Genomic DNA, 55027 nt, shown 5'->3' on the forward strand with positions numbered 1-55027 from the left:
GCGTCGCGGAAGGTGGAGGACTGGGCCGACGATCTGAGCGATTTTGTGGCAGGCGGAGGGCCCACCACACAGGCGGTCGCCGGGGGGCTGGGTGCCATGCTCGGGGGAAAGAATCCTGTCTGGGCTGCGATCAAGGGTGCTTGGTCGGGGGCAAGCTCCGGGCTGAAACTGGCTGTGGTGTTGGTCTTGATTCTGACGCTATTGCTGGGTCCTGTTGTGCTGCTTGTGCTCGTGCTCGGCCTACTGGTCGCCGCGCTCGTCGCAGGCATTCGAGCCGCCACACGGTGATCAGACCCGGATCGAGCGCGACCAGCCTCAGCCACAATTGACGGTTTACGTACACGGGTTGCGCCAGCCGGAGATTGGGTCGCGGCGTGGTCGGGAACGGGTGGTGCTCAATCTGGTGGTTGAGACCGCCCAGCACGAAGTCGAAGAGCCGACACCGCGGCCGGACACACAGTCGTTCAGACCGCCGGCGTGCGCATCTCCACCCGACGGGTAGTCTCCGAGCGGGGCCAACTCGTCGCCGAACTGCACCTCACGATCGAACCGACTGCCGGTCTGGGCGCGGTCCAAGTCGCAGTCGAACAGGCCAGCCACGATCTGCACCCCATCATCGGAGGCGACGACTTGCACCACCGCGTCCATCTCCACGTCCCAGGTTCGAATCCTGCCGGGGGCACCTACCAGCCCGCAGGTCCGGGGCTTCGGCCGCTTTCTCAAGCGAGGGCGGGGTGGTGGGAGATGAAGGTGGCGATGGGGGTGGCCACGGCTGTTGGGTGGGTGGTTACTGAGAAGTGGTCTCCGTTGGCGAGGGTGGTCTGCTCGTGGTGGGGGAAGAGGGCGTGGAGGAAGGCTTGGGTTGCGGGGTTGATCGGGTTTTCTGAGGCGGTGGACCACGAGAGGACTGGGGTGTTGATGGTTGCCGCCTGGTCGGGGCCGAAGGTCCAGTCGATCAGTGCGGGGGCTTCGGACTCGATGAAGGTTGCCGCGTCTCGGATGCCCTGGTCGAGGACGCCCGGGCCGGCGGCCTTGGATGCTGCGCGCCAGTCCAGGCCGGTTGGCTCGAAGAGTGCGTCGAAGGCGCCTGCGACGTCTCCCGCTTGGTAGTGCCCCGCCATTGCCTCGAACGCCGGTCCCAGGACTCCCAACAGGTCCGCGAAGTCGCTCGCGGCCAGCCAGCTGCTCGACGGTAGCGGCTCGAGTAGGGCCAGGGATCGCACGCGATCGGGGTGGGTTGCTGCGAGTACGAGGGCGATCATCGCGCCCTCGGAGTGGCCGACGAGGTGTGCCCGGTCCACCTCGAGGTGGTTCAGCAGGGCAACGATGTCGGCCGCCTGCAGGTCGAAGCCACCGGCCGGTCCGCCGCTCTCGCCGTACCCGCGCCGGTGGTAGCGGATCCGCTGGAAACCGCCGAACGCCGGCTGTTCGGCCAACGGGCGAAGGAAGTCGGCCCAGATGGCGCCGTGGATGAACAGCACCGGTTCCCCCTCACCCTGGACTTCGTAGGCCAACTCGATGCCGTTCACGGTTGTCGTCTTCATCAGAACCCCCTGGTTTCGTAGGACGGCTGGTGATTCGAGACTGGCCGACCGTGCCGCCGGGGGAATCGGCATTGGCTGCCACCCTGAGTCGGAGGGCGTGGGTACAACTACCCAACTCCGGTCCGCCGGGTCATGCTGATGCCATGGAAGCCGTCACCACGGCACACCTGGCCCGCGCACGGGAGCTTCACCGGGCCTCCCGGTGGGAGGCGGCGTGCGTCGAGTACGCCGCGGCCGACGCCGAAGAACCGCTCCCGGTCGAGGATCTGGAAGCGTTCGCCGAGGCGGCCCAGGTCTCTGCCCGGGGTGACGAGGCGGTCGCCCTCCTGCGCCGTGTCTTCGATCTCCGCGTCACTGCCGGCGAACTCGCTGCCGCAGCGCAGGTCGCGTTCTGGTTGTGGTGGGTGCTGCTGAACACCAGCGAGGTGGTCCAGGCCAACGGTTGGCTCAAGCAGACGAGCCGCACCCTCGGCCCCGAGATGGCCACCAGCCTGTGGCTCCGGATCCCCGAGGCGATGTTCCACGCGACGACGGGCCGACGCGCTCGCGCCGAAGAGCTGCTGGGCGCGATCGTCGACGAAGGTCAGGGCGAGGTGGTCCCCTGGGCCTTGAGCATGTGGGGTCAGACGTTGATCGACGAGGGGCGGCTCCAGGACGGGCTCGATCGCCTGGAGGAGGCGATGGCCATCCTCCTCGGCAAGGGCCTGTCGCCACGCGTCACCCCGTGGGTCTACTGCGCCGCCGTCCGCGGGTGCTGCCTGGCACGCGACTTCGCTCGCGCCCGAGCCTGGAACCGGTCGATGGCCAGGTGGCTCGATTCGCTGAGCAGTCTGGGCGGCGCATACCTCGGGAACTGCCGCATCTACCGCTCACGGTTGATGTGTCTCAACGGCGCCTGGCCGGAGGCCCTCGACGAGATCGCCGCGGTCTGTGACGACCTCGACGGCTACACCGGTTGGGTGTGCGGCCACGCGTTCTACCAGCTCGGTGAGGTACGGCGGCTACGCGGCGACTGGGATGCCGCCGAAGACGCCTACCGCCGCGCGGCGGAACACGGCTGCCCGACGCAGCCGGGGCTCGCCCTCCTCAGACTCGCCGAGGGTGACGTCGACGCCGCGTCGGCCGGCGTACGTCGAGCGCTGACCGAGGTGACCGCGACGCCCGACCGCCTGGACCTGTTGAAGGCAGCGGTCACCATCCACCTCGAGCAAGACCAGATCGAGGCGGCCCGGGATGCCGTGACCGAGTTCGAGGAGATCACGCGGGGGCTGACGACGCCCGTCATCGAGGCCGAGACGTCTGCCGTCAGAGGCGCGCTGGCGCTCTCCGAAGGTGATCCCGGGGGCGCGCTGCCACTCCTCCGGCGGGCTGCCGGCACCTGGGAGCAGCAGGATGCCCCACACGAGAGAGCCAAGCTGAACGTCCTGATCGGACAGGCCTGCCGCGCGCTCGCTGACCACGATGGTGCGCGACTCGAATTCGCAGCGGCCCGGGAGACCTTCGAACGGCTCGGCGCGCGTCCGGATCTGGCTCAGCTGGACCGGATGGTCGCGGCCGCCGGCTCCGACGTCCACGGGCTCACTCGCCGCGAGGTCGAGGTCCTCTGCCTCATCGCCCGAGGCAAGGCGAACCGTGGGATCGCCAGCGAACTGCACCTCAGTGAACGCACGGTCCATCGCCATGTGTCGAACATCTTCACCAAGCTCGACGTCGACTCGCGCACTGCCGCCGTCGCGTACGGAATCAGCCACCACATCGTCGAGCCGGGCACCCTCTAGGCGAAGGCTCCACAGGGCGAGCGGTTGGCGCGGGATTTCCGGCATGAGACCGTGGGGTGGTGGGCAGCGCTCTGCTGATTGTCGGCGGTCTGGTGGCGTTGCTGGGTGGGGCTGAGTTGCTGGTTCGAGGTGGGACCGGGCTGGCTGTGCGGTTGGGGATCGCGCCGATCGTTGTCGGGGTGACTGTGGTGTCGCTGGGCACCAGCATGCCGGAGTTGGCGATCGGGGTTGATGCTGCGCGGCAAGGCAGTGCTGGGCTGGCGGTCGGGAACATCGTGGGGACGAACCTGGTCAACCTGCTGTTGATCCTCGGTTTGAGTGCCTTGATTGCGCCGATCGTGCTGGACAGCCGGACAGTGCGATTTGATTTGCCGTGTATGACCGCGGCGTCGGTGGTGCTGCTGGTGGTGGCGCTCGACGGCACGCTCGGCACGGTGGACGGTGTCGTGCTTCTGGTTCTCGGAGTGGGTTACACACTGGGGGTACTGCGCACCAGTCGGCAGGAGTCGCCGGCCGTGCAAGCGGAGTACGAGGCCGACTACGAAACGAAGAGGACGCGGGTGTGGCTGCACGTCGTCAGCCTCTTGGTGGGGATCGCCGTCATCGTGGTCGGAGCGACGCTGCTCGTCGACGGGGCGGTCGACGCCGCCAGGGCGCTGGGAGTGAGCGATGCGGTCATCGGCCTGACGATCATCGCGATCGGTACGTCGGCTCCCGAACTGGTCACCACGATCGTGTCGACGATCCGCGGGAACCGGGACATCGCCCTGGGCAACCTGCTGGGGTCGAGCGTTTACAACATCGCGATCATCCTCGGCGTCACGATCCTCGCCGCGCCGGGCGCCGTACCGGTCCCCGACGAGATCCTCGGCGGCGACCTCCTGCTGATGGTCGCCGCGGCGGTCGCGTGTGTGCCGGTGTTCCTGTCAGGCCGCCGCATCACCCGTGCCGAAGGTGGTGTGTTCGTCGTGGCGTACGTCGCCTACCTCGCCTGGCTACTCGTCTCCCAATAGCGGCGACGGCCGTGATCCCGATGGAGTCGGGGGATGGACTTCGGTGCCCTGAGCACCGACAGTGGAGCCATCGCGCGCTGCGCGAGTGGGGGGAAGGCACAATTTCATGGTTGATCTTCGTGGGGTGGGATCAGCAGCGCCCGACCAGGCGGCAACTCAACGGCGAGAGCCGGCGATCGCGCGTTTCCTGAAGGACTGGGAGCGCACCGTCGCCATCGCCGTCGGCATCGTGACGCTGAGCGCGGCGCTGCTGACGTACGTCGCTGTCCGTCAGGACGACGCGGCTGCGGAAGCGCGCGGTCAAGCCACGCTGGAAACGCTGCAGGTACAGCGGCAACGGTCCGTGGCCAGCATTCGGGTGGAGGCCGAGGCCAGCGCGGCCAGCCGCTACCGCCGGTCGCTCGCCGAGGCCGAGGCAATGGAGGCGCAAGCAACAGCAGCAGCGGCCGCGGGGCAACAGGCGCGAGCCGCGCAACTGCGGGCGGAGGCGCTGGTACTGCGGAGTGTGGCCGACGCGTACCGTGAGACGACGTTCGACGTCACGCGGTTGAGCGGTACGACGGCGTCCGCAAGCTACGACACCGAGCGCCGGCTCGAGACGATCAAGGGCTACGAGGCCTTCGAAGCGCTGCAGCCCGACCAGCCGGCCGCCACTGCCGAGGTCGCTGATGCACGGCACGCGCAGAGCATCCGCACGATGCTGTCGGTGGTCCTGCTGCTCCTGCTCGTTCTGCTGCTCACCGTCGGCCGAGTACTGCGTCCCCGGTGGCGGACCGCGGTGCTGGCAACGACCGCGATCGTCTTCGTGATCGCGACTGCCGGCGCCGGCCTCAACGCCGTGGTCGGCGGCTGAACGGAACGGAGACTGCCATGCCAGTTCCCGAAGCCCAGATCGAGCTCCCGGACATCGACGTACTCGACACTCCGTTCAAGAAGGCGATCGCTTGTTCTGCAGCGCTTCTGGTGCTGCTCGGCAGTCTGCTTGCCCTGGCCGCGAGCCGGGCCGGCGAGCACGAGCGGAACCTGTCGGCGCACGCGCAGGAGACCTCGATCACCTCACTCGCCCAGTACGGCGCTGCCTACGTGGAGATCTCCAAGCTCGCGGCCGGTGATGGCGAGGTCCGCTCGCTGCGCCAGCGGGCCGAGCTGGCGCGGTTCGCATCCTCGCTCACCGGGACGGACACCTACACGACTGCGGCCCAGCTGTGGGACAAGTCTTCGCTGGCGCTTGCCGACCTCGCGGTGCAGGAGACGGGCTCGACCCACTTCGAGGACGTGAACCGGCAGGCCTCCGACCGGCTCCTGGAGCCGCGGGTCACCGCGCTCCGAGCCGACGCCGAACGGGAGACCGCCACGGCTTGGGGCACCAAGTCGGACCGGTATGTCCTCGGCATCACCTTGCTCGCGGTTGCCCTTTCCCTGCTGGGCCTTTCGCTCACGCTGGCCCCGGGAACCCGGAACCTGGTGGTCGTCCCCGCGCTGGTGATCGCAGGCTTCGCGGTCCTGGTCAGTGTCATCGCCGCGAGCCAGCGCCCGCTCGTCACGCCCGACGCGGCGGTGGTCGCGCTGGCCGAAGGCGACAAGCGGATGTGGTTGCGTCAGTACGACGGCGCCGTCGAGTCGTACACGGAGGCCATCCGGCTGCGCAGCGACTACACGCAGGCCTACCGGGCCCGTGCGACCGCGACCGTGCTCGCCGGCAGCCCCGAGAACGCCGCGTACGTCTTCACCACGGTCGACGAGAAGTCACGGCTGCGCTCCATCGCCGACCTGGACCGCGCGCTGGAGCTCAGCCCGGTCCCGGACTACCTCTCGCTCGTCAACCAGGGCGCGAATCTCTTCCACGTACGGCGATACGCCGCGTCCGAGGTGCTGACGCGCCGAGCACTGGAGTCGAACGATCGCCTGCCGCTGCCGTGGGCCAATCTCGGGCTCGTCCAAGCGGCGCAAGGCGAGGAGGCCGAAGCGCGAGCGTCGTACGGCGAGATGGTCCGCCGGACCGCCGAGCGGCCGGACCCGCTCGAGCAGGCCGAGCTGTATGCCAGCTCGCGCACCACGCTGGAGATCCTGGCCGTCAAGGAACCGGACCGGAAGGACCTGGTGCAGAAGCTGCAAGGGATGCTCGTCGCCGCACAGGCCGAGCTGTCATCTCCCGGCCCGAACCCGGCCGGAGCGGACGCGACGATCTCGGCGCTGAAGCTGACCGCGACCGGGTGGTACGTCGGAGCGACGTACCAGCGCGCGAAGCTGCCGGAGAAGGCACGGATCTCCTGGATCGGCTACTTCCGCCCGAGTCCCGGCGAACCGTGGCAGCAGCGGTCCACTCTGGCCGGGTTCGATCGCATCGCTGCCGGGCAGCCGGCCCAGCGATACTTCGTGGACAGCGGCTGCCCGGGGCGTGGTGAGTACCGTCTCGATGCCTGGCTCGACGACCGGTTGCTGGCATCTGCCACCGTCGCCAGCACTCCCAACGGAACAACGTCTTTCGTCGGGTCCTACGACTCGTCGGGCCGCATCTCGGCATGCCGTCCACCTGGTTGGGATCTCGACGACAGCGTGCCGGGACGGATTCGGCTGTCCGCCCCGGGCACCGCCCTCGAGAGGTTGACCGTCCGCGCGGCGCCGCTCCCGGCCGAGCTGATCGGTCAAGCTGTGCCACAGGTGATCAGCACGGCACTGGACACCGAGCCCCGGTGTACGAGCGTTGGCAAGCCGACCGCCCAGGCACCCTTCGCGCTCGGTGGCGTCAACGGCGTGTTCCGCCAGTACAAGCAGCAGAACGGCGACCGTGCCGTCTGGTGCTGGGCAGGAGTCGGCGCAGACAACTCGGTGCGGACAGTGGTCGCGCAGTACGAAGACAAGGCAACGTCCAGAGGCCTCATCGGCGACCTGCTCACCCGCCTCTACTTCGACGTCCGCCGCCCCTGAGTCAGGCAGGTACGGCGATGGTCGCCAGCGCAGCTGTCAGTCGTTGCAGGTGGGACTCGGGCGCCTCGAGGAGCGGACGACGTACTGTCGCGGAAGGGATGATGCCCAATTCGGCGAGTGCGGCCTTGGCCATGACGGCGCCTCCGGACGTGCGCATGATGGCGTCGGCCAACGGCAGCAGGTCACGCTGGATCGCCTGCGCCTCGTCGAGGTGACCGGCGCGGATCGCCCGGATGAGATCGGCGTTGCGGTTGGCAACGATGTTGCCGACGACACTGACCACGCCGGTCGCTCCGGAGGCCAGGTAGGGCAGGTTGAGCTCGTCGATACCGCAGTAGTAGGCCAGCGACGTACGGGCCATCACGTTCATCGCTTCGAACAGGTCGCCCTTGGCGTCCTTGACCGCCCGGATCTGCGGGTGGCCGGCGAGCTCGATCAGCGTCGGGGCCTCCATCGCCATACCTGCCCGCGCGGGTACGTCGTACAGCATGACGGGCAGCGCGGTCGCGTCGGCCACGGCCACGCAGTGGGCGACCACACCGGCCTGGCTGGGCCGGGAGTAGTAGGGGCAGACGAGCAGGAGCGCGTCCGCGCCGGCGGCTTCGGCTGCGCGGGCGCGCTCGATGCTGACGGCGGTGTCGTAGGTGCCGACGCCGGCGATCACCTTCGCCCGCTGGTCGGCCTGGGTCGCTACGGCGCGGACGAGGTCGGCTGCTTCGGAGTCGGTCAGGGTCGGGGCTTCGCCGGTGGTGCCGCCGACGACGAGGCCGTCGCAGCCGGTGGCGAGGAGGTGGTCGACCAGGCTGGTCAGGCCGGGTTCGCTGATCGTGCCGTCGGGGTCCATCGGGGTCGCCAGGGCGACGAGGTTCGCGCCGAAGAGTTGGTCCGTCATGGTTCGATCCTCGCGGCGGCGATTGATGCGGTCCAGCGATGCTTTTTTGGCGATATTGCTTAGCCTGTCTTCATGATTGATGTCGGAGCCTTGCAGGCGCTGCGGTCGGTGGCAGCGCTCGGGACGCTGGCGCGTGCGGCCGATGAGCTCGGGTTCACGGCGTCGGCGGTGTCGCAGCAGATCAAGCGCCTGGAGCGTCAGGTGGGCGTGCCGGTGCTCGCGCCGGCCGGTCGCGGGGTCGTCCTGACTCCCGCCGGGCAGGCGATCGTCGACTCCGCGCCGGAGGTGTTCCAGGCATTGGAGCGGTGCGCCGAGGCGGCCCAGTCGGTCGCGGAGGGCTCGCCGCGCGGGGTTCTCCGGGTGGTCGCCTTCTCGACGGCCATCCGCGGTCTGCTCGCGCCCACGCTCCGGCGACTGTCCGAGCGCTGCCCCGACCTGCTGGTTCACATCACCGAGCAGGACCCGGATGAAGCGCTGCGCAGTGTCGATGCGGGGACAGCCGACTTGGCGCTCATCCATGACGCCGACGGGATTCCGGCCGTCGTGCCACCGGCGCTCACCCACCGCCAGTTGCACACCGACATCGGCGACGTGGTCATGCACCGGACACATCCGCTCGCGCGTCTCGACGCGCCTCTCACCGGTGCCGACCTTGCCGGCCAGGCGTGGGTGACCAGCCCACCGGGGACGGTATGCCACCAGTGGTTCCGGCGCCTGTTCGCCGACGTCGCGGAGGATCCCGACGTACGCCACCTGGTCGACGACTTCGCCACCCAGCTGGCGCTCATTGCCTCCGGCAACGTCATCGCCCTGATCCCCCGCCTGGCCCGCCCACCCCTCGGCTCGGACCTCGTGGCCACCCCTCTCCGCCGCCCGCCGAAGCGCGAAGTCCACGCCGCCTGGCGCCGCAGCGCCAACACCAGCCCCGCGATCCAGGCGGTGCTCGCCGAGCTGTCCGCTTAGGAGCGGTTCGCCGCGATGGCGGAGTCGATCGAGGTGCGGGCGCGATCGAGGACCTTGGGATCGCCGAAGAGGACGTGGTAGTAGTTCGCCAGCTCGACGGCGGCGGTCAGGTCGAAGACGAGTTGGGGTACGTCGGTGGTGCGCTTGAGCTGACCGCGATCCCGGGCCACGGCGGCGAAGGACTCGAGCAGCTCCGTCCAGCCCTGCTGGTCCGAGGCGACTGCGTCGTGGGCCGCCGTACCGGAGCGGGCGTCGAACTCCGCGAGCATTCCGGCGAAGAAGCAGCCGCCGGGGAAGACGCGCCGCTCGATGTAGGACAGGTAGGACGCGCAGATCCGCTCCAGCTGCGGCAGGCCCTCGTCGGCGGCCAGCGCCGGCTGGATCACCTCGCGCTCGAAGATGTCCCGGGCCGCCTGGATGATGTCCAGCTCGAGCTGCTGCCTCGACCCGAAGTGCGCGTACACGCCGCTCTTGCTGACCCCGGCCTCCTCGGCGAGCCGGCCGATGGTGATCGCGCTCAGGCCTTCGACCGAGGCGAGGCGGACAGCGGTCTCGAGGATGGCGGCGTACGTCTGCTCGCCGTCGGAGCGCCGGAGGCGGTTCACCCTTGACAAGATAGCACGACCGTGCCATCTATGGAGACAGACAGCACGGTCGTGCTATCTATGGGGAGGGATTCGGATGTACGACGTGATCGTGGTCGGGGCGAGTCTCGCGGGATCGACGGCGGCGACCCTGCTCGGACGGGCGGGCCTGCGGGTCGCACTCGTCGAGAAGCACCACCGCATCGACACCTTCAAGGTGCTGTGCACTCATCACGTGATGGCCTGCGCGACGCCGACGATCCGGCGGCTCGGCCTCGACCGGAGGATCGAGGCGGCCGGCGGGATCCGGAACGGGCTCGACTGCTACACACCGTGGGGATGGATGGCGACTCCACCCGGCAGCCCGCACGGGTACAGCATTCGCCGCGCGAAGCTCGACCCGATGGTCCGGGAGCTGGCCGCCGGGACGAGCGGCGTCGACCTGATGCTGGGGCGGCGGGCGGTCGGACTGCTCGACGACGGCGGCGTCCGGCTTCGGGGCGACGACGGGAGCGAGCGGTCGGTGCGCGGGCGGCTCGTGGTCGGCGCGGACGGCGTGAACTCTGTCGTCGCGCAGTTCGCCGGCGCCGAGCAGCGGGTGGCGCCGAACGAGCGGTTCATCTACTTCGCCGAGTTCACCGACGTCCGGTTGACGTCGGGCTCGAAGACCCAGATCTGGCTGCACGAGCCCGGGATCGCGTACGCCATGCCCAACGAGGACGGCATCACCGTGCTGGCGTCCATGCCGGTCAAGGCCGCACTGCCGGCGTACCGATCCGATCGGGAGTCCGCGCTCCTGGAGGCCCTGCGACGGCTGCCGGACGGTCCGGCCTTCGACGCCGCCGATCGCATCTCCCCGATCGTCGGCGCCACCGACTGCCCACTCGTCACCCGATCCGCGGTGCCGCGTCCCGATGTCGCACTCATCGGTGACGCGGCGATGACCTCGGACCCGTCCCAAGGCGTCGGGTGCGGGTGGGCGTTCCAGACCGCCGAGTGGCTTGCCGATGCGGTTGCGCCGGCGCTGCTCGCAGGCGACCGGCTCGAGCCCGCGCTGCGCCGGTACGCACGTCGTCGCAAGGTGCTGAGTGGACACCAGTCGACCATCGAGGACCAGGCGAAGGCCGGGCCGCCGACGCCCGTCGACCGTCTGCTGCTCGGCGCCGCCGTACGCGACGAACGAACCGCGGCACACATGCTTGCCTTCGTCAACCGAACCATCGGTCTCCGTCAACTGCTGGCGCCGGCAGCCATCGCCCGAGCCGCGTGGGTGACGCTCCACCGGCACCCCACTCTCGCAACGGGCTAGCGGCACGTGAGGTTGGTGATGAGGGCGCGCCGTCGCTGATCACTCGGGCAGTCCGGCGAGGTCGGCCATCAGGCTCATGTGGTGGTCGAAGTACTCGGCGCGAGCCTCGATCATGTCGTCGAGGCGGCCGAAGACCTCGAAGTTGAGCACGCCGAACACGTGCGTCCAGGCGACCAGCACGCGGTCGAGCCGCTCCTCGAGCAGGTCGCCCTGGCGCTCGTCGATGAGGCGGCGGAGGTCGGCGCGGAGCGGCATGGTCAGCGGTGCTGCCTGGATCGACTCGAGCCGGCCGAGGCCGTCGGTGACGATGCCGACCAGCAGCAGGATGACCTTCGAGGCCGGCTCGACGGTGTCCTGCGGGGCCGCGTAGTCCGGGACCGGGGCGCCGTAGATCAGGCCGTACTCGGCGGGGTGGGCGAGGGCCCAGCTGCGTACGGCGCGGCCGACGGCCAGCCAGCGGCCGCGGAGATCGTCGCGGGGTACGGCGGCCTCCGCCTCGGTCGCGGCTGCGGCGAGGTCCTCGTAGGCGTCGATGATCAAGGCGGTGAGCAGGGCGTCACGGCTCGGGAAGTAGCGGTAGAGGGCAGAGGCGACGATGTCCAGGTCGCGGGCGACCGCGCGCAGGGAGAGGTTCGCGCCGTCGGTCGCCAGGTGCCGGCGGGCGACGGCCTTGATCTCCTGGCTCATCTCCGAGCGGACTCGGGCGCGGACCGATGGTGCGGACATGGCATCAGTCTGACACAGAGCTGAGAACACTGGAACGTTTCGAGAACAGTGTTCTTGACCAAGGTTCCGCGATCTGCGTACAGTGAACCTATTCGAGAACACTGTTCTCTACCGAGTTCCAGGAGGGGTCGCCCACCATGTCCCTGCACGTCGTTATCGGAGCCGGCCCGGTCGGATCGGCCACCGCCCGCCTCCTCGCCGGCCAAGGCGAACAGGTCCGCCTGGTCACTCGCACCGGCCGCGGCCCTCAACCACTCCCGCAGTCACCTGAAGCGGATGGGATCGAGTGTGTGGCGGCTGATGCTTCGGATGGGGACAAGCTGGCGGAAGTGGCCAAGGGGGCGGTGGGGTTGTACTGCTGTGCGGGGCCGGCGTATCACCGGTGGGCTACGGACTGGCCGCCGATCGGGGCGGCGTTGATCCGGGCGGCCGAGGAGACGGGCGCCGTACTGGTGACGACGGGGAACTTGTACGGGTACGGCGAGGTGGACGGGCCGATGACCGAAGCGACGCCGGTGCGGCCGAACTCGGTGAAGGGTGAGGTGCGCGCCAAGCTGTGGACCGACGCGCTGGCCGCGCACGAGGCCGGGCGGATTCGGACAGCTGAGGTGCGGGGGTCGGACTACCTGGGCGCGCACACGGTGTCGCCGTTCAGCGTGATGGTGCTGCCGAAGGTCATCGACGGGCGTCGCGGCACGGCGCCTGCTGACTTGGACGCACCGCACAGCTGGACGTACGTCGGTGACGTCGCGCGCACGTTGGTCGCGGTCGCGGCGGACGAGAAGGCGTGGGGCCGGCCGTGGCATGTACCCACTCCCCCGCCGCAGTCGGTCCGCGAGCTCGCCACCCGCGCTGCCGAGCTCGCCGGAGCACCGACCGCCCGCGTTGCCACGATGCCCGGGTTCGCGTTGCGCCTCGCCGGGCTGTTCAATCCGACCGCCCGGGCCATGGTCGAGACGCAGTACCAGTGGCACCGCCCGTTCGTCATCGACTCCACCGCCGCAACCGTTGCCTTTGGCATCAACCCCACCCCCACCGACGAAGCCCTCCAGGAAACCATCACCACGCTCCGACCCCCCGCGTAGAGGACTCCAGAGCGGAGGAGTTGGGGGGCTGGCCTAGGCTGTGCGGGTCACGGGGCGCCAGGGCCCTTCTGGGCCGTGATTGCCGGGAAGGGCTGGGATGGGTTCGAGGAGACCGCGTCGGTGGTTGCGGCGGCTGGTGGTCACCGTTGTGGTTCTGGGGTGTCTTGTGGTGGGCGCCGACCGGGCTGCCGCGTGGGTCGCCGAGGATCGGCTCGCGACGATGGCGGAGGACGAGGCCGCGAAGTACGACGTCCAGGCCGCGGACACCAACGTCTCGATCGGCGGTTTCGGGTTCCTGCCCCAGGTCGCGCGCGAGGAGTTCGAGTCCGTCACGCTGACGATGCAGCAGCCGACATTCTCAAACGTCCCGGCCGAGGACCTCACGGTGACAATGACCGGCGTGCACGTCCCCCGCGCCTTGGTGACGGGCGGTTCCGGAGCAGCGGTCACGATCGACTCCACGGACATGAAGCTCCGGCTGTCCCCCGCCGAGCTGACCAAGCTCGCCGCGCGGGCGACCGGAGTCGACGACCTGACCCTGCGCGTCGTGGACGAGAAGCTGCACGCGCAACTGGCGGTCCGCGGTGTCGACGTCGACGCGACGCTCGTCCCGAAGGTCGAGAAGGGCCGCATCGTGCTCGCCGTCGACCAACTCTCCGACGCCGTCCCGTCGGCCCTCCGCAACGTCGTGAGCCGGTTGCTGGCCCGCGGCATCACGCTCCCCGAGCTCCCGTTCGGCGCCTCCCTCAAGCAGGTCGCCGTCGAAGGCAGCTCCGTCGTCCTCGTCGCCACTGTCGCCGGCCTGGAGTTCGCCGCCTGACCCCCGCGGTCAGGAGTTCCGCAGCTCGGTCGGCGGTACGCCGTACGTCGCCCGGACCACGCGCGTGAGCTGAGGGTGGTACTCACAGGGCACCCCTGGCCTCGAACGCCCGCGCTAGCCTCGAAAGCGTGGACAACCGCAGTGAGATCCGCGAGTTCCTGGCCAGCCGGCGGGCGAAGGTCACGCCGGAGCAGGCCGGGATCGGCGGCCTGCACTCGGGGCACCGCCGGGTGCCGGGCCTGCGTCGCGAGGAGGTCGCCCTGCTCGCGGGCGTCAGTGTCGAGTACTACGCCCGCCTCGAGCGCGGCCACCTCGGCGGCGTCTCCGACAGCGTGCTCAACGCGATCGCCGATGCCCTCCGGCTCAACGAGGCCGAGCGCCAGCACCTGTCCGACCTGGCCCGCACCGCCGGCGCATCCCCGCGTACGGCCCGACGCCGCCGGACCACCGAGGAGGTCCGCCCGGGCATCCTGGCGATCCTGGAGTCGCTGACCGAGTCGCCGGCGTTCGTCCGCAACGGCCGGCTCGACCTGCTCGCCGCCAACGAGCTCGGCCGGGCCATGTTCGCGCCGGTCTTCGCCGCAGCCGCTCGACCGGCGAACCTGGCGCGCTTCACCTTCCTCGACCCGGCCGCGCGGTCCTTCTACCCGGACTGGAACCGCACGGCGAACACCACCGTCGCCCTGCTGCGCACCGAAGCCGGTCGCGACCCCTACAACAGCAGGCTGACCGAGCTGGTCGGCGAGCTCACCACCCGCAGCGAGGAGTTCAGCAAGCGCTGGGCCGCGCACGACGTCCGCCTGCACCACACCGGCGTCAAGCACTTCCACCACCCGGAGGTCGGCCCGCTCGAGCTGCGGTTCGAGGCGATGCCACTGCCCGCCGACCCCGGCCTCACCCTGACCGTCTACACAGCCGAACAGGGCTCTCCGACGTACGACGCGCTCCGGCTGCTCGCGAGCTGGCGGGCGACCGTGGAGTCGGCCGGCTGAACCCCTTGGGTTGCGATCGTTCGCGATATATCGTCGAACTATCGCATTCTCAGCCGAGGGACGGGTGGTCGAGATGACCGGATCGACGTACGCGGCGGGGTGGCCATGGCAGCACCTCGCCCGGCACTGTTCAGCCTTCGAGGACCTGAAGGAAGAGTTGCGCGCCGCGATGAGCGGCGGCCGCAGAACCCACCACGGACACCAGCACCCGTTCGGGGCCGGCCAGTGGGGGATGTTCGGCGGGCAGTTCTTCGGGCCGCCGTGGGGCGGGCCGCCGCCGCGCTGGCGCGGACCCAAGGCCCGGCGCGGTGACGTCCGCGCGGCGATCCTCGCCGTACTGGCCGAGCAGCCGATGAACGGCTACCAGCTGATCCAGGAGATCGCCGAGCGCAGCGGCGGGGTGTGGAAGCCGAGCCCGGGTTCGATCTACCCGACCCTGCAGCAACTCGAGGACGAGGGCCTGGTCACCGCCGACGCCGAGGTCGGCCGCCGGACCTTCACCCTGACCGACGAGGGCCGGACGTACGTCGCCGAGCACGCCGACGAGGTCCGGTCGCCGTGGGAGGCGATGGGCACGCCGCGGACCGACGACGACGAGAACGGACTGAAGCCGATCCTCGGCCAGGCCGCCGCGGCGATGTGGCAGATCCTCGCGACCGGCACGCCGGAGCAGCAGGCGCAGGCCAAGGACGCGCTGGCCGAGCTGCGGCGCAAGCTGTACGGGATCCTGGCCGACGACGAGCCGCAGGACCGGTCATGAACCCGTACCTCCCCGAGCGCCACGGCCCGGTCCGGATCGGCGACGCCGAACGCGACCAGGCCGTGGCGATGCTCAGCGACCACTTCGTCGCCGGCCGGCTGACGCAGGAGGAGTTCGAGGACCGCAGCGAGCACGCGACCCGGGCCCGGTACGCCGACGACCTCGTGCCGCTGTTCGACGACCTCCCGGACCCGGCCGAGCTCCAACTCGCCCAGGGCCCCTGGTCGCCGGCCGGGAAGCCGGTCCGGCGCCGGCAACGGCAGGGGCCGCCGCCGTTCGTGATGCTCGCGCCGATCCTGATGATCGGCCTGGTCGTCACAGCGGTCCTGCTGACCGCGCCGTGGCTGTTGTGGGGCCTGTTCTGGATCGCCTTGTTCAGCGGGGCACATCGCCACCGCTGGCAGCACCAGCAGCACTACCACCACCGTCGCCGCTGACCCTCCGCCCGCGCTGCCGCGGGATCTCCTGAGCCAGCTCGACCACGAACCCGTCGGGATCGGCCACGTGCACCGTCCGGTGTCCCCACGGACGGTCGGCCGGCCCGCTGAGCACAGTCACGCCCAACCCGGCGAGGCGATCGGCGCACGCGTCCACGTCGCCGGCCATCAGCACGATCTCCGCGGCCGGGCCGGGTGACACTGCGCGACCGGTCAGCCACTCGGCCCGCCGTCGCTCGTACAGCGCGAACCGCGTCGCGCCGGTCGCGAACTCCGCGTACCCCGCGTCGGTGAACTTGTGCGGCAGGCCGAGCACGTCCCGGTAGAACGCCACCGAGACGTCGAGGTCCTCGACGTACAGGATCACGTATCCAAGCTCCACGACCCCACGCTATGTCGGCGGCGCGGGTTAGCGTCGGGACGAGGAGAGGAGATCGGCATGTACGAGGGTGTGTTGATCCTGGAGAGCCTCCGGGTGGGGACGGAGTTGTCGCAGATCCCGCTGGCCGTGCGCAAGATCAGCCGGTACGACGTGAGCAGCGCGTCGACCGCCCAGCCGCCGGTGTGGTCGGTGCTGGAGTTCGAGGTGGAGGACTGGCACACCGAGACGCTGGCCAGGGAGCTGGCGGCGACCCTGGACTCGCCCGGCTGGTACGCCGACTTCCACAACGCCAAGGAGATCTTCGTGGTGTTCCCGGACCGGGTGTTCCGCTATCCCCGCGGTGACCTGGCGGCCCGGGCCGAGGCGCAGGCGTTCGGGCGGGCGCTGGGGATTCCCGAGCCGCAGCTGGACTGGACCGAGTAGGCATGTCAAAGCGACCGGTCCGGCTCCGACCAGCGGGTGCAAGCACAACCTGAGGAGACTGCCATGGCCAAGGTTCGGGTCCACAACTTCACCATCACGGCGGACGGGTTCAGCGCCGGGGTGAACCAGCGCGAGGAGGCGCCGTTCGGGGATGGCGTGGACGGGCTGCACGACTGGATGTTCGCGGCGCAGGAGCCCGGCGCGACCGGCATCGACGCCGAGCGGGTCGCCCGGTGGGACCAGGAGGTCGGCGCGACGATCATGGGCCGGAACATGTTCGGCCCGATCCGCGGTCCGTGGCAGGACGACTCGTGGCAGGGCTGGTGGGGCGACAACCCGCCGTACCACCACGACGTCTTCGTGCACACGCACCACCCACGGGAGTCGCTGCCGATGGACGGCGGCACGACGTTCCACTTCACCGACGAGCCGGTCGAGGTCGTGCTCGAGCGGGCGTTCGCGGCCGCCAACGGCCAGGACGTGGTGATCGCGGGCGGCGCCGCGACGGTCCAGCAGTACCTGCGGGCCGGGCTGATCGACGAGCTCTACCTGGTCCAGGTCCCGCTGCTGGCCGGCGCCGGTGAGCGGCTGTTCGACAACGTCGCCGACGCTCTGCGGAACTACGAGGTGACTGAGATGATCAGCTCACCGACCGCCACCCATCTCACCCTGAGGCGCCGATGACCGAAGTACTCCGCTACACCGCCTTCACCACCGACCCCGCCGGCGGCAACCCGGCCGGCGTCGTGCTCGACGCGAGCGGTCTCGACGACGCCGCGATGCAGGCGATCGCCACTGACGTCGGCTATTCCGAGACGGCCTTCGTGACCGGCGAGTACCAGGTGCGGTACTTCTCCCCCAAGGCGGAGGTCCCGTTCTGCGGGCACGCCACGGTAGCCACCGCGGTGGCGCTCGCCGAGCGGATCGGCCCAGGGGAACGGGTCTTCTCGACACCTGCCGGCGAGGTGCCGGTCATTGTGGACGAACAGTTGCGAGCGACCCTGACGAGTGTCGAGCCGTACGTCGAGGAGGTCGGCGACGTCAGCGAGGTCCTGGACATCCTCGGCTGGCGTGCCGACCAGCTCGATCCCGCGCTACCACCGGCCATCGCGTTCGCCGGCGCCCGCCATCTCGTCCTGGGTACGTCGACCCGGCAACGACTCGCGGACCTCGAGTACGACTTCGACCGGCTGCTCGCGTACATGCTCGACCGCGATCTCACCACCCTGCAGCTGGTCTGGCGGGAGTCCGAGACGACCTTCCACGTGCGCGATCCGTTCCCGGTCGGCGGTGTGGTCGAAGATCCGGCGACCGGTGCGGCGGCGGCTGCGTTCGGCGCCTACCTGCGCGAGCGCGGTGTCGTCCAGGCGCCGGTCACGCTCACGCTGCACCAAGGTGAGGACTTGGGTAGGCCGAGCTTGATCCACGTCGAGCTGCGGGCCGACGACAACAGGGTCCGGGTGAGCGGCAGCGCCGTACCGATCACGGAACCCGGGTGAGCCAGTCCTCGGTGCCGAACTTGCTGGTGACGCGGTCCTCGGCGAGGTCGACGGTCGCCGGGTCGATGGAGCCGGGTTTGAGGCCGTAGCGGCCGGCGAACGACGCGACCATCCGGTCGATCACCTCGGCGCGGTCGAGACCGGTCTGGCTGCGCAGCGGGTCGACGCGCTTGTTCGCGCTCGTGGTGCCCTTGTCGGACAGCTTCTCCCGGCCGATCCGCAGCACCTCGAGCATCTTCGCGGCATCCATGTCGTAGGCCATCGTGACGTGGTGCAGGACGGCGCCGCCCGCCAGCCGCTTCTGGGCGGCGCCGGCGATCTTGCCGGCAGGCGAGGTGATGTCGTTGATCGGCTGGTACGTCGCCGCGATGCCGAGATCGTTCAGCGCGCCGATCACCCAGTCGTCCAGGAACGCGTACGACTCGGTGAACGACAGCCCGGACACCAGCGACTCGGGGACGTAGAGCGAGTAGGTGATCGTGTTCCCCGGCTCGACGAACATGGCTCCGCCGCCGCTGATCCGCCGTACCACTGTCACGTCGTGCTTGGCGGCGCCGTCGAGGTCGACCTCGTTGCTCAGCGACTGGAAGCTGCCGATGATGACCGCGTTCGACGCCCACTCCCAGACCCGGAGCGTGGGCGGGCGCTCGCCGGAGCCGACCTGCTCGGTCAGCACCTCGTCGAGCGCCATCTGCAACGCGGGCTCCCGCGGTACGTCGTGCACGAACTCCCACTCGTGATCGCGCCAACCGGTTGCCCCGGTCAGCGCCCGCCGTACGGCCACTGCCACCGCGTCCGGCGAGAACCCGAGCATCTCGACGCCGTCCCCCAGTACGGCGCGGACCCGGGCAGCCACCTGTGCCGCCGGAGTCGCCACCGGCAGACCCGCCAGAGCGCCGTTGATCCGCTCCAGCGCGTCGTCCGGCTCCAGGAAGAAATCCCCGCTGATCTGCGCCCGTCGGACGTGCTCGTCGACCACGTCGAGGTCGGCGACGACCAGCTTTCCACCGGGCACCTTGTACTCACCATGCATGCTGATTGACAACTTGATTGCCCTGGCCAATGTTCCCGGTGCTTCCGTCGGCGGACTGGTCCACTTACGCTCCGTTCATGGCGGAAATGAGTATGAACAAGGCGATCCACGCCGCGGTGCGGCGGGATCTGCAGCGATTCATCGACGCGTTGGGGCGGTTTCCGGAGGGGGATCGGCAGCGGGCCGAGCAGCTGGCCACGGCCTGGGCGAACTTCGACCAGCAGCTGACGCACCATCACGAGGGCGAGCACGACATCGCCTGGCCGGCGCTGGAGCAGATCGGCGTGAGCCACGACCTGCTCACCCAGATGGATGCCGAGCACGACACCATGGCGACCGCGCTGAACGCGGCCCGTAGCGCGATCGCGACCTTGCGCCGTACGGCGAGCGCGGCCGACGCGGCGTCCGCGCTGGCGGCGATGCAGGAGCTGCAACGCGTCACGGTACAGCACCTGGACCACGAGGAGGCCGAGATCGAGGCGGTGTACCTGGAGAAGAAGGACTCGGCCGAGCTGAAGGCGATGGGCCGGGAGTTCGCCAAGATCGGGCCGTCGCAGGGCGGCACGTTCTTCGCCTGGGTCACCGACGGCGCCGGACCGGACGAGATGGCCGCGATCACCAGCGGCATCCCGAAACCGGTCTTCACCGTGATCACCGGGATCTTCGGCCGCAACTACCGCAAGCAGGTCGCCCCTGTCTGGCGCACCTGAGCCAGGTCACCACCCGGCGTGAAGGTCAGGGCCTACTCGGCCGGGGTGAGGTCGATAGCGACGTTGAGGACCCGGTCGCGGACCTCGTGGATCTCGCCGGTGCCGTCGATCTCGCGAAGCACCCCGCGCTCGTCGTACAGGCTGACCAGCGGGACGGTCTGGTCGCCGTACACCTGGAGGCGGCGGCGGATGACCTCCTCGGTGTCGTCCGAGCGGTGCTCGATCTCGGCGCGCCGGAGCAGGCGCTGCACCAGGGCTTCCTGGTCGACGCGCAGGATGACGACCGCGACCAGGCGGCGGCCCTGCGTCGCGAGCATCTCGTCGAGCACGGCGGCTTGCTCGACCGTGCGCGGGTAGCCGTCGAGCAGGAAGCCGGGACGGCAGTCGGCGGCGGCCAGTCGCTCGCGGACCATCGCGTTGGTGACCTCGTCCGGGACGTACTCACCGGCGTCGAGGTACCGCTGCGCCGTCCGGCCCAGGTCGGTCCCCTGGGCGACCTGGGCACGGAAGATGTCGCCGGTCGAGATGACCGGCACCCCGAGACGGCCGGCCAGCAGCTCGGCATGGGTTCCCTTGCCGGCTCCGGGTGGCCCCATCAGGACGACAGTGGTCACGGGCTGTGCTCCTGACTCTCGGTAGTCGATTCAGAGTAGGAGAACTTCCGCACCGGCGGTACGGCGTACATCACTTGATTTGCGGGGCCCTGATCACATCATCACGGGCCGTAGCTCCACGGTGTCACCGGGACCGGCGAACTGGGTGGCGACCTCCTCGGCACGCTCCGGGGTGGCGAACTCGAACAGGAAGAACCCGGCCAGCTGCTCCTTCGACTCGGCGTACGGCCCGTCGGTGCTGACTGGGCGCTTGCCCTGCCACCGGTAGACGGTCGACGAGGCCGGGGCGTCGAGCGCGGCCGCGGACAGGAACTCCCCCGAGGCCTGCAGCTCGGCCAGCAGCGCGTCGAACTCCTCGTACATCTGCTTGCGCTCCTCCGCCGGGATCGCCCGGCCGACCTCGGTGTAGTCCACGGTCGGGTGGCCCCACGGCTGCGGGTTGGAGTGGATCAGGATCACGTACTTCACGACAACCTCCTGCGGTTTCTGAGTCGGTACGCGGGAGACGTCGGACCGGGCCCACTCCCCTCGACATTCTGCCCGAGTCACACTCCCCGACCGGGGTCCGTCAGAAGGGTGAGGGCCCGGGAGACGGGCCCCGAGGACGAGTGGAGGAATCGTGGGAACGATGCTGGTGACCGGTGGGACGGGCACGCTGGGGCGGCAGGTCGTGCCGCTGGTGCTGGCCGCCGGGTGGAAGGTGCGGGTGCTGAGCCGGCACGCGCACGACCGCGGTGACGGGATCGAGTACGTCGCGGCCGACCTGATGCAGGGTGACGGTCTGGACGCGGCGGTCGAGGGCGCCGAGGTGGTCGTGCACCTGGCGGGTGGGCCGAAGGGTGACGACATCGGGACACAGAACCTGGTCCAGGCAGCCGAGCGGGCCGGCGTACGGCACCTGGTGCACATCTCGGTGACCGCGGTGGACCAGCTGCCGTTGACGTACTTCAAGTCGAAGCTCGGCGCCGAGCAAGCCGTACGGCGCTCGGCGGTGCCGTGGACCGTACTGCGGGCCGCGCAGTTCCACGACTTCGCCTTGAAGACCGTGCAGGCGATGGCGAAGCTGCCGGTGCTGCCCGTTCCCGGTGGGCTGCGGTTCCAGCCGGTGGATGCGCGGGATGTGGCCGAGCGGCTCGTCGAACTGGCGCTGGGCGAACCAGCCGGCCTGGTGCCTGACGTGGTCGGACCGAAGGTCTACACCCTGGGCGAGCTCGCGCGGGACTACCTGAAGGCGACCGGCAAGCGCCGGCTGTCGCTCCCCGTCCGGGTGCCGGGCAAGGCCGGCAAGGTGTACCGGGCCGGAGGCAACCTGACGCTCAGCGGCGCCCACGTCGGCACCCGGACCTGGGAGGACTTCCTGGCCGCGCAAACTTCCGTCGAACCCGCCGGAGAGTGATGCTTGCCCCATGGCGATGGTGGGGCGCCGGGGGGAGCTGCAGGCGCTGCGGGGCTGGGTGGACGAGGCACGCGCGGGACGCGGGCGTCTGGTGCTTTGCACCGGCGAGGCCGGAATCGGCAAGACCCGGCTGGCGCAGGAAGTCGCCGGCGTAGCCCTCGCCCAGGGAGCCGCCGTCGCCTGGGGACGGTGCGCCGAGACCGAGGGCGCACCCGCCTACTGGCCCTGGCGGCAGGTCCTGCGATCTCTCGAGGTGGACGCGGACGAGGTACTGACCGGAGACGACCGCTTCAGGCTCTTCGAGCAAGTCACCGACGAGGTACGGCGAGCCGCCGGCGACCACGGCCTCGTTGTCATCCTCGACGACGTGCACCGCGCTGACGAACCGTCCCTCCTGGTGCTGCGGCAACTCGCCGGCCACCTCGCGAACCTGCACGTGCTGATCCTCGCCACCGCCCGCGAGACCACCGGACTCGGCGACCTCTCCGCGGCCGAACGCCTGGACCTGCACGCCCTGGCCGCTACCGAGGTCGCCGAACAGTTGTCACCGGCAACCACTGACCCGGGGCTGGCGGCAACGGTGTACGACGTCACCGGCGGCAACCCGATGTTCGTCCGGGAGCTCGCCCGCGCGATCGCCGACGGCTCCTGGCGTCCCGACGAGCCACCGCCGCGCTCGGTGCGGGAGATCGTCGGCACCCGGCTCGACCGGGCCTCGGACGACTGCCGCCGCCTGGTTCAGGCAGCCGCCATCGTCGGCCGCGACTTCCGGCTCCGAACAGTTGCCGCGACGCTGCAACGACCGGTCGACGACTGCCTCCCGTTGGTGGACGAGGCGACAACTCTGGGCTTCGTCGACCGGTTGGACCAGGACTTCCGCTTCGTGCACGCCCTCACGCGAGACGCGGTCGAGGCCTCCCTGTCGACCACCGAACGGACGGCGCTCCATCGAGCCGTCGCGACCGCGCTGGAGGTCGATCCCGAGGACCACCTGGCCACGATCGCCAGTCACCACGCAGTCCTGGCCCAGTACGGCGACGGGACGGTCGCCAGGCTGTGGATGGTCCGCGCGGCCGAGGACGCCGTACGTCGACTCGCCTACGAGGAGGGTGTTCGGCTCTATCGGCAGGCGTTGACGACTCGGCCGATCGACCCGACCGAGTGCTGCGAGATCTTGATTGCCCTGGGCAAGGCGGCGTACCTGGCCGGTGAGCTGCGTGCATGTTGTGAGGCCGCGGTCGACGCGGCGGCAGCGGCGCAGAGTCCGGAGCAGGCGGCCGAGGCGGCGTTGGTGCTCGAGGCCGTGCCCGATCCGACGATCAATGCCACCGCCAAGCGACTGTGTGAAGAGGCGCTTGCGCACAACGTCGATCCGGCGCTGCGCGCCCGTCTGCTGGCGCTGCGCAGCCATCTGGCCTTCTACGACGGTGAACAGGACCGGCTCGACGCGATCAGCTCGGAGGCGCTCGACCTGGCTCGGACCTCGAAGGACGATCGGGCGCTGGCGGACGCGCTGCGTGCGCGGCAGGAGGCGTGCCCAGGTCCCGAAGGTCGCGCCGAGCGGTTGCGGCTCGCAGCCGAGATGCTCGAACTGGCCAAGCGGACGAGCAACCCGCGGGCCGAGATGTGGGGAGCGATCTGGCGGCTCGACGCGCTGATCGAGAGCGGCCGCCTGGCTGCCGCGGCCGAGGAACTCCCCCGCCTTCGGGTCGCCGTCGATCGCCTCGGCGGACCGGTCGCCGCCTGGCACCACGACCGGATCGCCGCTTGCATCGCGCAGGCGCGCGGCCTCTACACGGAAGCGGCCGTGATCGCCCGACGTGGGTTCGATCGGATGCGCCCGATCGAGCCGGCGCCGGCGACCGGCGCGTACTTCGCCCTGCAGCTCGCCTTGGCCGGACATGTCGGTCCCAGCGAGGAGATCCGCCGGTTCGCCGAGCAGCCGTTCACGCCGCCACCGCGGTTCGTCACGCTCGCGCTGCTGTCCCGGGCGCATCTGTTGCTCTGCACGAACTCGCCCGAGCAGGCGGCATCGTCGTACCGGCAGGCAGGACCGATCGACTCGTGGTCGCTGCCCGCGTTCTTCGTGCTGCCGGCGTACGTCTACGCGACGCTGGCCTGTCTGGGACTCGGCCGGTACGACGATCTCGCCGTCCTGCTGGACCGGCTGCAGCCGTTCCGCGGGGAGCATGCCGTCGGCAACGGTGTCGCCTACATGGGACCGGCGGAGCTTGCGATCGGAAGGGCCGCTGCGGCCCTCGGGCGGCTGGATGCCGCGGTGGACGATCTCACCACGGCCGTCGAACTGGCCGAGACCGCCGGTGCGGCCGGGTTCGTCGCCGAGGCGCAGTACCACCTCGCCTGGACGCTGTTCACCCGGGATCGGCCGGGTGACCAGGATCGGGCCCGGCCGCCGGCGACCGAGGCGGCCCGGCTGGTCGACATGCTCGGTATGTCGGCGTACGCAGAGCGGGTCAAGGTGCTCGTCGCGCGGTTGAACGGCGGCGAGACCCACGGCCTGACCGTCCGCGAGCTCGAGGTCGCCGGACTGGTCGCCGAAGGGCTGACCAACCGGCAGATCGCCGAGCGGCTGGTGATCTCCGAGCGGACCGCGCAGAACCACGTCCAGCACATCCTCACCAAGCTCGGGTTCGCCACCCGGAGCCAGATCGCCGCCTGGTCCAGCCGGCGATGAGTACCCCGAATGAGTGATCCGGCGGATTCGGTCCGGCGGCCCGATCCCTAGCGTCAGCGGTGTCGGAACTCATCGAGGAGGAATCATGCAGTGGATCGCAGTCGCCACCCCGCCGTTCGCGGCGATCGAGCAGTTCGACAAGGTCCTGGACCAGCTCGGCGAGGAGCAGGTCGAGGGTCTGGAGGCCCGGTACGTCGGCACCACGGCCGACGGGCTCCGGGTGGTCACCCTCTGGACGACCAAGGAGCACGCCGACCGGTTCTTCGCCGAACGCCTCGGCCCGGCGCTGGCCAAGGTGCTCGGACCCGAGCCGGCCGGCCGCCCCGAGATCCTCGGCATCGACGTCGCCCGCTCCTACACCCGCCAGCCGGTCGGCTGATCCAGCGTGGTGGGCGGGTAGAGCCCGCCCACCAGGTAAGGCCGGAGCAGGTCGCTCGGCCGCGCGTGCATCCGGCGGGCGATGCCGGCGAGCAGATCGGCCACCTGCACCCGAGGATCGCGACGCGAGTCGACCTGGGTCACCGTCAACAACGGCGTCGGAGCGGGGAACACCGCACTGGCCAGGTAGGTCCGCAGCCGGGCGACGCGCCACTTGGTCAGCGCACTCTGCTCGTCGTGCACCACCGCGACCGACCGGCGACCGGCGCTCCAGAACAGCGCGGTCTCCGCAAGCGCAGGCACCAAGGGCTCGAGCGGCGGCGGGATCGCGGGATCGTCGTCGATCAGCCGCCGTACGACGCCCTCGACGTGCGCGCGGGTCAGGTCGCGCAGCGCCGGGACGCCGGGTGGAATCGTGGCGAAGAAGCGGTCGATGAGCGCGTGGTCGAGCAGCCGGATCCGCTTCGTCCGCGTCAGCTGGAGGAACGCGTCCAGGAACTCGGTCCGGTTCGCCGCCTGGTAGATGCCGAGCGCGGCCGCGTCGTGATCGGCGGACAGGCTTGTGCCCGCGCCGTACGACGGTTCGGCGACGAGCAACTCGATCACCCGGCGGGCGACGTACCAGGTCTTGTCGATGACGTGGACGTGCGCCCGCCCGCTCAACGCGGTGAGGAACCACTCGAGGTCGGCGCGCTGCCCGGGCCGGAGCAGCAGGTTGGACTTGTACTCGGTGTATCCGCGGCGGCGGAACGACGACCGCAGGACGGCGACCAGCTCGGCGGCCTCCGGTACGGCGAGATCCACGCCGGCGTGGGTGATCACGGGCGACTCGGGATCCAGGAGGTTGCTCCCGGAGAATCCCGACTCGTCACACGCGATCTCGACCCACGCCTGCGACGGCAGGGTGTGCATAGGTGATGAGCTCCAAGGCTGAAAGGGCTGCACGCTGAAGGGCCCGCCGGGCGACGGGCGTGATCCTGCGCGGGGTGTCGCGCGATCAGTGAGCGGCAGCGGCCTTCGGAGTCATGCGGCCCATCATCGGCCACCCGACGGCCGCCGCACCAGTGATTTGGTCAGCGCTTGCGGCCGGCCGCGACCTGGAGCAGCCGGGCGGTGCCGGTGGGGTCGAGCCTCTGCGCGTTCGCCGGCCACCAGCCGGCGAGGTCGACCAGGCCGGGTCCGGCCAGGTCGAGACCGTCCAGAAGCCCGGCGATCTCGTCCGCGGTCCGGAACCGGACGTCGGGGAAGGCGTCCTTCAGCTTGTCCTCGAGCGAGCCGGCTAAGTCGGCCAGCCGGCTGCCGTCGCGCGGGTTCACCGGGTGGCTGATCGCCAGCCACGAGCCGGACGGCACGGTGTCGAGGTAGTCCGCGATGATCCGCCGTACCTGGTCGTCGTCGGGGACCAGGTGCAGGACCAGGCCGAGGACGATCCCGACCGGCTGGTCGAGGTCGAGCGCGCCGGAGACGACCGGGTGCCGGAAGACGCCCGCCGGGTCGGTCAGGTCGGCGTCGGCGAAGTAGGCGTGCTGGTCGTCGGCGAGCAGCGCCAGGCCGTGCGAGACGGCGGTCAGGTCGTTGTCGACGTACACCACCTTGGCTGCCGGATCCGCGCGCAGCGCGACTTCGTGGGTGTTCTGCGCGGTCGGCAGGCCGGAGCCGAGGTCGAGGAACTGGCCGACGCCGCCGTCGCGGACCATCAGACCGACCGCCTCGGCCAGCCAGCGCCGGTTCTCGGTCGCCAGCAGCGGCGCCTCGGGGGCGATCCGGACCAGCTCCTGGTAGAGCCGGCGGTCCGCCTCGAAGTTGTTCTTGCCGCCGAGGAACAGGTCGTAGAGCCGGGCCTGGGACGGCCGGTTCACGTCGACGCTCGTCGCGTCGGCGGCCCGGTGGTACGACGTGGACCGGCGCCCGGCATCCCGATCCAACCCGGGTCCACCTCCGTCCGCCCTCCGAACGCCGGCGGTCCGAAACGCTGCGAAAATCCGAAAAGCCTGATTGTCGGGAAGGCTACCCGGACCACTTCCGGCCGGCGCACCGGGGGCTGTGTCGCGGAACCACAGGCCGCTTGCGTCCCACCGGACGGGAGATCTCGGCGACTTCCTCGGTAAACGCTTGCCAAGACCGCTGCGCCGACCACAGACTGAGCGCCACCATCCGGATCACCGCCCCGAACCACCGGAGGACCGCCCATGCACCGCCGTACCTTCCTCGCCGCAGTCGGCGCCGGTCTCGCCACCACGGCCGTCGCCGTCCCACCCGCCCGGGCCCTCGCCCGACCGGTCCGGGCCCGCACTCTCGACGAGCTCCGCAAGGCGATCGCCGCGGCCCGGCCGGGCGCCGAGATCGTGCTCGCCAACGGGACGTACGCCGTACCGGACGGCCAGACGATCGCCATCCAGGGCAAGCGCGGCACCGCGGACGCCCTGATCACCGTGCGCGCCGAGTCGGTGGGCGGCGTGACGCTGACCGGCAGCCGCGGGTTCGTGTTCGGCGACTCGTCGTACGTCGCGGTGAGCGGCTTCAAGCTGCGGCAGGGTACGACGTTCGAGGTGCCGACCAGCTGCCATCACGTCCGGATCAGCCGCAACGACTTCCAGCTCGCCGACGTCGAGGGCCTGCACTGGCTGATGATCCGCGGCGACCACTCGACCGTCGAGCGCAACCACTTCCACGGCAAGTCGACCCTCGGCGTCTTCCTCGGGGTCGAGGGTCCCGGCTCGGACGGGATGGCGCGCGGGGTGCGGATCACCCGGAACTACTTCTCCGACCACACCTTCGCCGGCGACAACGGCGGCGAGCCGATCCGGCTCGGGCTGAGCGGGCGGTCGCTGAGCGACGCCGGCGCCGTGGTCGAGTACAACCTGTTCGAGCGCGTCGACGGCGACCCGGAGGCGATCTCGGTGAAGTCGTCGGCGAACACCATCCGGCACAACACGATCCGCGACAGCCTCGGCGGGATCGTGCTCCGGCACGGCAACCGGACCCGGGTCGAGGGCAACTTCATCCTTGCCGGGAGCAACGGAATCCGGATCTACGGCAACGACCACCTGGTGATCAGCAACTACCTCGAGCGGGTCGGCGGCTCCGGCGTCGTGCTCGGCAGCGGCAACGTGCAGGACCACAAGCCGGAGGACTCGCCGGAGAGCCGCCGCGGCAACGACGCGCCGGACCGGGTGACGATCGCCCTCAACACCGTGCTGTCCTGCGGTACGGCGATCAGCGGTGAGTCGCAGCGCACGCTGCCACCGCGCGACTGCACGATCGCCGACAACCTGCTGCTCGGCGACGCCGGCCGGCAACTGGTGTCGATGCCGTACCTGGACGGCATCAGCTGGTCCGGCAACATCTGCTGGGGCGACGCCGCCGACGGCAACATCCCCGGCGGCTTCAGCCGCAAGGATCCGAAGCTCGCCACCGGCTCCGACGGCATCCGCCGGCTGAGCTCGACGAGCCCGGCGATCGACGCCGCGAGCAAGACCTACCCGAGCGGCACTCGCGACCTCGACGGCCATCCGCGCACCGGCCGGGCCGACGTCGGCGCCGACGAGTACAGCCCGTCCGCGCCGCTGAACCGCCCACTGACTCCCGCGGACGTCGGGCCGCGATGAGTTTGTCCCGGCTCGCTCGTCTCAAGATGGGTAAGGACGAGCGAGCCGGAGGTTTGTGATGGCGAAGGTGCTGTACTCGGTGACGATGTCGGTGGACGGCTTCATCAGCGGGCCGGGCGGCGACATGCAGTGGATGCGGCCGTACCTCGGCCCGAACCCGGAGGTCGAGGAGCTCATCCCGCGGATCGGGTCGCTGCTGGTCGGCCGGCGGTCCCACGACGGGGATGATCCGCACAAGGGCGAGCAGGGCGAGGGCGAGGCGTTCGGCGGCGGCTGGGACGGACCGATCTTCGTCGTCACCCACCGCCCACCGGCCGCTCCCGAGCCCGGAGTGACGTACGTCGACGAGTTCGCCAAGGCGCTCGCGATGGCGAAGGACGCGGCCGGCGACGGGTACGTCAACGTGATCGGGGCGAACATCGCCAGGCAGTGCATCGTGGCAGGTGAGCTCGACGAGGTCCTGCTCTGCTACGCGCCGGTCATGCTCGGCGACGGCACCCGCCTGTTCGAGCATGCCGGTGGCCGGACCGTCCGCCTCGAACGCCTGAGCCTGACGGAGAACCCACTCGCCTCCAACCTCAGGTTCAAGGTGGTCAAGGACGGCTAGAGGTCGGCAGCGGTCGAGTGCATGACCGCGCGGATCTCCACCGACCGCCCGGCCGCGCGTGCGTCGGGCAGGAGCTGCGCGAGCTCGACCGCGCGGGCCCGGTTCTCCACGTCGATCAGGTAGTAGGCATCGATCGGGGTCGCGCGGGCTCGGTCGGGGACGGTGACCGCCGACTGCGGATCGGCGAGCAACTCGCCGCCGACCAGCTCGCCGGCCTCGTACGCGACGTCCTCGAACTCGTCGCGGCACAGGTCCCCACTGGTGTCGCCCTGCAGGATCAGTAGGAATTTCATCGGCGCACTCCTCTCACTGACAAGACGGAGCCGCGGCCACGGTTTTGACATCATGGCGGGATGTTCGTGCGAACCGAGCGGTTGGGACTGCGCCGTTTCACGACCGCCGACGCCGAGGCGTTCGCGGCGTACCGGTCGGCGCCCGAGGTTGCCCGCTACCAGTCGTGGGAGGCGCCGGTGAGCCTGCCGGCCGCGGTCGCGCTGGTGGCGGACTTCAGCGAGGGCGATCCGGCCGCGCCGGGCTGGTTCCAGTACGCGATCGACCTGGACGGCGTGCTGATCGGGGATCTCGGCCTCAACCTGCACGAGAACCTGATGCAGGCCGAGCTCGGGTTCACGCTGTCACCGGCGTACCAGGGCCAGGGGTATGCGACCGAGGCTGTGCGTGGGCTGCTCGACCACCTCTTCGTCGACTGGAACCTGCACCGCGTCTCGGCGGAGTGCGACGCCCGCAACACCGCGTCAGCCCGGTTGCTGAAGCGCGTCGGCTTCAAGCAGGAGGGGCTGCGACTGTCGAACACCTGGTTCAAAGGCGAGTGGACCGACGACCTGCTGTTCGGCCTGCTCCGCAGCGACTACGTCAGCTGACTGCCTTGGCTGCCCATGCCCTCGCCGTCAGCTGGATCGAACCGTCCGCCTCGATCGGCAGCCGATCACGGACGGCGTCCCGCAGCTCTTCCTGGTCCTTCTCGGGCAAGCTGCGCAGATACGCCGGCGCAACCCCCTGCCCACCCAGGAACGGCTGCCAGTAGTCGTCGAACGAGGCGAACGCTGTCGGTACGACGATCGCGCGCGTGGCAACCGTGGTGAACGCGGCCTCGGTGAACAGGCCGTCGAGCCCCTCCGCCGTACAGAACGGGAAGCGGAGGCCCTCGTCGTGGTCGCGGTCCTGCGGCCGGACGTCGATCATCGCGTCCCAGAAGTGCTTCATGAGTTGCATGCCGTCGGCGTAGTCCCAGACGTAGACGGCGACCGTCGAACCGATCTCACGCATCCGGCGCAACGCCTCGACCCGGTCTGGAATGAAGTTGAGCGCCAAGCCGGCGACGACCGCGTCGTACGGACCGTCCGGGAGCTCGGCGGCGGACCTGACCTCGAAGCCGGCCCGCTCGTCGTCGACGGTCTGCCGGGCGTACGCGATGAAGCCTTCTGAGGGGTCGACACCGAGCACCGAGACGGGATCCGCCGTCCGCAGGATCGTGCTGGTCAGCGCGCCGGTGCCGCAGCCGACGTCGAGCCAGCGCAGGCCGGCGGGCTGGTCGAGCCAGCCGAGGAACTCCGCCGCGACCAGCCGGCTCCACCGGCCCACGTACGACTCGTAGATGTCGCCAGTCGACCACTCGCTCATTCCCGCAGCGTAGGGCCTACTTGACGCCGGTAGGGAGCGTGACGCCGGTGAGCTGCTCGGCGGTCCGCCAGAGGCGGGCGTTGGTTTCGGGGTCGAGGGCTCTCTTCGGTGGGTGCACGACGGTGGCCGGGCCGACGAGGCCGAGGCGACCGGACGGGCCGTAGTAGGCACCTGGCTCGGCGTCCGGACTGGTTGCCGCGACCAGCAGCGGCTCGGCGCCGATCTCTACCCCCTGGCTCGGGAGCGGGCTCAGTCGGTAGCCGATCCGGTTGAGCAGCGACGGCTTGCCCCGGCCGAGTGCGGCGCCGGCGCTCTGCAGGTTGGTGCGGGTGAAGCCGGGGTGCGCGGCGGTGCTGAGCAGCGGCCAGCCGCGGTCGGCGGCGATCTTCGCGAGGTGAATGCTGAGGATCAGGTCGGCAAGCTTGGACTGCGAGTACGCCACCGTACGGCGATAGCCGCGTTCCCACTGCAGGTCGTCGAAGTTGATCCGGCCGAAGTTCGCGGCGCCGCTGGCGTGGGTCGCGATCCGCGGCGCCGGCGCGGCCAGGACGAGCGGCAGCAGCCGGACGGTGAGCGCGAACGGGCCGAGGAAGTTGGAGCCGAACTGCAACTCGAAGCCGTCCTTGGTGGTCATCCGGCTCGGCGGGTTCATCACGCCGGCGTTGTTGACCAGCAGGTCGAGGTGCGGCTCGTCCGCGGTCAGCTTCTCGGCGAACTCCTGGACCGAGGCGAGGTCGGCGAGGTCGATCCGCCGGACCTCGAGCTGGGCGTCGGGGTGCTCGGCGAGGATCTCGGCGCGGGCCGCCTCGCCCTTCTCGACGGTGCGGACCGCCAGCACCACGCGGGCGCCGGCGGCGGCCAGCCGCTTGGCGGCCTCCTTGCCGGTGCCGCTGTTGGCGCCGGTGACGACCGCGAGCTTGCCGGTCTGGTCGGGTACGACGTACATGATGGTCTCCATAAAAGACTGGTGGTCTGTTATGGCTTCGACAGTAACAGACCGGCGGTCCGTTAACAACAGACCGCTGGTCTGTAGACTGTGCGGGTGACGACGTTCCAGCGCGCCCGGAGTGCGGAGCAGCGGGAGGCCAGGCGCCGGGCGATCCTCGGCACCGCCGCCACGATGCTGACCGAGATGCCGGTCGCCGACCTGAGCCTGAACGAGCTGAGCCGCCGCGTCGGCCTGGCCAAGTCCAACGTGCTCAAGTACTTCGAGTCCCGCGAGGCGGTCCTGCTAGAGCTCTTCGGCACCGAGTTCGACGCCTGGATCGACGATCTCCGGGCGGCGTTGCGAGACGCCAAGGGCACGGCGGCCCAGCGCGGTGATCAGTTGGTGGACGCCGTGGTCCGGACGCTCGCGGCGCGGCCGGTCTTCTGCGACCTGATCAGCGCCCAGGCAGCCGTGCTGGAGCGCAATGTCTCGACCGAGGTCGCGCTCAACTTCAAGCGCCACGCCCTGCGCGGCTACGAAGGGCTGCTGATGATCGTCGTCGCCGCCCTCCCGCAACTCAGCGTCGAGAACGCGTCCCGGTTCGTCGCGAACGCCAGCATGCTGGCCGGCGCGATCTGGACCCACTCGCACCCCACCGCCGCCATCCAGGCCGCGTACGACGCCGATCCCGCGCTGGCCCCGATCCGGCTGGAGTTCGAGCCGAACCTCCGCGACGCCCTCCAGAGCTTGCTGTACGGCCTGCTCCCCCGCTGACCGCCGTCCGCTGACCCGGCCGGCCCGCGCGGTCAGGGCAGGTAGTAGTTCGGATTCGGGAGCTTGAAGGTGCGGTCGGCGTACCCGCCCTTGAAGTCGCTGTACTGGTCGCCGAAGTTGGCGACGATGTCGTAGCCGAGCGACTCGATGTGGGCGCGGGTCGCCGCCTTGTAGTGGATCGTGGTGCAGGACCCGTTCGGGTCGCTCGCGCACGCCTTCTTCAGGTAGTCCGGGTAGTCCGCGACCGCCGGCTTGGTGAACAGACCGTCCTCGCCGTTCGGCAACGTGGTCGGCTTCGGGAAGCCGGCGTCGACACCGACGCCGTCCGCGGTCAGGTTGCCCAGCGTCGCCTGCTCCTGCGCGACCCCGCGCCCGGTCAGGAAGAAGATCGCGTACCCCTCCCGCTCGGCCGTCGTCACGAGGTCGACCATCCCCGGTACGGCGGGGAACTTCTGGTCCAGCACGTAGGTCGCGTTGGTCGCCGGGTTGTACGCCCAGTTGCTGGCGATCTCGTAGTTCCAGGTGGCCAGCGAGGTGTCGTCGACGTCGAGCAGGATCGCCTTCGTCTGCTTGGTGTGGTGGGGCGCTGAGATCCAGCGGGTGCCCGCGGCGGCGACGGACCTCGCCTCCTTGGCGTAGTTGCTGTCCGCACCGAACGTGCCGGTGCCGAGCGGGTCGCCGTAGTAGTTGCGCAACTGCTGGCGCAGCACGTCGATGTTGGTGACCTGGCGTTCGGTCCGCGGTGTCGACGTCTGGATGGCCGGCTGCTGGGATGCGACCCCAGCGGAGTACGCGACCCCGCCGACGACCGACGCGATCGCGACCGAGGCGACGCCGGTCAGCATCAGCCGGCCCGACGGCCGGCGCCAGGACGAGCGCAACGACGGGCGCACCGACGAGCGCACGGACGAGCGCACAAAGCGGATGTTCATGGGTGACCTCTCCACGAAGAAAAGCTTGCGGAAGCAAACTAACTCCATTGGTGGCCGATATATCCGCCGTACGCCCCAAGTTCAGGGGAATCCTGCGTCAGACCTGCTTGACGTAGCGGTGGCAGGGGACCGGGATCGGGCCCGAGTCGGTGGTGGCCGGGTAGTCGAAGGCGCCGGCGTCGGACCAGCCGCTGCGTTCGTAGAACCGGCGGGCCCGGGCGTTGCCGGTGGCGACCGCGAGCCACGCCTCGGCGTGCCCGTTGGCCTTGACCTGCCGTTCGGCCTCGGCGAGCAGCACACCGGCGATGCCCGAGCCCCGGTGGTCGCGGGAGACGTACACCTGCTCGACCTCGTCCCCCACCACCATCACGAACCCCGCTACCTCGTCCCCCTGCACCGCGACCGTGGTGTCGGCGACCCGCTCGGCCGCCCGGGTCCAGAACGACTCCTTGGTCCGGATCGCGACCAACTCCTCGGGCACGTGCCCGAGATGCCCGTCGCCCCACCCGGAGTACCAAATAGCAGCAACCGCGTCGGCATCCCCAGCCTCAGCAGCCCGAATCGAAGCTGTCATGCAGTCAGCGTAAGCACCAACGAGGCCGCAGCCGCTCCCAGAAACACGACGGCCAGCCCGAACTGCGCCGTGTAGTCCGCGGCCCGGACATGCGTGTACAGGGCGCAAACGAAGAACAGCGCCAGCCCGACCGCGGCAGCCGCGATCAGCCACGGCACGTCCAGCAGCAGGCCGGCAAGGAGCCGGGCGGCACCGGCCGTCTTCAGCGTTCCGATCGGGAACGTCAGCCACAATTCCGGTACGTCGGCCTTCGCCATGCCGGGCGGGATCGCCTTCCAGTGCAGCAGCGCCGCGATCCCCGAGAACGCGTTCATCGCGACCGTCACCGCCACGACGGCAACTGCGGTGGCACTCATGTCAGTCCGCCGAGCTTGTCGGGGTTGGTGATCGCGTAGATCCCCGTCACCTGGTCGTCCTCGACGTCCAGCACGATCAGCGCGAACGGCGTGTCCCCCGACAGCACCAGCGCGGCCGGGTCGCCGTTCACGGTTCGGTAGTGGATGCCGATGTCCGGCAGCGGCCGGCGCAGACGGTCGCCGATGATCAGTGGGGCGATCCGGTCGCGGCCGAGGATCGGGTGCAGCCCGGCCGCCCTGGCCTTGCCGCCGCCGTCGGCCCACAGGGTGACGTCGGGCGAGAGCACATCCATCAGAGCGTTCAGATCCCCGCCTGCCACGGCCTCGACGAACCGTCGCGTCACCTCGTGCTGCACCTGCGGATCCGCCGGGAACCGCGGCCGCCGCGCCTCCACGTGCTCCCGCGCCCGGTGCGCCAACTGCCGGACCGCCGCAGGCGTCCGGTCCAGGATCTCCGCGACCTCGGTGTGCGCGTACCCGAACACCTCATGCAGCACGAACACCGCCCGCTCCAACGGCGTCAGCGTCTCCAGTACGACGAGCACCGCGAGCGACACCGCCTCGGCCCGCTCGACCGGATCGACCGGTGTGACCACCGGTTCCGGCAGCCACGGCCCGACGTACGCCTCCTTGCGCCGGTTGATCGTCGTACGGCGGGCCAGCGCCGAGTTCACCGCGATCCGCACCAGGTACGCGCGCGGGTTGTCCACCGCCGCCCGGGTCGACCACGCCAGCCAGGTCTCCTGCAGCACGTCCTCGGTGTCGGCGACCGACCCGAGGATGTTGTAGACCACCGAGAACAGCAACTCGCGGTGCCGCACGAACACCTCGGTGGCCGCGTCCGAACTCATCTCCTCGTGTGCTTTCACACCCCTATGAGTCCCGGCGGCCACCGATGTGTGACATCACTCCGGGTCGTAGGCCAGATTCGGGCGCAGCCAGCGCTCGACCTCGCCGACCGGCTGGCCGCGCCGTACGGCGTAGTCCTCGATCTGGTCGCGGCCGAGGCGGCCGACGCTGAAGTAGCGGGACGCCGGGTGCTGGAAGATCAGGCCGCTGACCGCGGCGGCCGGGGTCATGGCGAAGGACTCGGTCAGGCCGAGACCGATCTTCTCGGCCTCCAGCAGCTCGAACAGGTCCTTCTTCTCGGTGTGGTCCGGGCTCGCCGGATACCCGAGCGCCGGCCGGATCCCGCGGAACCGCTCCGCGTGCAGGTCCTCGAGCACCGGCTCGGCGCCCGGCTCGAACCAGTCCCGCCGCGCCTCCAGGTGGATCCACTCGGCGAAGGCCTCCGCGAGCCGGTCGGCCAGCGCCTTGACCATGATCGCCCGGTAGTCGTCGTTCTTCGCCTCGTACGACGCCGCCAGCGCCTCGGCGCCGTGGATCGCCACCCCGAAACCGCCGAGGTGGTCACCGGCCGGCGCGACGTAGTCCGCCAGGCAGCGGTTGTGCCGCCCGGCCGGCTTCTCGGTCTGCTGCCGCAGCATCGGGAACGACACGTCCTGGCCGTCCAGGACGATGTCGTCACCTTCGCTGTGCGCCGGCCAGAACCCGTACACGCCCTCGGCCGTAAAGGAACCGTTGGCAATGATCTCGTCGAGCAACGTGTTCGCGTCGTCGAAGAGCTCCCGGGCGACCGGCTGGTCCAGGATCGCCGGGTACTTGCCCTTCAGCTCCCAGGCCAGGAAGAGGAACTGCCAGTCGATCATCGCGCGCAGCGTCTCGATCGACGGCGACACCTGCTTCAGCCCGGTGAACGCCGGCACCGGCGGCTCGGCGTGCTCGACCGGCTCGGCGTTGGCGCGAGCCGCCGCCAGCGACAGCAGCGGGCTGCGCTGCTTGTTCGCGTGCTGCTCGCGCAACCGCTCCTGCTCCACCGCGTTGCTCCGGGCAAGTTCCTCGGCACGCTCGTCGTCCAGCAGGTCCGACACGACACCGACCACGCGCGACGCGTCCAGCACGTGCACGGTGGTCTGGTCATAGGCCGGGGCGATCCGCACTGCGGTGTGCTGCTTCGACGTCGTCGCGCCGCCGATCAGCAGCGGGAGCTTGAGCCCGCGGCGCTGCATCTCGGTAGCGACCGCCACCATCTCGTCGAGTGACGGCGTGATCAGCCCGGACAGCCCGATCGCGTCCGCGCCCTCGGCGACGGCGGTGTCCAGGATCTTGGCCGCCGGCACCATCACGCCGAGGTCGATCACCTCGTAGTTGTTGCAGCCGAGAACCACGCCGACGATGTTCTTGCCGATGTCGTGCACGTCGCCCTTGACGGTCGCGAGCACGATCTTGCCCTGGCCGCGCACCATCTCGGCGCGACCCTCCAGCCGGGCCTGCTCCTTCTCGGCCTCCATGAACGGCTCCAGGTAGGCGACCGAGCGCTTCATCACCCGGGCGCTCTTCACCACCTGCGGCAGGAACATCTTGCCGGCGCCGAACAGGTCACCGACGATCTTCATCCCGTCCATCAGCGGACCCTCGATCACCTCGAGCGGCCGCGGCAGCTTCTGCCGGGCCTCCTCGGTGTCGTCCTCGATGAAGTCGACGATCCCGTGCACCAGCGCGTGCGACAGCCGCTCCTCGACCGTCCCCTCCCGCCAGCTCAGGTCGATCTCGCGCTGCTTGCCCTTGCCCTTCACGTTCTCGGCGAAGCTGACCAGGCGGTCGGTCGCGTCGTCGCGCCGGTCGAAGATCACGTCCTCGACCAGCTCCAGCAGGTCCTTCGGGATGTCCTCGTAGACCGCGAGCTGGCCGGCGTTCACGATGCCCATGTCCAGGCCGGCCTTGCCCGCGTGGAACAGGAACGCCGAGTGCATCGCCTCGCGGACGATGTCGTTGCCGCGGAACGAGAACGACAGGTTCGAGATACCGCCGCTGAGGTGGACGCCCGGGCACCGTTCCTTGATCAGCGGCAGCGCGTCGATGTAGGCCTTCGCGTACCCGTTGTGCTCGGACATGCCGGTGGCGACGGCGAGCACGTTCGGGTCGAAGATGATGTCCTCGGGCGGGAAGCCGATCTTCTGCGTGAGCAGGTCGTAGGCCCGCCCGCAGATCTCGACCTTCCGCTCGGCCGTGTCCGCCTGGCCCTGCTCGTCGAAGGCCATCACCACCACGCCGGCGCCGTAGTCGCGGACCCGGCGGGCGTGCTCGAGGAACTGCTCCTCGCCCTCCTTCAGGCTGATCGAGTTGACCACGCCCTTGCCCTGCACGCACTTCAGCCCGGTCTCCAGCACCGACCACTTCGAGCTGTCGATCATGATCGGGATCCGGGCCACCTCCGGCTCGGTCGCGATCAGGTTCAGGAACGTGGTCATCGCCTGCTCGCTGTCGAGCAGGTCGGCGTCCATGTTCACGTCCAGCAGGTTGGCGCCGCCGCGCACCTGCTCCAGCGCCACGTCCACCGCGGCCTGGTAGTCGTCGCCCTCGATCAGCCGGCGGAACCGGGCCGACCCGGTCACGTTGGTCCGCTCGCCGATCATCACGAAGCCGGTGTCCGGCCCGATCTCGAACGGCTCGAGGCCGGAGAACCGGGTGGTCTCGTTCGGCGCTACGACGGTCCGCGGCGGCAGCCCGGCCACGCTCGCGGCGATCTGCTCGATGTGCGCCGGTGTCGTCCCGCAGCAGCCGCCGACGATGTTGACCAGGCCGGACTCGGCGAACTCCTGCAGCATCCCGGCCGTCTGTTCCGGCGTCTCGTCGTACCCGCCGAAGGCGTTCGGGAGACCGGCGTTGGGGTGGGAGGCGACGTAGGTGTCGGCGAGGCGGGCCAGGTCGGCCACGTGCGGGCGCAGCTCGGCGGCGCCGAGGGAGCAGTTGACGCCGACGACCAGCGGCTTGGCGTGCTCGACCGAGCTCCAGAACGCCTCGACGGTCTGGCCGGACAGGGTCCGGCCGCTCAGGTCGACGATCGTCACCGAGATCCACAGCGGCAGGTGCGGCGCGACCTCGCGGGCCGCCATGATCGCGGCCTTCACGTTCAGGGTGTCGAAGATGGTCTCGATCAGCAGCAGGTCGACGCCGCCCTCGGCCAGCGCCGCGATCTGCTCGGCGTACGCGGCCCGCACCTGCTCGAAGGTCACCGCCCGGTACGACGGGTCCTCGACCCGCGGCGACAGCGACAGCGTCACGTTCAGCGGGCCGATCGAACCGGCCACGAATCGACGGCTGGATCGGCCGCCGAACTCGTCCGCGGCCTGCCGGGCCAATCGGGCGCCGGCCACGTTCATCTCGCGCACGTGGTCCTGCAGGCCGTAGTCGGCCTGGCCGATGCTGGTCGCGGTGAAGGTGTTCGTGGTGGTGATGTCGGCGCCGGCCGCGAGGTACTGGCGGTGGACGTCGAGGATCACGTCCGGACGGGTCAGGTTGAGCAGGTCGGGGTCACCGGTGACGTCGTGCGTGTGGTCGCCGAAGCGGTCGCCCTGGTAGTCGGCCGGACTCAGTTTCGCGCCCTGCAGCATCGTGCCCCAGGCACCGTCCAGGACCGCGATCCGCTGATCCAGCAGCTCCCGTAGAGCGGCTTCGCTCATCTGCCGTCACCTCCAGAAAATCTCCGGAGGCGCCCTTGCAACAGATACCCCGGGTCGAGCGTGGCGGACCTGAAGGTCCGTTGCAGCGCCTCTCGACCTGGCTGCACCATGTTAGCGGCGTCACACCGCGTGAACAGGGTCCCTGCCCACCTAGTGAGACTGCTGTTCAATCAGTGGATGAGCGCCTGGATCCCCGGAGCGAACAGGTCCGCGATGGTCTCCGGGTCCGCCGTCGTACTCGGGCCGGTCTTGTCGATCGACATCACCGCGCCGAGTCCGAGCAGCTGCGCGGTGATCAGCTCGGCCCGCAGGCCGGCGTCGGCGCCGTTCAGCCGGGCGGTGAACGCGCTGGTCACCTGGTCGCGGAAATGCTCACGGATCAGCGCCCGTTCGTCGCCGCTGCCGGCCGCGAAGATCACCCGGACGAGCAGGTCCAGGCCGTTCTCGCGCCGGTAGTTCACCAGCGTCAGCACCGCGTGCCGGCCGAGCTCGCCGTCGGGCGCGTCGAGCAGCAGCTGCGCGGCCTCGCTGAAGTCCGCGACCTTCTCGAACAGCGCTTCCTTGCTGCCGAAGTGCTTGACGATCAGGGCCGCGCTGACGTTCGCGTCGGCGGCGATCCCACGCAACGTGACCGAGTTGTACGGCTGCAGCGCGAACGCCCGCCGCGCCGCCCGGAGAATCGTGATCCGCCCGGGGTCCGTCACGTCGTGCCCACCGGGCTCTCCAGGTGCACCGGCGCCTGCCGCCGGGCCGGGATCAGCAGCACCAACCCGGCCGCGACCGCCGCGGCCAGCCCGGCGACCACGAAGACGATCAGGTACGCCGACAGCGCGGGCGCAACCAGGTTCTCCTTGGTGATCGTCACGTTGGTCAGCACCGTCACGACGATCGCGCTGCAGATCGCAGCCCCGATCGTGCGCATCAGCGTGTTCAGTCCGTTCGCCGCGGCCGTTTCGGTCACGGGCACAGCATGCATGATCAGGGCCGGAAGTGCCGAGTAGGCGACCGCGGTTCCGGCCGAGACCACGGTCGCGCCGACCACGATCCCGGCCAGGTTCTCGCTGGTGAACAGCCGGACGACGTACCCGGCGGCCATCAGCACCGACGCGATCGCGAGGGTGAACCGCGGACCGCGGGCGGACGAGATCCGCGCGGACACCGGCGACAGCACGACCATCGCGAGACCGCCCGGCAGCAGGCACAGACCGCTGACCACGATCGACGCGCCGAGCCCGTACCCGGTCCACTTCGGCTCCTGCACGAGCTGCGCGGTCGACAGCGAGTTGGCGTAGAACGAGAACCCGATCAGCAGCGCGGACAGGTTGGTGAACAGTACGGCGGGCCGCGCGGACACCCGCAGATCGACAAGTGGGCTCCTGGTCCGGAGCTCGAACCAGCCCCACAACGGGAGGACGGCCGCGGCGGCGACGTACAGGCCGATCGTCGCGGTCGGACCCCACGCGCTGCCCTTGGAGACCGCCAGCAGCAGGCAGACGAGGAACACGCTGAGGCCGAACGCACCCGGGACGTCGAACCGGCCGCGAGTCCGCACCGCCGACTCGGGCACGATCAGCAGCACCAGCACGATGTCCAGCAGGCCGATGCCGAAGTTGACCCAGAACATCGTGTGCCAGTTCGAGTACTGCACCACCAGCGTCGCCGCTGGGATGCCGAACGCCGCGCCGACACCCAGCGTCGAGCTCATGATCGCGATCGACGGCAGCACCCGGCGCGGCTCGAGCTCGTCGCGCAGGATGCTGATCCCGAGCGGCACGACGGCCACCGCGGCGCCCTGGAACGCACGGCCGACGATCAGCACGGCCAGCTGCGCACTGCTTGCGCACAGCAACGACCCGATCACCATCGAGCCGAGCGCGACCAGCAGCACCCGGCGCTTGCCGTACATGTCGCCGGCCCGGCCGAGCAACGGCGTGAACACCGCGCCGGTGAGCAGCGTCACGGTGACCAGCCAGCTGACGTCGGCTGGCTCGCTGTGGGTGATTCGCGGCAGCTCCGGCAGCAGCGGAACGACGATCGTCTGGCTGATCGAGACCAGCACGCCGCAGAACGCGAGGGCGGCCAGCACGAGACGCGGACGAGCAGGGCGGACGGTCGACGGGCTGGCGCTCACGCGGTGTCCTCACGATGGTGAACAGCTGTTTACTTTCGCCTCAGCCTAAACCCGCGCCGCCGAAGTGGCCCATGGAATTGATCACACACTGGCCCCCGGCCGCCGGACGGCGCTCGCCTAGCGTGGGGCACCATGCGGATCTTTCTCGCCGGCGCGACCGGAGCGATCGGGCGCCTGCTGGTGCCACTGCTGCTCGCCGAAGGTCACGAGGTCACCGCCCTCACCCGTCGCGATCCGTCCACGCTCCACGGCGTGACCGCTGTCCATGGGGACGTGTACGACGCCGCGCGCCTGCGCGAGGTGGTCGCGGCGGCCCGGCCGAACGTGGTCATGCACCAACTGACCGACCTGGCGTCCCGCGACTTCGCGGCGAACGCGCGGATCCGGCGAGTCGGCACCCGCAACCTCGTCGACGCCGCGCTGGCCGCGGGAGCCGGGCGAGTGATCACGCAGAGCATCTCGTGGGCCTACGAGGGCGGCGACGAGCCGGCCGTCGAGTCGACACCGCTGGACCTCGCCAACCCCGACGACGGTCGCCGTGGAATGGTCGAGGCCGTGGCGGAACTGGAGGCCATGACCGCCGAGGCGCCGGAGTGGGTGGTGCTGCGGTACGGGATGTTGTACGGCCCCGGCACCTGGTACACGAAGGGCGGGCTGATGGCGGACCTGGCCGCCGCCGGCAACCTCCCCGCCGGCCCCGACATCACGAGCTTCCTGCATGTCGAGGACGCCGCGATCGCCGCCGTACGGGCTCTGCGGTGGCCGGGCGGACCGGTCAACATCGTCGACGACGACCCGGCTTCTGCATCGACCTGGGCGCCGGTCTTCGCGGCGGCCGTCGGCGCACCGATGCCGTCAGCTACCGATGGGACCCGACCGACCTGGGCTCGCGGCGCCTCGAACGTCCACGCCCGCATGCAGCTAGCGTGGACGCCGACTCAGCCGACGTGGCGCAGCGGCTTCGCGAACTAGCAACAACACGCAGGCGATCACGCCGAGAACCAGGGTTGCGAGACCTGATACGCCGAGCGTTCCACGCGGACCCAGGGCGGTGGTGAGCGGGCCGCCGAGGGCAGTGCCGAGCGGTGCCGCAGTCAGGAGGACCGAGCTCCGGGCAGCGAGTACGGCGGCCAGGTGCCGCGGCGGGGACTTCGCCTGGACCAGGGTCACGGACAGCGGTACGAATGGGCCGTAGATCGCGCCACCGAGCATGAAGCAGACAACGGTCACGGCGATCGGGACGTCGAAGGCGAACGGCAGGAGCAGCAGACCCCAGAGCACGACGATGGCCACCGTCACCGGCCAGAGCGGGAGCTCGCGCAGTGCGCCGATGGTGAGGCCGCCGAGGACAGCGCCGATGCCGAACAGCATCCAGTAGAGGCCGAGCAGCGTGCCCGGTGCGTTCAGGTCGTTGGTCACGTGCAGCGGCAGCGCGACCTCGACCGGCCCGTAGAGGAAGTTGAAGAACCAGGTGAGCGCCAGCAGGCCGAGCAGCTCGGGATGCGAGCGAATGAAGGCGAATCCACCGCGGGCAGCCGGCTCCTCCGGATCGGCCGTGACGGGCTGCGAGTCCGGCAGTCGCGTGCTCACCACGATCAACGCCAGGAACAACCAGGACAGCGCATCCAGGCCGATCACCAGGGCGGAGCTCACGTAGGTCACCAGCACCCCGGCGACGGCCGGACCTGCGATCGTGGCCGCGAAGTTGATCGAACTGACCAGAGTGTTCGCGGCAAGCCGCTGCTCCTCGGGCAGCACCTCGGCCATCAGCGTGTACATGCCCGCACTCCCCCACGCGTGCAGCAACGACGACCCCGCGAGCACCACGACGAGCAGCGGAGGTGTCAGCACTCCGGCGAACCAGGCGAGAGGTACGACGGCCAGGAACACCCCACGCACGACGGTGTCGGCAAGCAACACCCGCTTGGCCGGAAGCCGGCGGAGCCGGCGGCCGAACACCAGCGCGCCGACAACACCCGGCAAGGTGTACGCCGCCACCGCGCCGCCGACCCACAGACCTTCGGTCGCCGCCGGCGCGAGCTCGATGGCGAGCCAGGCCACCGCGACGAAGCTCATCCCGTCGCCGAGGAACGAGACCGCGAAGCCGACGATGAGCCGCCGAAGCACCCGGTGGGAAAGCACTGGGCGGTACGCGGCGGGGACGAGCTGCCGGATGACCATGGCACTCACGCTAGAGGCGCCGTACAGTCCGGGGCTTCTCTATTCCTGACAGGTGTGGGCGCAAAAGAGATCGGGCCCGGACGCCTCGTGAGGGGAGGTAGGAGGCGCCGGGCCCGATCGGTCGGTCCGCTTCAGCGGGGGGTAGCGCTGGTGTCAGCGGACCGGGCCTGTGATGAGTTCGATGGTTGCCTTGTGCCGCTGTCCGGTCTGGTCGACCCAGCCGACCTCGACCTTGTCGCCGGGGTGGTGCCGGTTCAGCAGCGTCGAGAGGGTGTCGGGCGACTCGACGGTCTCGCCGCCGAAGGTGGTGATCACGTCACCGGCCTCGAGGCCGGCCTCGTCCGCCTTGCCGTTGGCGAGCACGTCGCCGACCACGGCGCCGGTGGTGTCCGCGTTCGGGACCACCGAGACTCCGAGCATCGCCGACTCGCCGATGTGCACGGTGTCCGACGCCTTGCCGTCCTGGATCTGGTCGGCGATGGCCATCGCCTCGTTGATCGGGATCGCGAAGCCCTGCGCGGTGCTCTGGCCCTGGCCGTTGCCGCCGTTCCCGTTGCCGTTGCCGTTGCCCGATCCGTCGCCGAACGGGTTGCCGTTCCCCGATCCGTCGCCGAACGGGTTGCCGTCGCCGAAGCCGTTGCCGCCGAATCCTGGGTCGCCGAAGCCGTTGCCGTCCGCGGTCGTGGTCGCCGTACCACCCGCCGACGCGAGGGTCGCGGTCGCCGCGGCGGTGCTCGCCGCCGCCTGCCCCGGCCGGCCGGCGCCGCCGTTGTTGCCGCCCGAGCCGGCCGTGTCGACGCCGATCACCTCGCCGGCCGCGTTCGCCAGCGGTCCGCCCGAGTCACCGGCCTGGATGTTGGCGTCGGTCTGGATCAGGCCGGTCAGGTTCTCCGGGTCCTGGCCGTTCTCGTCGGTCGCCGTGATCGACTGGTTCAGCCCGGTCACGGTGCCCGGCGCGTAGCTCGGCGTCCCGCCGACACCGCCGGCGTTGCCGATCCCGACCACCTGGTCGCCGACCGCGACCTTGTCCGAGTCGCCGATCTTGGCGGTCTGCAGCCCGGAGGCGTCCTTCAGCTTCAGTACGGCGACGTCGTGGTCCTCGTCGTACCCGACCACACTCGCGGTGTACGTCTTCCCGTTGCCGATGTCGGTCACCGAGATCGACGTCGCGCCCTCGATCACGTGGTGGTTCGTCAGCACCTCACCGTCGGAGCTGAGCACGATCCCGGTTCCGGCGGCCCGGGCGTTCTCGTAGCCGAGCACCGTGTTGACGTCGACCAGCCCGGGCGACACCTTCGCCGCGACGGCGGCCGGGTCCAGCTGCTGCTGCGAGAGCTGCGACGAGTTGGCCGCCCGCTGATCGATGCCCCAGGCAACCGATCCGGCGACCATCGCGACCGCGAGCCCGAGCGCCCCGGCGCCGAGCAGCCGGCGGCCCCGCTTCTTCGGCGGGCGCTGCTGCGGAGGGCCGTAATAGCCTGGGTAGTAAGGCATTCCAGCGTACGGCGGCTGCTGCGGACCCGTCGGCTGCCAGTAACCCGGCTGCCCTGCCCCACCCTGTCCCTGCCATCCCGCGTTGCTGTTCATGTCCCGGTGCCCTCCTCGGCCAGTTCCTTCTGCCTTCGAGTAGAGCGCGCCGAACTGAGAACTCCTTTTGGCGAAGCGATGAGTTCCCTGAGAATCGTCAGTGGCCTGCGCCACACTCACCAGGACGACACGAGTCGCCGGACTGCCTCGACGACCGCGGCGCGGCGGGTGGCTCGGTCGGGCGCGGAGGCGGCGTACTCGGGGTTCATCGAGGACCAACTCGTGGCGACCGCCTGGAGCAGGGCGAGCAACTCGGCAGGCGTGAAATTCGCCGGTACGACGCCGGATCGCTGAGCCTGGTCGAGGTCGGCGAGGCGGCTCTTGTTGACCGCGACGATCGCCTCCAGCGCGCTGCCGTCCGGGCGCTCGAGGCGATACCAGACGTTCAGCCGCTGGTGCTCGGGGTGCTCCTCGAAGTAGTCGAAGACGCGTCCGGCGTACCCGGGCAGGTCGGCGGTGTCGAACCCGACCTCGGCCAGGTAGGTGTCGACGGCGACCGTGTAGACCGCGTCGAAGAGCCCGTCCTTGCTGCCGAAGTACGCGTACAGCATCGCCTTGTTGCAGCCGGCCACCTCGGCGATCCGGTTCACCCGCGCGCCGGCGATCCCACGGGCGGCGAACTCCTCGGTGGCGGCGGCCAGGATCCGGCCCCTGGTCCGGTCGGCGTTCCTCTGCATGTCCCGAGCTTACCCGGGAATACAACCAACCAGTTGGTTGGTTAGCACTGGCATGACCAAAACTTGGCTGATCACAGGCAGTTCCCGCGGTCTAGGCCGCGCCCTGACCGAGGCGGTCCTGGCCGCCGGCGACCGGGTCGTCGCGACCGCCCGCCGACCCGAGCAACTCAAAGACCTCGTCGAGCGGTACGGCGACCAGGTCCGCGCAATCGCGTTGGACGTGACGGATACGGCGGCCGCGCGGTCCGCCGTACAGACCGCTCTCGACGAGTTCGGCGGCCTCGACGTGGTCGCGAACAACGCGGGCTACGCGAACAGCGCCGCGATCGAGCAGACCACCGACGAGGACTTCCGGGCCCAGCTGGAGACGAACCTGTTCGGGCTCGTCAACGTCACCAAGGCCGCGCTGCCGGTCTTCCGGCAGCAGCGCGGCGGCCACTTCCTGCAGTTCTCGTCGATCGGCGGCCGGGCCGGCGGCACGCCGGGGATGGGCGCCTACCAGACCGCGAAGTACGCGGTCGAAGGGTTCTCCCAGGTGCTGAGCAACGAGGTCGCGCCGTTCGGGGTGAAGGTGACGATCGTCGAGCCGGGCGCGTTCCGGACCGACTGGGGCGGCTCGTCGATGACGCTGGCGCCGGTCGACCCGGACTACGACTCGACCGTCGGCGCGATGAACCGCTACCGGCTGGAGACCGACGGTCAGCAGCCCGGCGACCCGGCCAAGGCGGCCCGGGCGATCGTCGGCATCGTTGCCCTCGACAACCCACCGCTGCGGCTGCTGCTCGGCAAGGACGCCCTGCGGCACGCCGACCAGGCCTCCCGCTCCCGCGCCGAGGAAGCCGCGACCTGGGCCCACATCACCACGTCGACGGACTACTGATCCGGATTATCCGCGAGGAAGTCGTCGATCAGGGCGTTGACCTCGGTGGGTGACTCGAGCGCGGCAAGGTGCGCGGACTGCTCGAGGACGACGAACCGCGCGCCGGGGATGGAGTCGGCCATCTCCTCGGTCTCCGCGACCGGGAAGGTGGCGTCCTCGGCGCCCGCGACGACGAGCACCGGCGTCCGGATCCGGCCGAAGAGCGCGCGCTGGTCGGGCCGGCGCGGCACCACGCTCGTGACGGCGTGCCGGCCGGAGGTGATGTCCACCCGGCGGACCGAGTCGTTGACTGCAGCAACGACCTCGGCCTTCTCCTGCTTGGCGGTCGGCCCGAGGAACGCGTCGATCACCGGACGGACCAACGGCCCGCGGACACCCCCGAGGAGCTGGGCGGATCGAGTCAGCACGCCGTACTCGACCTTCTGCCGCAGGCCCGCCGGGGAGGCCGTCGCGTTCATCAGTACGGCGACTCCGATCCGGTCGGGGTGGAGCGCGGCGAACGTGCCGCCGATCATCCCGCCCCAACTGTTGCCGACCAGATGCGCCTTGCCGACACCGAGGTCGTCGAGGATCTGACAGATCACCTGGGCACACTGCTCGAAGCTGAACGGTCCGGTCAGCGCTGCGCTGCCACCGTGACCGGGCGGATCGACCAGGACCACCTGGAACCGGTCGGCGAAGTGCGCGGCCTGCCCGGACCACAGCGTCCCGTCCATCATCAGACTCGGCCAGAACGCCATCGCCGGCCCGGATCCGCCGACCCGCAACCGGATCCGGCCCAGCACCGTGTCGACGTACCGATCCTGCAAGCCGTCGAGAGACATGACCGAACGCTACCCGCCGGCCGGCAGCGCCGCGGTCAGGCGAGCGGTCAGGGTGCGGATCTCGGTGATCAGCTCGGGCGGCGACTCGACTTCGAAGGAGTAGCCGAGCAGACCGATGTAGAGGATGAGCTCCGTGAGGGAGTTGGCGCCGGTGTCGACCTGGGTGGTGTCCGCGGTCAGCGGCGTGAGGGTGGCGACGCTCGGCGACAGGCGGTCCGCGAGCTGCTCGGCCGGGGCGTCGACGCGGAAGCGTGCCTGGAAGCGGTAGCCGCCGGCGGCGACACCGCGGGCGGTGAGGTTCGGATCGGGGACTTCGCGGGGTGTGAAGCGCGGGCCGGTCGGGATCCGTGGCTCCAACCGGTCGAGCCGGAACGTCCGCCAGTCCTCGCGCTCGACGTCCCAGGCGACCAGGTACCACCGGCGTCCGGTGTGCAGCAGCCGATGCGGCTCCGTCGTACGAACGCTCGTCGTCCCGTCATGGCTTCGATAGTCGAAGCGCAGCCGCTGCCGGTCGCGAGATGCCGCGGCCACCGCGAGTAGGACGTCTGGCTGTACGACGGCTGCTCCGGACGGAGTCACGTCAACTGACTGGAGCAGGCTGATGCGATGACGCAACCGGGACGGCAGGACCTGCTCGAGCTTGGTCAGCGCGCGGACCGACGACTCCTCGATCCCCGCCACGTTCCCGGTCGCGGCAGCGCGCAGCCCGATCGCGACCGCGACTGCCTCGTCGTCGTCCAGGAGCAGCGGCGGCAGCGCCGTACCCGATCCGAGCCGGTAGCCCGCCACCCCTGGTACGGCGTCCACCGGGTAGCCGAGGTTGCGCAGCTTGTCGACGTCGCGGCGGACGGTCCGCACATCGACTCCGAGCTCGGTCGCGAGCGCCGCGCCGCTCCACTCGCGGGGGAGCTGCAACAGGGACAGCAGCTTGAGCAGCCGAGCAGAAGTTTCGAGCATGTCCTGATTCTGTCAGCCAGCTAGGACCGAAGCTGTCCTAACCGGGTGACAGAGTCGAGACATGATCAAGCCATTCCGCATCGACATCCCGCAGAGCACCCTCGACGACCTGGCCGCCCGGCTGCGCAACACCCGGCTGCCGGCCCCGCTCCCCGGCGACGACTGGGACACCGGTGTGCCGGTCTCCTGGCTGAGCGGCCTGGTCGACTACTGGCGCGACGAGTACGACTGGCGCCAGGCCGAGGCCGAGCTCAACGCGTACCCGCAGTTCACGACCGAGATCGACGGTCAGCTGATCCACTTCCTGCACGTGAAGTCGCCCGAGCCGGACGCGCTCCCGCTGGTCCTGACGCACGGCTGGCCGGGCTCGATCGTGGAGTTCCTCGACCTGATCGGCCCGCTGACCGACCCGGTCGCGCACGGCGGCGAGGCCCAGGACGCGTTCCATCTCGTCATTCCGTCGCTGCCCGGGTTCGGCTTCTCCGGCCCGGTCCACAAGGGCGGCTGGACGCGGGCCCGGACCGGTCAGGCGTGGGCCGAGCTGATGGAGCAGCTGGGCTACGAGCGGTACGGCGTCCAGGGCGGCGACATCGGCGGCGCGGTCTCCCCCGAGGTGGCCCGGGCGGCGAAGGACAAGGTGGTCGGCGTACACACCAACGGCGGGCCCAACCTGCCGACGTTCCCGCTCAGCGACGAGGAGCTCGCGAGCCTCACTCCGGTGGAGCAGGACCGGATCCGCCGGATCGGCGAGTTCATGCAGAAGGAGTTCGGCTACATCGCGATCCAGTCGACCCGGCCGCAGGCCCTCGCGTACGGGCTGGCCGACTCACCGGTCGGGCAGCTCGCCTGGATCATGGACAAGTTCCGGGCCTGGACCTACCCGATGGAGACGCTGCCCGAGGAGATCATCAGCAAGGACCGGCTGCTCACCAACGTGATGATCTACTGGCTGACCGGCACGGCGGGATCGGCGGCGTACGTCGGGTACGCGCAGGAGCAGCCGTGGGGCGAGACGCGCGAGAACTCCGGTGTGCCGACGGCCGCGCTGGTCCTCGCCCACGACGTCGCGATCCGCCGGTACTCCGAGAAGGACAACAACATCACCCGCTGGACCGACGTCGACCACGGCGGCCACTTCGCCGCGCTCGAGGTCCCCGACCTCCTGCTCGCCGACGTCCGCGAGTTCTTCCGCGAGCTGCGCTGACGGTCAGCGGCGCGGCGGGACCCGGGTCCGGGTCAGGTCGGCCGCGACGACGAGGTCGCCGGAGAACTCTTCGGCGGCTTCGTCGTGGAACGCCTGCGGGTCGAGGTAGCGCTGGGAGAAGTGGGTGAGGACGAGCTTGCGGACCCCGCACTCCTGGGCCACCCGGGCCGCCTGGCGTGCGGTCAGGTGACCGAACCGGCGGGCCAGGGTCGACTCGGCGGACAGGTAGGTGGACTCGATGACGAGCAGGTCGGCGCCGTCGGCGAGTTTGAGCACGTTGTCACAGAGCCGCGTGTCCATGACGAACGCAAACCGCTGACCCGGCCGCGGCTCGCTGACCTGCTCGATCGTGACCGTCCGCCCGTCGACGTCGATCGATCCGGCCGCTTGCAACCGCCCGATCGCCGGGCCGGCGACGCCGTACGCCGCGAGCTTGTCCGGCAGCATCCGCCGGCCGTCCGGCTCGATCAGCTGGTAGCCGAAGGACTCGATCGGGTGCTCGAGGCGGCGGGCCCACAGCTGCCCGAACGGCCCGACCGACAGCAGACCGTCCTCCTCGACGGGCTCCTCCAGCAACTCGGCGCGCTCGTAGAACGAAGCGGCGTACCGCAGCCGGGTGAAATACGTCTGGCCCGACGCCGGGTAGTGCGCCCGAACCGGATGCGGTACGTCGTCCAGCGACAGCCGCTGCACGATGCCCGGCACGCCGAGGCAGTGGTCGCCGTGGAAGTGCGTCACGCAGAGCCGGGTGATCGCGCCGGCCGCGACCCCGGCGTACAGCATCTGGCGCTGCGTGCCCTCGCCCGGATCGAAGAGAAACCCGTCGGTGTCCCAGCGCAGGAAATACCCGTTCTGCGTGCGTTCCCGCGACGGCACCTGGCTTCCGGTGCCCAGCACAACCAGTTCGCGCACGCGCCCAACAGTAGCTAACTCAACGCCTTCTGGAACGCGGTTAAGAACTGCTCCACCTCGGCCGACTCCCAGATCAGCGGCGGGCGGATCTTCAGCACGCCCCCGCCCGGACCGGTGGTTCCGACGAGTACGCCGTACTCCCGCAACCGTTCGGCGAAGTCCACCGCATCGGGTAGCTCCACGCCGACCATCAGTCCTTGGCCGCGGACGTTCGGCACGAGAGCTTCCAGGCCGGCCCGGAGCTCGGCGCCGACCTGGCCGGAGCGCTGGATCAGGCCGGTCTGCTCGATGACGTCGAGCACGGTCAGGGCCGCGACGCACGACACCGGATTGCCGCCGAAGGTGCTGAAGTACTCGTCCACCTCGACGAAGGCCTCCGCGATCTCCCGGCGGGTGATCAGTGCCGCGACCGGGTGCCCGTTGCCCATCGGCTTGCCGAGCGTGACGAAGTCCGGGGTCAGCCCGAAGTCCTGGAACCGCCAGAGGTTCCGTCCGCCGCGGCCGAAGCCGGCCTGCACCTCGTCGGCCAGGAACAACCCACCGGCCGCCCGCGCCTCGTCCTGCAGTCCGCGCATGAACGCGTCGGTCGGGGTAAGGATCCCGGCGCTGCTGAACACGGCGTCGACCGCGAGCAAGGCCAGGTCATGCCCGGCCCGCTGCAGGTCGTCGCGCGCCGCCCGGACGCGCTGCACCGCCGCGGGTCCGTCGTCGGTGAGCTGCCGAGGCGCTTCGAAAACCGCAACATGCGGCGGCCGGGCTTCCGGTGGATACGTGTTCGTCGAGAACGCCGCGGTCGCCTCGCTGACCCCGTGGTAGGAGAGGTCGGCAACGACCGCACCACCCCGCCCGGTCACGACGCGAGCCATCCGCCACGCCAGGTCGTTGGCCTCACTTCCGGAGTTGGCGAACACGCAAGTGTCCAGCCCGTCCGGCATCGACGCCGTCAACCGCTCGGCCAGCTCGACCACGTTGGGATGCAGGTACCGCGAGTTCAGATTGAGTACGGCGGCCTGTCGCGAGATCGCCTGCACGACGGCCGGGTGGGCGTGCCCGACCACCGGAACGTTGTTGTAGGCATCGAGATACCGGCGGCCGTCCGCGGCGTGGATCCAGGCACCCGCGGCCCGCACGACCTGCAACGGCGAGCGGTAGAACAGTGGCGACAGCTCACCACCTAACGCGGTTTGCCGCCGTACCAGCAGGGTCGGGTCGGCGGTCTGGGCGGAACTGACGCGCTTCGTCCCGCAGAGGCTGTGGAAACGGTCGGCAAGGTCACGCGCCGGCACGTCGGTGAGCTCGTCGAGGATGCGCCAGCTGCCCGCGACCAGGCTGGTCAGGTACTCCTCGTTGTCCGGGTAGAGCGGCGCACGCCAGGCCGAGATCAGCACGCTGGCCGCGGAGCGGGCCAGCACGAGTTCGCCGATCAGCTCGACTTCCGTGGGTTCGAGCGGCAGCACTCGCTGGTAGCCGTCGAGGAACCGGCCGGCGTCGCGCCAGAGGTCGTCGGACTCGCGCAGCAGCGACGTCAGGCTGATCGCGAGCTCGGCGACGCGAGCCGTGTGGTGCATGTCGCCGAAGTCGATCACGCCGGTGATGCCGCCGTTCTGCAGCAGCACGTTGCTCAACGTCACGTCACCGTGCAGCACGAACCCGGGCAGCTCGCGCGTCGCCGCGTCAAGGCCTTCGAAGCGGTCGAGCAGGCGATGCGTCGGGACCCGGCGCGTCTCGTCCGGCAGCCGGTCGGCGTACGGACGCAAGGTGGTCACGATCCGCGGGTCCCAGTCGAGTCGCCGGTACGCCGCCGGATGCCCGAAGCCTTGCAGGGCGCGCGTCAGCCGTGCGCTCACCGATCCGAACTCGGTGGCGAACCACTCGGGCAGCGCCATCAGGTCGGCGACCTCGCCGGGCATCACCGTCATCACGCGGACCAGATGCGTCCGCCCGTCCGGGGCTTCGACCGTCACCACCGAGCGGCCGTCGAGACTCGTCAGCACGCGCGGAATCGGCAGGTCGGGGTCGACCTGCTCGACGTGCTGCATCGCGGCGTTCTCCATCGCGATCTGCTTCGGGTCGTCGCCGGTGTTCGACACCTTGACGACCAGCCGCCGGCCGTCGGTGGCGTGTGCGAGGAAGTTGCGGTCCCGTTCGCTGCGCAGGTCGGACACCTCGGCGTCGATCCCGTACTCCGACTGCAGCAACCGCGTCGCGGCGGCCACCCCGACCTCGGGTGGATCCTCCAGCATGCTCGGCGTCCGCTCCGGCGTGGTCTGCACAGCAACTCCTTCGTTCACGGCACCCGGAACCCGAGTGGTGGCGCAGCTCCGACGTACTCGAACCCACGGATCGCGCGGTCATGCCCTGGATACACGACATCGGCGAGCTTGGCGACCCGCTCGACCGACGCGTCCGCCTGCTCCCGCTCGTACGGCCGGCCGGACGCCTTGCGGGCGCGCAGGACAGCCAGCGTCGGTACGGCGTCCGCCGCCAGCACAGTGCCGTCGGACACGAGCAGGCCGATCGAGCCCGGGGTGTGCCCGGGGAGCTCGATCACCGCGACGCCGGGAATCACCTCGTCGCCTTCGCCGGTCTCACGGAGCTTCAGACCGGACAGGATCGCGTTGGCCCAGCGCGGCGTACCGAAGTCGGTCGCGGGCGGGTCGGCGAGGTTGCGCAGCTCGGCAGGGTGGATGAACACCTCGGCGTCGCGGAAGAGGTCCGCGTTCTGTAGGTGGTCCCAATGTCCGTGCGAGACGACGATCTTGGTGATGTCGGCCGGCGCCAGGCCGTGATCCTTCAAGGCGGTCAGCAGGATGCGGCGCCGGCCGACGTGACCGAAGTCGAACAGCACGCGCTCGTCGCCACTCTCGACGAGCAGCACCGAGCAGAAGGCCGGATTGCCCTGGTCCGAGGTCAGGGAGTAGCCGTTGAGCAGGGGGATGACCGAGGGCATGCAGTCTCCGGGTGAGGTGGTGCAGCAGTGCCCCGCGGAGTTATGAGCACGCGTCACGCGGGGCACTGCTGGATCAGGGGAGGACGAGCGGGCCGGCGTCGATCAGGAGCGACGGTACGACGACGCTGTCCATGAAAGTGGTGTCGCCGCACTCCCTGGTGTTGCCGACGGCAAGGACTGCGTTGAGCACGTCGTCCATCCGGAAGGTGAAACGCACTTGCGGGTGCCAGGCGACGACCTCGCCGCCGTCGGCCCAGTAGGTGCCGTCGCGGGTCGTGCCGGTGACCAGGGTCTGCTTGGGGTGCAGGGAGCGGAGGTAGTCGAGGCGGTTCACGACCAGGCCGCTGCCGCACTCTTCGAGGAGCTGCTCATCGGTCGCGCCGCCCGGGGCGAGCAGCAGGTTGGACGGGCTCGGGTCGCCGCCGAACCGCCAGCCGTCGGGTACGGCGTGCCCGGTCGGGACTCCCCCGGTGACCGCTGCGCGGCGGCGGTCGGAGACCACGCCGGTCAGCACACCGTTCTCGATCAGCTGGGTGCGGCGCCGTACGTTGCCCTCGGCATCGAATCCGCTGGGCAGTCCGGCCGCGTCGGCGCCGTCGTCGACCAGGTTGATCAGGTCGCTCACGACTCGCTCCCCCAGCCGGCCGGCCACGGCCGAGCGGCCGGTTGCGTATCCGGTCGCGCCGAGGACGAAGTGCCCGTACGTCGCAATCAGGGTGATGACCGCCTGGGGCTTCAACAGCACGCGGCACGGCCCGTGGTGTGCTTCCTTCGTCGGCAACGGTGTGAGCGCTGCCCGCAACCTCTCCGCGATCTCGCCCACCGGCACCTGGTCAGCGTCCCGATGCATGTACCGCACGCTGACCGAGTTGTCGCCCTTCTTGGCGATCGCCTGAATAGCAGCCTTCGTCAACGTCTCAGCCCGGAACAACCCGTCAGAGTCCGCCACCACCCGATCCAGAACATCGAACCGAATAGCCCCACCCAGCGTCGTCGCCGAGTCCAACCCATCCCGCACCGCCGCAAACCACCGGTGCCTGTCCGCGGGGTCCGCGTGCAGAACAGAGTCGGCCGCAGCCACGTGAGGTGTATCGGTGGAGTGATCCACGGTGGGGGAAGTAGTTGCCGCGGACCCCGGAGGTAGATCGGCGAGGGCGGCGTCCAGGCGGGTGGCGAGGGTGCGGACTGCGCCCGGGTCCAAGGTTTCGAGGGAGCCGGCTACTGTGCGGCCGGCTCGGGTAGTGCGGACCCGGACCCGGAGACGGCGTTCGCTGTGCTGGGCGGTGATCTGGGACTCGGCGTAGCGGAGCAGGTCCGCGTGTTCGCCGAGGACGTCGAGGCGGGTGCCTTCGCCGAGGATCTCGAGGGCCTGCTCGACCTGGGACTGCTGGATGCTCATCGTCCTACCTGCACATTCTGGAAGCGACCTGGGACCGTGCCGTGGCCGACGTGCGCAACCTGCAGCGGCTCACCTTTGTTGCACGACGGGACACCGTGCACCTTCCACTCGTCCGGTCCGCCGAGCGCGTCGAGGCTGGCCCAGAACTGCGGCGTGACGCTCTGGTAGGTGCAGTTCTTCAGCATCCGGCCGAGCTTGCCGTCGCGGATCTCCCAGCCGATCTCGGTGCCGAACCGGAAGTTCATCCGCTGGTCGTCGATCGAGAACCCGCGGTTGGTGTCGACCAGGATGCCGCGCTTGGTGCCGGCGATCATCTCCGCCAGCGAGGACTCCCCCGGCTCCAGGCAGATGTTCGTCATCCGCACCAGCGGCAACCGCTGCCACCCGTCGGCCTTGGCCTGCCCGGTGGACTCCAGGCCCA

56 protein-coding genes and 1 riboswitch (1 of these 57 cut by a window edge) are annotated in these 55027 nt (G+C 70.1%); of the genes, 26 read left to right on the forward strand and 30 right to left on the reverse strand.

The genetic code is table 11. The features are described 5' to 3' along the window. The coding region (locus ACWCOV_RS32775; protein WP_449833216.1) for a hypothetical protein at positions 1 to 288 on the forward strand (288 nt) is incomplete at its 5' end. A 431-nt stretch (positions 289 to 719) separates the two neighbouring features. On the opposite strand, the gene ACWCOV_RS32780 is transcribed toward ACWCOV_RS32775, so the two are convergent. Next, positions 720 to 1544, reverse strand: coding sequence for an alpha/beta fold hydrolase (locus tag ACWCOV_RS32780; protein ID WP_449833217.1), 825 nt, complete (start codon positions 1542 to 1544; stop codon positions 720 to 722). 143 nt (positions 1545 to 1687) lie between these two features. Here ACWCOV_RS32780 and ACWCOV_RS32785 point away from each other — a divergent pair, with 143 nt between their 5' ends. From ACWCOV_RS32785 to ACWCOV_RS32800, 4 genes are all read left to right on the forward strand, one after another. Further along, positions 1688 to 3322, forward strand: a complete 1635-nt coding sequence (locus tag ACWCOV_RS32785; protein ID WP_449833218.1) for a LuxR C-terminal-related transcriptional regulator — start codon at positions 1688 to 1690, stop codon at positions 3320 to 3322. Between the two features lie 59 nt (positions 3323 to 3381). Beyond that, positions 3382 to 4335 carry a calcium/sodium antiporter gene (locus ACWCOV_RS32790; protein ID WP_449833219.1) on the forward strand — a complete coding sequence of 318 codons (954 nt, stop codon included), beginning with the start codon at positions 3382 to 3384 and terminating at the stop codon, positions 4333 to 4335. Between the two features lie 124 nt (positions 4336 to 4459). After that, positions 4460 to 5188 carry a hypothetical protein gene (locus ACWCOV_RS32795; protein ID WP_449833220.1) on the forward strand — a complete coding sequence of 243 codons (729 nt, stop codon included), beginning with the start codon at positions 4460 to 4462 and terminating at the stop codon, positions 5186 to 5188. Between the two features lie 17 nt (positions 5189 to 5205). Beyond that, on the forward strand, positions 5206 to 7263 hold the full coding sequence (locus ACWCOV_RS32800; RefSeq protein WP_449833221.1) for a tetratricopeptide repeat protein: 2058 nt from the start codon (positions 5206 to 5208) through the stop codon (positions 7261 to 7263). Position 7264: 1 nt separating this feature from the next. On the opposite strand, the gene dapA is transcribed toward ACWCOV_RS32800, so the two are convergent. Next, entirely contained in the window at positions 7265 to 8155 is an 891-nt protein-coding gene (gene dapA, locus ACWCOV_RS32805) for a 4-hydroxy-tetrahydrodipicolinate synthase (protein WP_449833222.1), read from the reverse strand. 72 nt (positions 8156 to 8227) lie between these two features. Here dapA and ACWCOV_RS32810 point away from each other — a divergent pair, with 72 nt between their 5' ends. After that, positions 8228 to 9118: a LysR family transcriptional regulator gene (locus ACWCOV_RS32810; RefSeq protein ID WP_449833223.1), complete on the forward strand. Its 891-nt coding sequence runs from the start codon at positions 8228 to 8230 to the stop codon at positions 9116 to 9118. On the opposite strand, the gene ACWCOV_RS32815 is transcribed toward ACWCOV_RS32810, so the two are convergent. Further along, a complete protein-coding gene (locus ACWCOV_RS32815) occupies positions 9115 to 9723 on the reverse strand; it encodes a TetR/AcrR family transcriptional regulator (protein WP_449833224.1) in 609 nt (202 codons plus the stop codon). The two genes, ACWCOV_RS32810 and ACWCOV_RS32815, sit on opposite strands and share 4 nt — an antisense overlap. Before the next feature lie 76 nt (positions 9724 to 9799). Between ACWCOV_RS32815 and ACWCOV_RS32820 the strand changes: the two genes are divergently transcribed. After that, the gene (locus ACWCOV_RS32820; RefSeq protein ID WP_449833225.1) at positions 9800 to 11011 is read left to right on the forward strand and encodes an NAD(P)/FAD-dependent oxidoreductase; all 1212 of its coding nucleotides are present in this window, start codon (positions 9800 to 9802) and stop codon (positions 11009 to 11011) included. 39 nt (positions 11012 to 11050) lie between these two features. Here the strand turns inward: ACWCOV_RS32820 and ACWCOV_RS32825 are convergent, their stop codons facing one another. Further along, positions 11051 to 11737, reverse strand: a complete 687-nt coding sequence (locus ACWCOV_RS32825; RefSeq protein WP_449833226.1) for a TetR/AcrR family transcriptional regulator — start codon at positions 11735 to 11737, stop codon at positions 11051 to 11053. A gap of 137 nt (positions 11738 to 11874) precedes the next feature. Between ACWCOV_RS32825 and ACWCOV_RS32830 the strand changes: the two genes are divergently transcribed. From ACWCOV_RS32830 to ACWCOV_RS32850, 5 genes are all read left to right on the forward strand, one after another. Further along, complete coding sequence (locus ACWCOV_RS32830) at positions 11875 to 12822, forward strand: NAD-dependent epimerase/dehydratase family protein (RefSeq protein ID WP_449833227.1); 948 nt, start codon at positions 11875 to 11877, stop codon at positions 12820 to 12822. 169 nt (positions 12823 to 12991) lie between these two features. Next, positions 12992 to 13642, forward strand: coding sequence for an LmeA family phospholipid-binding protein (locus ACWCOV_RS32835; protein ID WP_449833228.1), 651 nt, complete (start codon positions 12992 to 12994; stop codon positions 13640 to 13642). A 128-nt stretch (positions 13643 to 13770) separates the two neighbouring features. After that, positions 13771 to 14634, forward strand: a complete 864-nt coding sequence (locus ACWCOV_RS32840; protein ID WP_449833229.1) for a helix-turn-helix domain-containing protein — start codon at positions 13771 to 13773, stop codon at positions 14632 to 14634. Between the two features lie 73 nt (positions 14635 to 14707). Next, positions 14708 to 15394, forward strand: coding sequence for a PadR family transcriptional regulator (locus ACWCOV_RS32845; RefSeq protein WP_449833230.1), 687 nt, complete (start codon positions 14708 to 14710; stop codon positions 15392 to 15394). Beyond that, positions 15391 to 15831, forward strand: a complete 441-nt coding sequence (locus tag ACWCOV_RS32850; protein WP_449833231.1) for a DUF1707 SHOCT-like domain-containing protein — start codon at positions 15391 to 15393, stop codon at positions 15829 to 15831. The genes ACWCOV_RS32845 and ACWCOV_RS32850 overlap by 4 nt, the downstream gene beginning before the upstream one ends. Here the strand turns inward: ACWCOV_RS32850 and ACWCOV_RS32855 are convergent. Beyond that, positions 15770 to 16213 carry a VOC family protein gene (locus ACWCOV_RS32855; RefSeq protein WP_449833232.1) on the reverse strand — a complete coding sequence of 148 codons (444 nt, stop codon included), beginning with the start codon at positions 16211 to 16213 and terminating at the stop codon, positions 15770 to 15772. The genes ACWCOV_RS32850 and ACWCOV_RS32855 overlap by 62 nt on opposite strands. A gap of 57 nt (positions 16214 to 16270) precedes the next feature. Between ACWCOV_RS32855 and ACWCOV_RS32860 the strand changes: the two genes are divergently transcribed. The 3 genes from ACWCOV_RS32860 (at position 16271) to ACWCOV_RS32870 (ending at position 18135) form a co-directional block, all read left to right on the forward strand. Beyond that, positions 16271 to 16636: a hypothetical protein gene (locus tag ACWCOV_RS32860; protein ID WP_449833233.1), complete on the forward strand. Its 366-nt coding sequence runs from the start codon at positions 16271 to 16273 to the stop codon at positions 16634 to 16636. Positions 16637 to 16699: 63 nt separating this feature from the next. Continuing rightward, positions 16700 to 17320, forward strand: a complete 621-nt coding sequence (locus ACWCOV_RS32865) for a dihydrofolate reductase family protein (RefSeq protein WP_449833234.1) — start codon at positions 16700 to 16702, stop codon at positions 17318 to 17320. Further along, entirely contained in the window at positions 17317 to 18135 is an 819-nt protein-coding gene (locus tag ACWCOV_RS32870) for a PhzF family phenazine biosynthesis protein (protein WP_449833235.1), read from the forward strand. The genes ACWCOV_RS32865 and ACWCOV_RS32870 overlap by 4 nt, the downstream gene beginning before the upstream one ends. Here the strand turns inward: ACWCOV_RS32870 and ACWCOV_RS32875 are convergent. After that, on the reverse strand, positions 18119 to 19168 hold the full coding sequence (locus tag ACWCOV_RS32875; RefSeq protein WP_449833236.1) for a lipoate--protein ligase family protein: 1050 nt from the start codon (positions 19166 to 19168) through the stop codon (positions 18119 to 18121). The two genes, ACWCOV_RS32870 and ACWCOV_RS32875, sit on opposite strands and share 17 nt — an antisense overlap. Before the next feature lie 77 nt (positions 19169 to 19245). Here ACWCOV_RS32875 and ACWCOV_RS32880 point away from each other — a divergent pair, with 77 nt between their 5' ends. Then, a complete protein-coding gene (locus ACWCOV_RS32880; protein WP_449833237.1) occupies positions 19246 to 19878 on the forward strand; it encodes a hemerythrin domain-containing protein in 633 nt (210 codons plus the stop codon). A gap of 32 nt (positions 19879 to 19910) precedes the next feature. On the opposite strand, the gene ACWCOV_RS32885 is transcribed toward ACWCOV_RS32880, so the two are convergent. Together ACWCOV_RS32885 and ACWCOV_RS32890 are read right to left on the reverse strand one after the other, a co-directional pair. Then, complete coding sequence (locus tag ACWCOV_RS32885; RefSeq protein ID WP_449833238.1) at positions 19911 to 20492, reverse strand: adenylate kinase; 582 nt, start codon at positions 20490 to 20492, stop codon at positions 19911 to 19913. A gap of 93 nt (positions 20493 to 20585) precedes the next feature. Beyond that, positions 20586 to 20960: a YciI family protein gene (locus ACWCOV_RS32890; RefSeq protein ID WP_449833239.1), complete on the reverse strand. Its 375-nt coding sequence runs from the start codon at positions 20958 to 20960 to the stop codon at positions 20586 to 20588. A 160-nt stretch (positions 20961 to 21120) separates the two neighbouring features. Between ACWCOV_RS32890 and ACWCOV_RS32895 the strand changes: the two genes are divergently transcribed. The 3 genes from ACWCOV_RS32895 to ACWCOV_RS32905 all read left to right on the forward strand — a co-directional run bounded on the left by ACWCOV_RS32895 (position 21121) and on the right by ACWCOV_RS32905 (position 24962). Further along, complete coding sequence (locus tag ACWCOV_RS32895) at positions 21121 to 21888, forward strand: SDR family oxidoreductase (RefSeq protein WP_449833271.1); 768 nt, start codon at positions 21121 to 21123, stop codon at positions 21886 to 21888. A gap of 10 nt (positions 21889 to 21898) precedes the next feature. Next, the gene (locus ACWCOV_RS32900) at positions 21899 to 24583 is read left to right on the forward strand and encodes an ATP-binding protein (RefSeq protein WP_449833240.1); all 2685 of its coding nucleotides are present in this window, start codon (positions 21899 to 21901) and stop codon (positions 24581 to 24583) included. 85 nt (positions 24584 to 24668) lie between these two features. Then, the gene (locus tag ACWCOV_RS32905; protein WP_449833241.1) at positions 24669 to 24962 is read left to right on the forward strand and encodes a hypothetical protein; all 294 of its coding nucleotides are present in this window, start codon (positions 24669 to 24671) and stop codon (positions 24960 to 24962) included. Here the strand turns inward: ACWCOV_RS32905 and ACWCOV_RS32910 are convergent. Both ACWCOV_RS32910 and ACWCOV_RS32915 read right to left on the reverse strand, forming a co-directional pair. After that, on the reverse strand, positions 24938 to 25873 hold the full coding sequence (locus ACWCOV_RS32910; RefSeq protein WP_449833242.1) for a DUF3800 domain-containing protein: 936 nt from the start codon (positions 25871 to 25873) through the stop codon (positions 24938 to 24940). The genes ACWCOV_RS32905 and ACWCOV_RS32910 overlap by 25 nt on opposite strands. A gap of 161 nt (positions 25874 to 26034) precedes the next feature. Next, positions 26035 to 26886, reverse strand: coding sequence for an SAM-dependent methyltransferase (locus ACWCOV_RS32915; protein WP_449833243.1), 852 nt, complete (start codon positions 26884 to 26886; stop codon positions 26035 to 26037). Positions 26887 to 27150: 264 nt separating this feature from the next. Here ACWCOV_RS32915 and ACWCOV_RS32920 point away from each other — a divergent pair, with 264 nt between their 5' ends. Beyond that, positions 27151 to 28569: a polysaccharide lyase 6 family protein gene (locus ACWCOV_RS32920; protein WP_449833244.1), complete on the forward strand. Its 1419-nt coding sequence runs from the start codon at positions 27151 to 27153 to the stop codon at positions 28567 to 28569. Positions 28570 to 28627: 58 nt separating this feature from the next. Continuing rightward, the gene (locus ACWCOV_RS32925) at positions 28628 to 29176 is read left to right on the forward strand and encodes a dihydrofolate reductase family protein (RefSeq protein WP_449833245.1); all 549 of its coding nucleotides are present in this window, start codon (positions 28628 to 28630) and stop codon (positions 29174 to 29176) included. Here ACWCOV_RS32925 and ACWCOV_RS32930 read toward each other — a convergent pair. Further along, complete coding sequence (locus ACWCOV_RS32930) at positions 29173 to 29469, reverse strand: YciI family protein (protein WP_449833246.1); 297 nt, start codon at positions 29467 to 29469, stop codon at positions 29173 to 29175. The two genes, ACWCOV_RS32925 and ACWCOV_RS32930, sit on opposite strands and share 4 nt — an antisense overlap. 60 nt (positions 29470 to 29529) lie before the next feature. On the opposite strand from ACWCOV_RS32930, the gene ACWCOV_RS32935 reads away from it, so the two are divergent. Further along, entirely contained in the window at positions 29530 to 30057 is a 528-nt protein-coding gene (locus ACWCOV_RS32935; protein WP_449833247.1) for a GNAT family N-acetyltransferase, read from the forward strand. Here ACWCOV_RS32935 and ACWCOV_RS32940 read toward each other — a convergent pair. Both ACWCOV_RS32940 and ACWCOV_RS32945 read right to left on the reverse strand, forming a co-directional pair. Beyond that, positions 30050 to 30817, reverse strand: a complete 768-nt coding sequence (locus tag ACWCOV_RS32940; RefSeq protein WP_449833248.1) for a class I SAM-dependent methyltransferase — start codon at positions 30815 to 30817, stop codon at positions 30050 to 30052. The two genes, ACWCOV_RS32935 and ACWCOV_RS32940, sit on opposite strands and share 8 nt — an antisense overlap. 16 nt (positions 30818 to 30833) lie before the next feature. Continuing rightward, positions 30834 to 31775, reverse strand: a complete 942-nt coding sequence (locus tag ACWCOV_RS32945) for an SDR family oxidoreductase (protein ID WP_449833249.1) — start codon at positions 31773 to 31775, stop codon at positions 30834 to 30836. An 84-nt stretch (positions 31776 to 31859) separates the two neighbouring features. Here ACWCOV_RS32945 and ACWCOV_RS32950 point away from each other — a divergent pair, with 84 nt between their 5' ends. Next, positions 31860 to 32519 (forward strand): TetR/AcrR family transcriptional regulator, encoded by a 660-nt coding sequence (locus ACWCOV_RS32950; RefSeq protein WP_449833250.1) that lies wholly within the window; start codon positions 31860 to 31862, stop codon positions 32517 to 32519. A gap of 32 nt (positions 32520 to 32551) precedes the next feature. Here the strand turns inward: ACWCOV_RS32950 and ACWCOV_RS32955 are convergent, their stop codons facing one another. The 7 genes from ACWCOV_RS32955 to ACWCOV_RS32985 all read right to left on the reverse strand — a co-directional run bounded on the left by ACWCOV_RS32955 (position 32552) and on the right by ACWCOV_RS32985 (position 41035). After that, entirely contained in the window at positions 32552 to 33451 is a 900-nt protein-coding gene (locus ACWCOV_RS32955; RefSeq protein WP_449833251.1) for an HAD family acid phosphatase, read from the reverse strand. 97 nt (positions 33452 to 33548) lie between these two features. Then, positions 33549 to 34025 (reverse strand): N-acetyltransferase family protein, encoded by a 477-nt coding sequence (locus ACWCOV_RS32960; RefSeq protein ID WP_449833252.1) that lies wholly within the window; start codon positions 34023 to 34025, stop codon positions 33549 to 33551. Continuing rightward, positions 34022 to 34381 (reverse strand): DoxX family protein, encoded by a 360-nt coding sequence (locus ACWCOV_RS32965; protein ID WP_449833253.1) that lies wholly within the window; start codon positions 34379 to 34381, stop codon positions 34022 to 34024. The genes ACWCOV_RS32960 and ACWCOV_RS32965 overlap by 4 nt, the downstream gene beginning before the upstream one ends. Next, complete coding sequence (sigJ, locus tag ACWCOV_RS32970; RefSeq protein WP_449833254.1) at positions 34378 to 35232, reverse strand: RNA polymerase sigma factor SigJ; 855 nt, start codon at positions 35230 to 35232, stop codon at positions 34378 to 34380. The genes ACWCOV_RS32965 and sigJ overlap by 4 nt, the downstream gene beginning before the upstream one ends. Positions 35233 to 35286: 54 nt before the next feature. Further along, positions 35287 to 38904, reverse strand: coding sequence for a methionine synthase (gene metH / locus ACWCOV_RS32975; protein WP_449833255.1), 3618 nt, complete (start codon positions 38902 to 38904; stop codon positions 35287 to 35289). A gap of 20 nt (positions 38905 to 38924) precedes the next feature. After that, a riboswitch (S-adenosyl-L-homocysteine riboswitch) is annotated at positions 38925 to 39004 on the reverse strand. Positions 39005 to 39074: 70 nt separating this feature from the next. Then, entirely contained in the window at positions 39075 to 39608 is a 534-nt protein-coding gene (locus ACWCOV_RS32980; RefSeq protein ID WP_449833256.1) for a TetR/AcrR family transcriptional regulator, read from the reverse strand. Continuing rightward, complete coding sequence (locus tag ACWCOV_RS32985) at positions 39605 to 41035, reverse strand: MFS transporter (protein WP_449833257.1); 1431 nt, start codon at positions 41033 to 41035, stop codon at positions 39605 to 39607. Before ACWCOV_RS32985 ends, ACWCOV_RS32980 begins: the two co-directional genes overlap by 4 nt. A gap of 132 nt (positions 41036 to 41167) precedes the next feature. On the opposite strand from ACWCOV_RS32985, the gene ACWCOV_RS32990 reads away from it, so the two are divergent. Beyond that, positions 41168 to 42007, forward strand: coding sequence for an NAD-dependent epimerase/dehydratase family protein (locus tag ACWCOV_RS32990; RefSeq protein WP_449833258.1), 840 nt, complete (start codon positions 41168 to 41170; stop codon positions 42005 to 42007). Here the strand turns inward: ACWCOV_RS32990 and ACWCOV_RS32995 are convergent. The 3 genes from ACWCOV_RS32995 to ACWCOV_RS33005 all read right to left on the reverse strand — a co-directional run bounded on the left by ACWCOV_RS32995 (position 41957) and on the right by ACWCOV_RS33005 (position 45480). Beyond that, positions 41957 to 43216 (reverse strand): MFS transporter, encoded by a 1260-nt coding sequence (locus ACWCOV_RS32995; RefSeq protein ID WP_449833259.1) that lies wholly within the window; start codon positions 43214 to 43216, stop codon positions 41957 to 41959. The two genes, ACWCOV_RS32990 and ACWCOV_RS32995, sit on opposite strands and share 51 nt — an antisense overlap. 153 nt (positions 43217 to 43369) lie before the next feature. Further along, entirely contained in the window at positions 43370 to 44710 is a 1341-nt protein-coding gene (locus tag ACWCOV_RS33000) for a S1C family serine protease (RefSeq protein ID WP_449833260.1), read from the reverse strand. Positions 44711 to 44919: 209 nt separating this feature from the next. After that, entirely contained in the window at positions 44920 to 45480 is a 561-nt protein-coding gene (locus ACWCOV_RS33005; RefSeq protein ID WP_449833261.1) for a TetR family transcriptional regulator, read from the reverse strand. A gap of 52 nt (positions 45481 to 45532) precedes the next feature. Between ACWCOV_RS33005 and ACWCOV_RS33010 the strand changes: the two genes are divergently transcribed. Then, positions 45533 to 46360, forward strand: a complete 828-nt coding sequence (locus ACWCOV_RS33010; RefSeq protein ID WP_449833262.1) for an oxidoreductase — start codon at positions 45533 to 45535, stop codon at positions 46358 to 46360. Here the strand turns inward: ACWCOV_RS33010 and ACWCOV_RS33015 are convergent. Both ACWCOV_RS33015 and ACWCOV_RS33020 read right to left on the reverse strand, forming a co-directional pair. Beyond that, the gene (locus tag ACWCOV_RS33015; RefSeq protein ID WP_449833263.1) at positions 46354 to 47184 is read right to left on the reverse strand and encodes an alpha/beta fold hydrolase; all 831 of its coding nucleotides are present in this window, start codon (positions 47182 to 47184) and stop codon (positions 46354 to 46356) included. The two genes, ACWCOV_RS33010 and ACWCOV_RS33015, sit on opposite strands and share 7 nt — an antisense overlap. Before the next feature lie 9 nt (positions 47185 to 47193). Further along, the gene (locus ACWCOV_RS33020) at positions 47194 to 48141 is read right to left on the reverse strand and encodes a helix-turn-helix transcriptional regulator (RefSeq protein WP_449833264.1); all 948 of its coding nucleotides are present in this window, start codon (positions 48139 to 48141) and stop codon (positions 47194 to 47196) included. Positions 48142 to 48202: 61 nt separating this feature from the next. On the opposite strand from ACWCOV_RS33020, the gene ACWCOV_RS33025 reads away from it, so the two are divergent. Further along, positions 48203 to 49345: an epoxide hydrolase family protein gene (locus tag ACWCOV_RS33025; protein ID WP_449833265.1), complete on the forward strand. Its 1143-nt coding sequence runs from the start codon at positions 48203 to 48205 to the stop codon at positions 49343 to 49345. A gap of 3 nt (positions 49346 to 49348) precedes the next feature. Here the strand turns inward: ACWCOV_RS33025 and ACWCOV_RS33030 are convergent, their stop codons facing one another. The 5 genes from ACWCOV_RS33030 to ACWCOV_RS33050 all read right to left on the reverse strand — a co-directional run. After that, on the reverse strand, positions 49349 to 50257 hold the full coding sequence (locus ACWCOV_RS33030) for a ribonuclease Z (protein ID WP_449833266.1): 909 nt from the start codon (positions 50255 to 50257) through the stop codon (positions 49349 to 49351). A gap of 14 nt (positions 50258 to 50271) precedes the next feature. Then, positions 50272 to 52530: an aminotransferase class III-fold pyridoxal phosphate-dependent enzyme gene (locus ACWCOV_RS33035; protein ID WP_449833267.1), complete on the reverse strand. Its 2259-nt coding sequence runs from the start codon at positions 52528 to 52530 to the stop codon at positions 50272 to 50274. A 14-nt stretch (positions 52531 to 52544) separates the two neighbouring features. Further along, positions 52545 to 53207 carry an MBL fold metallo-hydrolase gene (locus ACWCOV_RS33040; RefSeq protein WP_449833268.1) on the reverse strand — a complete coding sequence of 221 codons (663 nt, stop codon included), beginning with the start codon at positions 53205 to 53207 and terminating at the stop codon, positions 52545 to 52547. Positions 53208 to 53280: 73 nt separating this feature from the next. Then, positions 53281 to 54606 carry a metallopeptidase TldD-related protein gene (locus ACWCOV_RS33045; RefSeq protein ID WP_449833269.1) on the reverse strand — a complete coding sequence of 442 codons (1326 nt, stop codon included), beginning with the start codon at positions 54604 to 54606 and terminating at the stop codon, positions 53281 to 53283. Further along, positions 54603 to 55027 carry part of the coding region annotated (locus tag ACWCOV_RS33050; RefSeq protein ID WP_449833270.1) for a TldD/PmbA family protein on the reverse strand (this coding region is incomplete at its 5' end). Its footprint extends 665 nt past the window's final position, so 425 of the 1090 annotated nt are shown. The genes ACWCOV_RS33050 and ACWCOV_RS33045, both read right to left, overlap by 4 nt.

Source organism: Kribbella sp. NPDC002412 (genome assembly GCF_053592935.1).

What these genes read in the sequence shown, in the direction of transcription:
- ACWCOV_RS32780 (WP_449833217.1), bottom strand. Translation starts at nt 1,544, where the DNA reads ATGAAGACGACAACCGTGAACGGCATCGAGTTGGCCTACGAAGTCCAG.
- ACWCOV_RS32785 (WP_449833218.1), top strand. Translation starts at nt 1,688, where the DNA reads ATGGAAGCCGTCACCACGGCACACCTGGCCCGCGCACGGGAGCTTCAC.
- ACWCOV_RS32800 (WP_449833221.1), top strand. Translation starts at nt 5,206, where the DNA reads ATGCCAGTTCCCGAAGCCCAGATCGAGCTCCCGGACATCGACGTACTC.
- dapA (WP_449833222.1), bottom strand. Translation starts at nt 8,155, where the DNA reads ATGACGGACCAACTCTTCGGCGCGAACCTCGTCGCCCTGGCGACCCCG.
- ACWCOV_RS32810 (WP_449833223.1), top strand. Translation starts at nt 8,228, where the DNA reads ATGATTGATGTCGGAGCCTTGCAGGCGCTGCGGTCGGTGGCAGCGCTC.
- ACWCOV_RS32820 (WP_449833225.1), top strand. Translation starts at nt 9,800, where the DNA reads ATGTACGACGTGATCGTGGTCGGGGCGAGTCTCGCGGGATCGACGGCG.
- ACWCOV_RS32825 (WP_449833226.1), bottom strand. Translation starts at nt 11,737, where the DNA reads ATGTCCGCACCATCGGTCCGCGCCCGAGTCCGCTCGGAGATGAGCCAG.
- ACWCOV_RS32830 (WP_449833227.1), top strand. Translation starts at nt 11,875, where the DNA reads ATGTCCCTGCACGTCGTTATCGGAGCCGGCCCGGTCGGATCGGCCACC.
- ACWCOV_RS32845 (WP_449833230.1), top strand. Translation starts at nt 14,708, where the DNA reads ATGACCGGATCGACGTACGCGGCGGGGTGGCCATGGCAGCACCTCGCC.
- ACWCOV_RS32850 (WP_449833231.1), top strand. Translation starts at nt 15,391, where the DNA reads ATGAACCCGTACCTCCCCGAGCGCCACGGCCCGGTCCGGATCGGCGAC.
- ACWCOV_RS32860 (WP_449833233.1), top strand. Translation starts at nt 16,271, where the DNA reads ATGTACGAGGGTGTGTTGATCCTGGAGAGCCTCCGGGTGGGGACGGAG.
- ACWCOV_RS32865 (WP_449833234.1), top strand. Translation starts at nt 16,700, where the DNA reads ATGGCCAAGGTTCGGGTCCACAACTTCACCATCACGGCGGACGGGTTC.
- ACWCOV_RS32870 (WP_449833235.1), top strand. Translation starts at nt 17,317, where the DNA reads ATGACCGAAGTACTCCGCTACACCGCCTTCACCACCGACCCCGCCGGC.
- ACWCOV_RS32875 (WP_449833236.1), bottom strand. Translation starts at nt 19,168, where the DNA reads ATGCATGGTGAGTACAAGGTGCCCGGTGGAAAGCTGGTCGTCGCCGAC.
- ACWCOV_RS32880 (WP_449833237.1), top strand. Translation starts at nt 19,246, where the DNA reads ATGGCGGAAATGAGTATGAACAAGGCGATCCACGCCGCGGTGCGGCGG.
- ACWCOV_RS32895 (WP_449833271.1), top strand. Translation starts at nt 21,121, where the DNA reads ATGCTGGTGACCGGTGGGACGGGCACGCTGGGGCGGCAGGTCGTGCCG.
- ACWCOV_RS32900 (WP_449833240.1), top strand. Translation starts at nt 21,899, where the DNA reads ATGGCGATGGTGGGGCGCCGGGGGGAGCTGCAGGCGCTGCGGGGCTGG.
- ACWCOV_RS32905 (WP_449833241.1), top strand. Translation starts at nt 24,669, where the DNA reads ATGCAGTGGATCGCAGTCGCCACCCCGCCGTTCGCGGCGATCGAGCAG.
- ACWCOV_RS32910 (WP_449833242.1), bottom strand. Translation starts at nt 25,873, where the DNA reads ATGCACACCCTGCCGTCGCAGGCGTGGGTCGAGATCGCGTGTGACGAG.
- ACWCOV_RS32920 (WP_449833244.1), top strand. Translation starts at nt 27,151, where the DNA reads ATGCACCGCCGTACCTTCCTCGCCGCAGTCGGCGCCGGTCTCGCCACC.
- ACWCOV_RS32925 (WP_449833245.1), top strand. Translation starts at nt 28,628, where the DNA reads ATGGCGAAGGTGCTGTACTCGGTGACGATGTCGGTGGACGGCTTCATC.
- ACWCOV_RS32930 (WP_449833246.1), bottom strand. Translation starts at nt 29,469, where the DNA reads ATGAAATTCCTACTGATCCTGCAGGGCGACACCAGTGGGGACCTGTGC.
- ACWCOV_RS32935 (WP_449833247.1), top strand. Translation starts at nt 29,530, where the DNA reads ATGTTCGTGCGAACCGAGCGGTTGGGACTGCGCCGTTTCACGACCGCC.
- ACWCOV_RS32940 (WP_449833248.1), bottom strand. Translation starts at nt 30,817, where the DNA reads ATGAGCGAGTGGTCGACTGGCGACATCTACGAGTCGTACGTGGGCCGG.
- ACWCOV_RS32945 (WP_449833249.1), bottom strand. Translation starts at nt 31,775, where the DNA reads ATGGAGACCATCATGTACGTCGTACCCGACCAGACCGGCAAGCTCGCG.
- ACWCOV_RS32955 (WP_449833251.1), bottom strand. Translation starts at nt 33,451, where the DNA reads ATGAACATCCGCTTTGTGCGCTCGTCCGTGCGCTCGTCGGTGCGCCCG.
- ACWCOV_RS32960 (WP_449833252.1), bottom strand. Translation starts at nt 34,025, where the DNA reads ATGACAGCTTCGATTCGGGCTGCTGAGGCTGGGGATGCCGACGCGGTT.
- ACWCOV_RS32965 (WP_449833253.1), bottom strand. Translation starts at nt 34,381, where the DNA reads ATGAGTGCCACCGCAGTTGCCGTCGTGGCGGTGACGGTCGCGATGAAC.
- sigJ (WP_449833254.1), bottom strand. Translation starts at nt 35,232, where the DNA reads ATGAGTTCGGACGCGGCCACCGAGGTGTTCGTGCGGCACCGCGAGTTG.
- metH (WP_449833255.1), bottom strand. Translation starts at nt 38,904, where the DNA reads ATGAGCGAAGCCGCTCTACGGGAGCTGCTGGATCAGCGGATCGCGGTC.
- ACWCOV_RS32990 (WP_449833258.1), top strand. Translation starts at nt 41,168, where the DNA reads ATGCGGATCTTTCTCGCCGGCGCGACCGGAGCGATCGGGCGCCTGCTG.
- ACWCOV_RS32995 (WP_449833259.1), bottom strand. Translation starts at nt 43,216, where the DNA reads ATGGTCATCCGGCAGCTCGTCCCCGCCGCGTACCGCCCAGTGCTTTCC.
- ACWCOV_RS33000 (WP_449833260.1), bottom strand. Translation starts at nt 44,710, where the DNA reads ATGCCTTACTACCCAGGCTATTACGGCCCTCCGCAGCAGCGCCCGCCG.
- ACWCOV_RS33005 (WP_449833261.1), bottom strand. Translation starts at nt 45,480, where the DNA reads ATGCAGAGGAACGCCGACCGGACCAGGGGCCGGATCCTGGCCGCCGCC.
- ACWCOV_RS33010 (WP_449833262.1), top strand. Translation starts at nt 45,533, where the DNA reads ATGACCAAAACTTGGCTGATCACAGGCAGTTCCCGCGGTCTAGGCCGC.
- ACWCOV_RS33015 (WP_449833263.1), bottom strand. Translation starts at nt 47,184, where the DNA reads ATGTCTCTCGACGGCTTGCAGGATCGGTACGTCGACACGGTGCTGGGC.
- ACWCOV_RS33020 (WP_449833264.1), bottom strand. Translation starts at nt 48,141, where the DNA reads ATGCTCGAAACTTCTGCTCGGCTGCTCAAGCTGCTGTCCCTGTTGCAG.
- ACWCOV_RS33025 (WP_449833265.1), top strand. Translation starts at nt 48,203, where the DNA reads ATGATCAAGCCATTCCGCATCGACATCCCGCAGAGCACCCTCGACGAC.
- ACWCOV_RS33040 (WP_449833268.1), bottom strand. Translation starts at nt 53,207, where the DNA reads ATGCCCTCGGTCATCCCCCTGCTCAACGGCTACTCCCTGACCTCGGAC.
- ACWCOV_RS33045 (WP_449833269.1), bottom strand. Translation starts at nt 54,606, where the DNA reads ATGAGCATCCAGCAGTCCCAGGTCGAGCAGGCCCTCGAGATCCTCGGC.